This window comes from Phenylobacterium sp. LH3H17 (assembly GCF_024298925.1).
Classification (GTDB): Bacteria; Pseudomonadota; Alphaproteobacteria; order Caulobacterales; family Caulobacteraceae; genus Phenylobacterium.
The window spans coordinates 559015-612492 of the sequence record NZ_CP101283.1 but is presented as its reverse complement, the minus strand read 5'-3'; the positions used below and the strand labels follow the sequence as shown (position 1 = coordinate 612492).

56 protein-coding genes and 1 pseudogene (2 of these 57 cut by a window edge) are annotated in these 53478 nt (G+C 68.6%); 20 read left to right on the top strand and 37 right to left on the bottom strand.

Going from position 1 to position 53478, the window contains the following annotated elements:
• Positions 1-589, bottom strand: partial view of an alpha/beta fold hydrolase gene (locus M9M90_RS03055; RefSeq protein ID WP_254835695.1) — the 5' portion only. Its footprint begins 269 nt before the window's first position; 589 of the gene's 858 nt are visible here — the first part of the coding sequence; its start codon is at positions 587-589; its stop codon lies off the left edge, out of view.
• Positions 590-658: 69 nt separating this feature from the next.
• On the opposite strand from M9M90_RS03055, the gene M9M90_RS03050 reads away from it, so the two are divergent.
• Positions 659-1060 (top strand): hypothetical protein, encoded by a 402-nt coding sequence (locus M9M90_RS03050; RefSeq protein ID WP_254835694.1) that lies wholly within the window; start codon positions 659-661, stop codon positions 1058-1060.
• Here M9M90_RS03050 and M9M90_RS03045 read toward each other — a convergent pair.
• The 7 genes from M9M90_RS03045 to M9M90_RS03015 form a co-directional block, all read right to left on the bottom strand.
• Positions 1057-1875, bottom strand: a complete 819-nt coding sequence (locus tag M9M90_RS03045) for a M23 family metallopeptidase (protein ID WP_254835693.1) — start codon at positions 1873-1875, stop codon at positions 1057-1059. The two genes, M9M90_RS03050 and M9M90_RS03045, sit on opposite strands and share 4 nt — an antisense overlap.
• A gap of 236 nt (positions 1876-2111) precedes the next feature.
• Positions 2112-3530, bottom strand: coding sequence for an NAD(P)(+) transhydrogenase (Re/Si-specific) subunit beta (locus tag M9M90_RS03040; RefSeq protein WP_254835692.1), 1419 nt, complete (start codon positions 3528-3530; stop codon positions 2112-2114).
• A 4-nt stretch (positions 3531-3534) separates the two neighbouring features.
• Positions 3535-3855: a proton-translocating transhydrogenase family protein gene (locus M9M90_RS03035; RefSeq protein ID WP_254835691.1), complete on the bottom strand. Its 321-nt coding sequence runs from the start codon at positions 3853-3855 to the stop codon at positions 3535-3537.
• A gap of 14 nt (positions 3856-3869) precedes the next feature.
• Entirely contained in the window at positions 3870-5003 is a 1134-nt protein-coding gene (locus M9M90_RS03030; RefSeq protein WP_254835690.1) for a Re/Si-specific NAD(P)(+) transhydrogenase subunit alpha, read from the bottom strand.
• A 183-nt stretch (positions 5004-5186) separates the two neighbouring features.
• A complete protein-coding gene (locus tag M9M90_RS03025) occupies positions 5187-5417 on the bottom strand; it encodes an aa3-type cytochrome c oxidase subunit IV (RefSeq protein WP_254835689.1) in 231 nt (76 codons plus the stop codon).
• A 68-nt stretch (positions 5418-5485) separates the two neighbouring features.
• Complete coding sequence (locus M9M90_RS03020; protein ID WP_254835688.1) at positions 5486-6547, bottom strand: alpha/beta fold hydrolase; 1062 nt, start codon at positions 6545-6547, stop codon at positions 5486-5488.
• Positions 6548-7024, bottom strand: coding sequence for a PaaI family thioesterase (locus M9M90_RS03015; protein WP_254835687.1), 477 nt, complete (start codon positions 7022-7024; stop codon positions 6548-6550).
• A 215-nt stretch (positions 7025-7239) separates the two neighbouring features.
• On the opposite strand from M9M90_RS03015, the gene M9M90_RS03010 reads away from it, so the two are divergent.
• On the top strand, positions 7240-8673 hold the full coding sequence (locus tag M9M90_RS03010) for an amidohydrolase (RefSeq protein ID WP_254835686.1): 1434 nt from the start codon (positions 7240-7242) through the stop codon (positions 8671-8673).
• Positions 8673-10040: an amidohydrolase family protein gene (locus M9M90_RS03005; protein WP_254835685.1), complete on the top strand. Its 1368-nt coding sequence runs from the start codon at positions 8673-8675 to the stop codon at positions 10038-10040. The genes M9M90_RS03010 and M9M90_RS03005 overlap by 1 nt, the downstream gene beginning before the upstream one ends.
• A 3-nt stretch (positions 10041-10043) precedes the next feature.
• Here the strand turns inward: M9M90_RS03005 and M9M90_RS03000 are convergent, their stop codons facing one another.
• Positions 10044-12194, bottom strand: coding sequence for a beta-glucosidase (locus tag M9M90_RS03000; protein ID WP_254835684.1), 2151 nt, complete (start codon positions 12192-12194; stop codon positions 10044-10046).
• Positions 12195-12328: 134 nt separating this feature from the next.
• Here M9M90_RS03000 and M9M90_RS02995 point away from each other — a divergent pair, with 134 nt between their 5' ends.
• Complete coding sequence (locus M9M90_RS02995; protein WP_254835683.1) at positions 12329-13543, top strand: acyl-CoA dehydrogenase family protein; 1215 nt, start codon at positions 12329-12331, stop codon at positions 13541-13543.
• A gap of 28 nt (positions 13544-13571) precedes the next feature.
• Here the strand turns inward: M9M90_RS02995 and M9M90_RS02990 are convergent, their stop codons facing one another.
• Positions 13572-15026 carry an amidase gene (locus M9M90_RS02990; protein ID WP_254835682.1) on the bottom strand — a complete coding sequence of 485 codons (1455 nt, stop codon included), beginning with the start codon at positions 15024-15026 and terminating at the stop codon, positions 13572-13574.
• Positions 15027-15121: 95 nt separating this feature from the next.
• Here M9M90_RS02990 and M9M90_RS02985 point away from each other — a divergent pair, with 95 nt between their 5' ends.
• On the top strand, positions 15122-15952 hold the full coding sequence (locus tag M9M90_RS02985) for an AraC family transcriptional regulator (RefSeq protein ID WP_254835681.1): 831 nt from the start codon (positions 15122-15124) through the stop codon (positions 15950-15952).
• A gap of 3 nt (positions 15953-15955) precedes the next feature.
• On the opposite strand, the gene M9M90_RS02980 is transcribed toward M9M90_RS02985, so the two are convergent.
• From M9M90_RS02980 to M9M90_RS02950, 7 genes and pseudogenes are all read right to left on the bottom strand, one after another.
• Positions 15956-17749 carry a M3 family oligoendopeptidase gene (locus tag M9M90_RS02980; protein WP_254835680.1) on the bottom strand — a complete coding sequence of 598 codons (1794 nt, stop codon included), beginning with the start codon at positions 17747-17749 and terminating at the stop codon, positions 15956-15958.
• Positions 17750-17812: 63 nt separating this feature from the next.
• Positions 17813-17914, bottom strand: a pseudogene (locus tag M9M90_RS02975) (hypothetical protein); the annotation flags it as partial.
• A 253-nt stretch (positions 17915-18167) separates the two neighbouring features.
• Complete coding sequence (locus tag M9M90_RS02970) at positions 18168-20297, bottom strand: PQQ-dependent dehydrogenase, methanol/ethanol family (RefSeq protein WP_254835679.1); 2130 nt, start codon at positions 20295-20297, stop codon at positions 18168-18170.
• 240 nt (positions 20298-20537) lie between these two features.
• Positions 20538-20948 (bottom strand): DoxX family protein, encoded by a 411-nt coding sequence (locus tag M9M90_RS02965; RefSeq protein WP_254835678.1) that lies wholly within the window; start codon positions 20946-20948, stop codon positions 20538-20540.
• Between the two features lie 10 nt (positions 20949-20958).
• Positions 20959-21438 carry an SRPBCC domain-containing protein gene (locus tag M9M90_RS02960; RefSeq protein ID WP_254835677.1) on the bottom strand — a complete coding sequence of 160 codons (480 nt, stop codon included), beginning with the start codon at positions 21436-21438 and terminating at the stop codon, positions 20959-20961.
• A gap of 33 nt (positions 21439-21471) precedes the next feature.
• Positions 21472-21816 (bottom strand): helix-turn-helix transcriptional regulator, encoded by a 345-nt coding sequence (locus tag M9M90_RS02955; RefSeq protein ID WP_254835676.1) that lies wholly within the window; start codon positions 21814-21816, stop codon positions 21472-21474.
• 87 nt (positions 21817-21903) lie between these two features.
• The gene (locus tag M9M90_RS02950) at positions 21904-24072 is read right to left on the bottom strand and encodes a tetratricopeptide repeat protein (protein ID WP_254835675.1); all 2169 of its coding nucleotides are present in this window, start codon (positions 24070-24072) and stop codon (positions 21904-21906) included.
• A 139-nt stretch (positions 24073-24211) separates the two neighbouring features.
• Between M9M90_RS02950 and M9M90_RS02945 the strand changes: the two genes are divergently transcribed.
• Together M9M90_RS02945 and M9M90_RS02940 are read left to right on the top strand one after the other, a co-directional pair.
• Complete coding sequence (locus M9M90_RS02945) at positions 24212-24835, top strand: acetyltransferase (RefSeq protein WP_254835674.1); 624 nt, start codon at positions 24212-24214, stop codon at positions 24833-24835.
• A gap of 113 nt (positions 24836-24948) precedes the next feature.
• Positions 24949-26448 carry a sigma-54 dependent transcriptional regulator gene (locus M9M90_RS02940; RefSeq protein WP_254835673.1) on the top strand — a complete coding sequence of 500 codons (1500 nt, stop codon included), beginning with the start codon at positions 24949-24951 and terminating at the stop codon, positions 26446-26448.
• Positions 26449-26609: 161 nt separating this feature from the next.
• On the opposite strand, the gene M9M90_RS02935 is transcribed toward M9M90_RS02940, so the two are convergent.
• Complete coding sequence (locus M9M90_RS02935) at positions 26610-26927, bottom strand: hypothetical protein (protein ID WP_254835672.1); 318 nt, start codon at positions 26925-26927, stop codon at positions 26610-26612.
• Positions 26924-27190, bottom strand: a complete 267-nt coding sequence (locus M9M90_RS02930) for a DUF2312 domain-containing protein (RefSeq protein WP_254835671.1) — start codon at positions 27188-27190, stop codon at positions 26924-26926. Before M9M90_RS02930 ends, M9M90_RS02935 begins: the two co-directional genes overlap by 4 nt.
• Positions 27191-27322: 132 nt before the next feature.
• On the opposite strand from M9M90_RS02930, the gene folE reads away from it, so the two are divergent.
• A complete protein-coding gene (gene folE / locus M9M90_RS02925) occupies positions 27323-27919 on the top strand; it encodes a GTP cyclohydrolase I FolE (RefSeq protein ID WP_254835670.1) in 597 nt (198 codons plus the stop codon).
• Here folE and M9M90_RS02920 read toward each other — a convergent pair.
• Positions 27916-28521 (bottom strand): HAD family phosphatase, encoded by a 606-nt coding sequence (locus tag M9M90_RS02920; RefSeq protein ID WP_254835669.1) that lies wholly within the window; start codon positions 28519-28521, stop codon positions 27916-27918. The two genes, folE and M9M90_RS02920, sit on opposite strands and share 4 nt — an antisense overlap.
• Positions 28522-28532: 11 nt before the next feature.
• A complete protein-coding gene (gene ykgO, locus M9M90_RS02915; RefSeq protein WP_254835668.1) occupies positions 28533-28658 on the bottom strand; it encodes a type B 50S ribosomal protein L36 in 126 nt (41 codons plus the stop codon).
• Between the two features lie 136 nt (positions 28659-28794).
• Between ykgO and M9M90_RS02910 the strand changes: the two genes are divergently transcribed.
• Complete coding sequence (locus tag M9M90_RS02910; protein ID WP_254835667.1) at positions 28795-30096, top strand: lytic murein transglycosylase; 1302 nt, start codon at positions 28795-28797, stop codon at positions 30094-30096.
• Here the strand turns inward: M9M90_RS02910 and M9M90_RS02905 are convergent.
• Positions 30093-31412 (bottom strand): MFS transporter, encoded by a 1320-nt coding sequence (locus M9M90_RS02905; protein ID WP_254835666.1) that lies wholly within the window; start codon positions 31410-31412, stop codon positions 30093-30095. The genes M9M90_RS02910 and M9M90_RS02905 overlap by 4 nt on opposite strands.
• Before the next feature lie 111 nt (positions 31413-31523).
• On the opposite strand from M9M90_RS02905, the gene motA reads away from it, so the two are divergent.
• Positions 31524-32393 (top strand): flagellar motor stator protein MotA, encoded by an 870-nt coding sequence (gene motA, locus M9M90_RS02900; protein ID WP_254835665.1) that lies wholly within the window; start codon positions 31524-31526, stop codon positions 32391-32393.
• On the opposite strand, the gene M9M90_RS02895 is transcribed toward motA, so the two are convergent.
• Together M9M90_RS02895 and purE are read right to left on the bottom strand one after the other, a co-directional pair.
• On the bottom strand, positions 32390-33475 hold the full coding sequence (locus M9M90_RS02895) for a 5-(carboxyamino)imidazole ribonucleotide synthase (RefSeq protein ID WP_254835664.1): 1086 nt from the start codon (positions 33473-33475) through the stop codon (positions 32390-32392). The genes motA and M9M90_RS02895 overlap by 4 nt on opposite strands.
• 2 nt (positions 33476-33477) lie before the next feature.
• On the bottom strand, positions 33478-33972 hold the full coding sequence (purE, locus tag M9M90_RS02890) for a 5-(carboxyamino)imidazole ribonucleotide mutase (RefSeq protein ID WP_254835663.1): 495 nt from the start codon (positions 33970-33972) through the stop codon (positions 33478-33480).
• Between the two features lie 125 nt (positions 33973-34097).
• Between purE and M9M90_RS02885 the strand changes: the two genes are divergently transcribed.
• Complete coding sequence (locus M9M90_RS02885; RefSeq protein WP_254835662.1) at positions 34098-34847, top strand: GGDEF domain-containing protein; 750 nt, start codon at positions 34098-34100, stop codon at positions 34845-34847.
• 62 nt (positions 34848-34909) lie between these two features.
• Entirely contained in the window at positions 34910-35275 is a 366-nt protein-coding gene (locus tag M9M90_RS02880; RefSeq protein WP_254835661.1) for a VOC family protein, read from the top strand.
• Positions 35276-35292: 17 nt separating this feature from the next.
• On the opposite strand, the gene M9M90_RS02875 is transcribed toward M9M90_RS02880, so the two are convergent.
• The 3 genes from M9M90_RS02875 to M9M90_RS02865 are packed head-to-tail and all read right to left on the bottom strand — an operon-like array spanning position 35293 to position 36600.
• The gene (locus tag M9M90_RS02875) at positions 35293-35511 is read right to left on the bottom strand and encodes a YdcH family protein (protein WP_254835660.1); all 219 of its coding nucleotides are present in this window, start codon (positions 35509-35511) and stop codon (positions 35293-35295) included.
• Between the two features lie 52 nt (positions 35512-35563).
• Complete coding sequence (locus M9M90_RS02870; RefSeq protein ID WP_254835659.1) at positions 35564-36010, bottom strand: TIGR02444 family protein; 447 nt, start codon at positions 36008-36010, stop codon at positions 35564-35566.
• A complete protein-coding gene (locus M9M90_RS02865; protein WP_254835658.1) occupies positions 36010-36600 on the bottom strand; it encodes a UbiX family flavin prenyltransferase in 591 nt (196 codons plus the stop codon). Before M9M90_RS02865 ends, M9M90_RS02870 begins: the two co-directional genes overlap by 1 nt.
• Before the next feature lie 130 nt (positions 36601-36730).
• On the opposite strand from M9M90_RS02865, the gene M9M90_RS02860 reads away from it, so the two are divergent.
• Entirely contained in the window at positions 36731-36904 is a 174-nt protein-coding gene (locus M9M90_RS02860) for a YdcH family protein (protein ID WP_254835657.1), read from the top strand.
• A gap of 309 nt (positions 36905-37213) precedes the next feature.
• On the opposite strand, the gene M9M90_RS02855 is transcribed toward M9M90_RS02860, so the two are convergent.
• Entirely contained in the window at positions 37214-37888 is a 675-nt protein-coding gene (locus tag M9M90_RS02855; RefSeq protein WP_254835656.1) for a DUF1013 domain-containing protein, read from the bottom strand.
• A 195-nt stretch (positions 37889-38083) separates the two neighbouring features.
• On the opposite strand from M9M90_RS02855, the gene M9M90_RS02850 reads away from it, so the two are divergent.
• A complete protein-coding gene (locus M9M90_RS02850) occupies positions 38084-38632 on the top strand; it encodes a BON domain-containing protein (protein WP_254835655.1) in 549 nt (182 codons plus the stop codon).
• 45 nt (positions 38633-38677) lie between these two features.
• Here the strand turns inward: M9M90_RS02850 and M9M90_RS02845 are convergent, their stop codons facing one another.
• On the bottom strand, positions 38678-39313 hold the full coding sequence (locus M9M90_RS02845) for a PEPxxWA-CTERM sorting domain-containing protein (protein ID WP_254835654.1): 636 nt from the start codon (positions 39311-39313) through the stop codon (positions 38678-38680).
• Between the two features lie 333 nt (positions 39314-39646).
• Here M9M90_RS02845 and M9M90_RS02840 point away from each other — a divergent pair, with 333 nt between their 5' ends.
• Together M9M90_RS02840 and M9M90_RS02835 are read left to right on the top strand one after the other, a co-directional pair.
• Positions 39647-39991 (top strand): hypothetical protein, encoded by a 345-nt coding sequence (locus tag M9M90_RS02840; RefSeq protein WP_254835653.1) that lies wholly within the window; start codon positions 39647-39649, stop codon positions 39989-39991.
• Positions 39992-40041: 50 nt separating this feature from the next.
• Entirely contained in the window at positions 40042-40815 is a 774-nt protein-coding gene (locus M9M90_RS02835) for a TylF/MycF/NovP-related O-methyltransferase (protein WP_254835652.1), read from the top strand.
• Between the two features lie 178 nt (positions 40816-40993).
• Here M9M90_RS02835 and ribB read toward each other — a convergent pair whose 3' ends face one another.
• From ribB to M9M90_RS02815, 4 genes are all read right to left on the bottom strand, one after another.
• A complete protein-coding gene (gene ribB / locus M9M90_RS02830) occupies positions 40994-42145 on the bottom strand; it encodes a 3,4-dihydroxy-2-butanone-4-phosphate synthase (protein WP_254835651.1) in 1152 nt (383 codons plus the stop codon).
• Positions 42142-42717 carry an NADPH-dependent FMN reductase gene (locus M9M90_RS02825; protein WP_254835650.1) on the bottom strand — a complete coding sequence of 192 codons (576 nt, stop codon included), beginning with the start codon at positions 42715-42717 and terminating at the stop codon, positions 42142-42144. The genes ribB and M9M90_RS02825 overlap by 4 nt, the downstream gene beginning before the upstream one ends.
• A complete protein-coding gene (locus M9M90_RS02820) occupies positions 42714-44465 on the bottom strand; it encodes a class I adenylate-forming enzyme family protein (protein WP_254835649.1) in 1752 nt (583 codons plus the stop codon). The genes M9M90_RS02825 and M9M90_RS02820 overlap by 4 nt, the downstream gene beginning before the upstream one ends.
• A 102-nt stretch (positions 44466-44567) precedes the next feature.
• Positions 44568-45896: an acyl-CoA dehydrogenase family protein gene (locus M9M90_RS02815; protein ID WP_254835648.1), complete on the bottom strand. Its 1329-nt coding sequence runs from the start codon at positions 45894-45896 to the stop codon at positions 44568-44570.
• Between the two features lie 280 nt (positions 45897-46176).
• On the opposite strand from M9M90_RS02815, the gene M9M90_RS02810 reads away from it, so the two are divergent.
• Positions 46177-47046: a TetR/AcrR family transcriptional regulator gene (locus M9M90_RS02810; protein ID WP_254835647.1), complete on the top strand. Its 870-nt coding sequence runs from the start codon at positions 46177-46179 to the stop codon at positions 47044-47046.
• Here the strand turns inward: M9M90_RS02810 and M9M90_RS02805 are convergent.
• Entirely contained in the window at positions 47043-47741 is a 699-nt protein-coding gene (locus M9M90_RS02805) for a TetR/AcrR family transcriptional regulator (protein WP_256549225.1), read from the bottom strand. The genes M9M90_RS02810 and M9M90_RS02805 overlap by 4 nt on opposite strands.
• 20 nt (positions 47742-47761) lie before the next feature.
• Positions 47762-48922 carry an amidohydrolase family protein gene (locus M9M90_RS02800; protein WP_254835645.1) on the bottom strand — a complete coding sequence of 387 codons (1161 nt, stop codon included), beginning with the start codon at positions 48920-48922 and terminating at the stop codon, positions 47762-47764.
• Between the two features lie 145 nt (positions 48923-49067).
• On the opposite strand from M9M90_RS02800, the gene M9M90_RS02795 reads away from it, so the two are divergent.
• A complete protein-coding gene (locus M9M90_RS02795) occupies positions 49068-50288 on the top strand; it encodes a serine hydrolase (RefSeq protein WP_254835644.1) in 1221 nt (406 codons plus the stop codon).
• Here M9M90_RS02795 and M9M90_RS02790 read toward each other — a convergent pair.
• Positions 50236-51741, bottom strand: coding sequence for an MATE family efflux transporter (locus M9M90_RS02790; RefSeq protein ID WP_254835643.1), 1506 nt, complete (start codon positions 51739-51741; stop codon positions 50236-50238). The two genes, M9M90_RS02795 and M9M90_RS02790, sit on opposite strands and share 53 nt — an antisense overlap.
• Positions 51742-52086: 345 nt before the next feature.
• On the opposite strand from M9M90_RS02790, the gene rfbD reads away from it, so the two are divergent.
• Both rfbD and M9M90_RS02780 read left to right on the top strand, forming a co-directional pair.
• A complete protein-coding gene (rfbD, locus tag M9M90_RS02785; protein WP_254835642.1) occupies positions 52087-52977 on the top strand; it encodes a dTDP-4-dehydrorhamnose reductase in 891 nt (296 codons plus the stop codon).
• A complete protein-coding gene (locus tag M9M90_RS02780) occupies positions 52974-53405 on the top strand; it encodes a group III truncated hemoglobin (protein ID WP_254835641.1) in 432 nt (143 codons plus the stop codon). The genes rfbD and M9M90_RS02780 overlap by 4 nt, the downstream gene beginning before the upstream one ends.
• Here M9M90_RS02780 and M9M90_RS02775 read toward each other — a convergent pair.
• Positions 53402-53478, bottom strand: partial view of an amino acid permease gene (locus M9M90_RS02775; RefSeq protein WP_254835640.1) — the 3' portion only. The gene runs 1321 nt beyond the window's last position; 77 of the gene's 1398 nt are visible here — the last part of the coding sequence; its start codon lies beyond the right edge, outside the window; the stop codon is at positions 53402-53404. The two genes, M9M90_RS02780 and M9M90_RS02775, sit on opposite strands and share 4 nt — an antisense overlap.

Below are 53478 nucleotides of genomic sequence, written 5' to 3'. Positions count from 1 at the left end.
GACCCGCCGAACCATAGACGCGGCGCTTCTCGGCCGAGGCCTCGCCCTCCAGGCCGATCAGGTCGCCGATCACCAGGGAGACCGGCCGCATGAAGCCCGCCGCCGACCACATGCCGACCAGCCTCATCGCCCCGCGATAGGCGTTGACCGCCCCGGCCGTCGACTTGACCTCCATCGCCTCGGGCATGGCGGCGTCGACCAGCACCACCCCCAGGACCCGGTCGCGGTGGCGCGGGACGAAGACCCGAAGCAGCAGACCCGCCATGGAGTGGCCGACCATCACATAGGGCCCATGCTCGCCCAGGCGCGCCAGTAGCTGGCCAAGGTCGTCGGCGATGGCCGCCCCGTCGCGGGGCGCGGGGCCGGGATCGGAATAGCCCAGGCCGGCGCGATCATAGGCCAGGCTGGCCATTCCCTTGGCGGAGAGGCGGTCCTGCACCACCGCCCAGTCGGCGGCGCAACCGAAGGCGCCGCATTCCAGGACGATCAGCGGCCGGTCGCCGGCCGGGCCCGCTCGAACCGCGCGCAGGCGGCGTCCTCCGATGTCCACCAGTTCCCCCCGCGCGGGATGGAAGCCGGCGCCGGTCATGGGTCGATCTTGAGCATGGGGAGCAAATAGCCGAGTTTGCCCGGCGAGATCGAGGCGAGGGCGGCGGAAATGTTGCGGTTGATCCTGGGCGTGGTGCTGGGCGTGCTGGTGGGCATGGTGGTCACCGGCGTGGTCGAGGGCATGGGCCACACGATCTTCCCGCCGCCGCCGGGGGTGGACCTGACCGATCCGGCCCAGCTGGCGACGGTGATGTCGAAGATCCCGTTGGAGGCCAAGGGCGCCGTCCTCCTGGCCTGGTTCCTGGGCGTGCTGGCCGGGGCCTCGACGGGAAACCTGGTCGCCGGCCGCCGCGCCTGGGCTGGCCGGATCGTCGCGCTGGCCCTGTTCGCCTTCTCGGCCTGGACCATGTGGATGATCCCGCATCCGCTCTGGTTCATGCTCGCGGCGCCGGTGTTCGCCCTGGTCGCCGCCTACGCCGCGGAGCGTGCCTTCGGTCGGCCCCGCGCCTAGCCGGCGGTCGGGACGACCATCGGCCCCGGAGCCGAGGCGGTTGCGGTGGCCTCGACGCCGGATGTGTCGGCCGACTTGGCGGTGAAGGTCAGGGTCGCCCGCGGACGGTCCTCGGCCTCGGCCTTCTCTACCTTGCGCGGACCTTCCATGAGCGCGCGCTTGGTCTCCGGAACGAACGACACCTGGGCCACGCGCACCCGCTGCGAATAGCGGGCGGCGGTCCGCAGAGGCAGGTCTTCGGCCGTGGCGAACTCGCGCCCGATGAAGGCGACAGGGTTGAGGGGCCGTTCGTCCTGGCGAATCTCGAAGTGGACGTGCGGACCCGTGGAGGTTCCGCTGGAGCCGATCTTGCCGATCGCCCGGCCCCTCTGGACGGCGGCGCCAGGCTTGGCGTGCGGGTCGATGCGGCCCAGGTGGGCATAGAAGCTGACCAAGCCCTCGGCGTGCTTCACCTCGACGAAGCGGCCGTAGCTCGGGCTGTTCCCGGCGCGGGTGACGACCCCGTCCGCCACGGCCAGGACCGGCATGCCGACGGGGGCGGCGATGTCGACGCCCTCATGCAGCCGACCGTGCTTTTCCCACGGCATGCGGCGCAGGCCGAAGGGCGAGTTGACCTCATGCCCGGGCACCGGTTCGCCGCACTCGAACACCGCCGGCGGCGGCGGGGGCGCAACCGGGGCGGCGGCGGGCGCGACGGCCTGCGGCCGGGGCGCGCTCGGGGGCGGCGACAGGTCCGCGCCGGCCGCGTAGGCGGCGGTCACGGCGGTGAGGGTCACGCCGGCGGCCAGGGCAGCTTCGAGCCAAAAATGGCGCAAGCGGCCAAGCATGGCCGAGACAGTTGAATGCAAGAAATACCTCGTCCAGTACAGTCGAGCTTCTTATGGGTCCGCTAGAGGTCAAGCGGCCAAGCTTCGACGGTTCATCATCAAATCGGGGGGCTATGTGACGGGTCTTCTAGACCAAAACGTGGCGAAATAAACCATGCGGTCGAACGCATATTGCCGCGACCGACCATCAGGCTGGACTATACAGGCGATATTGGGCCTCAGAGTCAGAGGCTCTTGAGGATACCCTCGACCATCTTCTTGGCGTCCCCGAACAGCATCATGGTGTTGTCGCGGAAGAACAGTTCGTTCTCGACGCCGGCGTAACCGGAGGACATGCCGCGCTTCACGAACAGCACGGTGCGGGCCTTTTCCACGTCCAGGATCGGCATGCCGTAGATGGCGCTGGTCTTGTCGGTCTTGGCGGCCGGATTGGTGACGTCATTGGCGCCGATCACGAAGGCCACGTCGGCCACCGGAAACTCGGCGTTGATGTCCTCCAGTTCGAAGACCTCGTCATAGGGGACGTTGGCCTCGGCCAGCAGCACGTTCATGTGGCCCGGCATCCGGCCGGCGACCGGGTGGATGGCGTACTTCACCTCGACGCCCTCCTCCTTGAGCTTATCGGCCATTTCGCGGAGCGCATGCTGGGCCTGGGAGACGGCCATGCCGTAGCCCGGGACGATGATCACCTTCGAGGCATTCTTCATGATGAAGGCCGCGTCCTCGGCGGAACCCTGCTTGACGGGCCGGGTCTCGGCCTTGGCGCCGCCGGCCGCGGCGCTGTCATCGGCCCCGAACCCGCCCAGGATCACCGAGATGAAGCTGCGGTTCATGGCCTTGCACATGATGTAGCTGAGGATCGCGCCGGACGAGCCCACCAGGGCCCCGGTGATGATCAGGGTGACGTTCTCCAGCGTGAAGCCCAGCGCCGCCGCGGCCCAGCCGGAGTAGGAGTTCAGCATGGAGACCACGACGGGCATGTCGGCGCCGCCGATGGGGATGATCAGGGTGATCCCGACCAGTAGGCTGAGCGCGAAGATGCCCCAGAAGGCCCAGATGGCCTGGCCGCCGCTCATCACCAGCACCACCACCAGGGCGACGATGGCGAGCGCGATGAGGATGTTCAGCAGGTGGCGCGCGGGCAGCAATATCGGCGCGCCGCTCATATTGCCGTTCAGCTTGGCGAAGGCGATCACCGAGCCGGTGAAGGTCACAGCCCCGATGGCCAGGCCCAGGCTGAGCTCGATCAGCGAGTTGAGGTGGACCGTCCCGTCCTCGCCCATGATGCCGTAGGCGGCGGGGGTGTAGATGGCGGCCACGGCCACGAGGCAGGCGGCCATGCCGACCAGGCTGTGGAAGGCGGCGACCAGTTGCGGCATGGAGGTCATGGCGACCTTGCGGGCGATCACCGCGCCCACCGTGCCGCCGATGGCCACCCCACCCAGGATGAGGCCCAAGGTCAGCGCATCCAGCGCGCCCTGGCCCCAGAGGGTCAGCATCGCCGTGCCGACCGCGATGGCCATGCCGATCATGCCGTTGCGGTTGCCCGCCTGGCTGGTGGTGGGGCTGGAGAGGCCGCGCAGGGCCAGGATGAACAGGATCCCCGAGACGATGTAGGCGATGGCCGCGATATTGGCGTTCATGGGCCTATTTCGCCTTCTTCTTGTACATGGCCAGCATGCGGCGGACGACCAGGAAGCCGCCGAAGATGTTCACTGCGGCGAAGGCCGCGGCCACGGCGCCGGCCCCCTTGGAAATCATGATGCTGCCGGTGAGCGCCCCGCCGTTGGGGCTGTTGGCCGCAGCCGCCAGCAGGGCGCCGACAATGATCACCGAGGAGATGGCGTTGGTCACCGCCATCAGCGGCGTGTGCAGGGCGGGCGTCACGCTCCACACGACGTAGTAGCCGACAAAGATCGCCAGGACGAAGATCGCCAGGCGGAAGACGGTGGGATCGACAGCTTCCATCTTATCTCTCGGGATCAGGCGGTGAGCGCGGGATGGACGATCGCCCCGCCCTGGGTGACGAGGGCGGCCTTGAGGATCTCGTCCTCGTAGTCGGGGGCGAAGGCGCCGTCCTTGTCGAGGAAGAGACCGGCGAAGGCCATCAGGTTGCGGGCGTATAGCGCCGAGGCGTCGGCGGCCACGCGGCCGGGCAGGTTGGGAATGCCGAGGATCTTCACCCCGTTGGCCGTAACCGCCACCTCGCCCAGCTTGGCGCCGACCACGTTGCCGCCCTGCTCGACGGCCAGATCGACCAGGATCGAGCCCGGCTTCATGGTCGCCACCTGCTCGGCGCTGACCAGCTTGGGCGCCGGACGGCCGGGGATCAGCGCCGTAGTGATGACGATGTCCTGCTTGGCGATGTGGCTCGACACGAGTTCGGCCTGCTTGGCCTGATACTCGGGGCTCATCTCCTTGGCGTAGCCGCCGGCGGTCTGGGCGTTCTTGAACTCTTCGTCTTCGACGGCGAGAAATTTGGCGCCCAGGCTCTCGACCTGCTCCTTGGTGGCGGGCCGAACGTCCGTGGCGGTGACCACCGCGCCCAGCCGCCGCGCCGTGGCGATGGCCTGCAGGCCCGCGACGCCCACCCCCATGATGAACACCTTGGCCGCCGCGACGGTGCCGGCGGCGGTCATCATCATCGGGATGGCCTTGCCATAGGCCTCGGCGGCTTCGATCACCGCGCGGTAGCCGGCGAGGTTGGCCTGGGAGGACAGCACGTCCATCACCTGGGCCCGGGTGATCCGCGGCACGAACTCCATGGCGAAGGCCGTGGCGCCCTTGGCGGCCAGCGCCTTCAGCGCGTCCTTGTCCTGGTGCGGATTGAGCGTCGCCACCACGATGGCGCCGGACTTCAGCGCGGCGACCTCCTCGTCGACCGGCGCACGGACCTTGAACAGGATGTCGGCCTTGCCGATGGCGTCCTTGGCGCTCTTGGCCAGGGTCGCTCCGGCGGCCGCGTAGTCGGCGTCCTGGAAGGAGGCGGCCGTCCCGGCGCCCGCCTCGACCACCACCGAGAACCCTGACGCGATCAGCTTCTTCACCGTCTCCGGGGTGGCGGCCACGCGTGTCTCGGCGGCGCGGCGTTCCTTGGTGACGGCGATGACGGCCATGCGCTTACGGTCCCCCTGAAACCCGACGAAAGCCGGGGGACCATACGGGGGGCGATCACGGCTTGTCCAGGGACCTAACGGTGACTTTCGAACAACTGTTTGAAGTGCATGGCGACATACCACACGCCCGCTCCGACGAGGGCGGAACGGTGGTGCGGAACAGACGTGCGGGGCGGATCGGCCCTAGTGCTCGGGCGTTTCGTGCTCGCGCATCACCAGGAAGCCGCCGACGCTGACCACCAGGCCGGTGATGAAGCTGCCTATGAAGCCGGTGTCGGTGCAGAACCAGAGCGTGATGAAGATCAACAGGGCGGCCAGGGCCAGGGAGCCCCACTTCGCCATCATCACGAACAGATGGTAGGTCGAGGTCTGTTCCTGAATTTCCATCTCGCCGCGGTGGTACTCGGAAGCCATGGGCGGGCCGTCTCTCTTCTCGAAATAAAACCTGTTGAGGCCGGGACTACACGAACCGGCCGCCGGGCTCAAGCCGGCCAGACCGCCAGCATGGCGCGCAGGGCGGCCACCAGGGCCAGGGGCTGGTCGACCATGATGTGGTGGGCCGAATCGGGGATGGCGATCTCGACGATGTCGTCGGGCAGCGGACTGGACTGGCCCTCCGCGCGGCGGGACATCACCATCGAGCGTTCGCCGTAGATGTGGGCCATGGGCACGGCGACCTTGGGCTTGCCCTCGGTGGTCATGCCCATCATGGCGCTGCGGTCCAGCTTGTTCCACATGTTGGGGTCGAACCGCCAGGTCCAGCCCTCCCCCGAGCCATCCTCCAACGGAGCCCGCTTCAGGGAGCGGCGGGCGATGAAGTCGGCCACGAACAGGTTCCCGGCCACCTGGGGCGGCATGAACCGGAACCGGGCGAGCGCGGCCTCGATGGTGGGATAGACCCGGCTGGCTCGATCGGCGGTGGGGATGTTTCGGACCTGCTGGCGCTGGGCCTCCAGCATCCGCTTGCCCTCGGGCGAGTCCGGCGGCGGTCCGCCGAAGCCGACATCCACCAGAATCGCCGCGTGCATCCGCTCGGGATGCTTGGCCGCGGCGAAGAACACCTGAGAGCCGCCGAAGGAATGCCCGATATAGACCGGCTTGCGCCCGCCCTCGTACAGACCGGCGGCTCGGGCGCAAGCCTCGGCGTCCTCGGCGAAGTCGTCAAAGGCGTAGGTGTCGCGCCAGTCGGAAGCGCCCATCCCGGCCAGGGACATGGAGGCGACTCGATAGTCGGTGGCCAGCAGCGGGGCGATGAAGCTCCACCACTCGGCGTGGGCGGAGTTGCCGTGCGCCAGCAGCAGGCCGGGTTTGCCGACCTCGCCCCAGGTCAGGAGTTCCAGCCTGGTGCCCAGCGACTCCACGAAGGTTCGCTCGGGTTCCTGGGCGATGGCGTCCCGGAACCACGTCGGCGCGTCGGGCTCCTGACCGCGGAAGGGCGCGAGCGGCGCCTGGACCTCCGGCGGCAGGGCGCCGGGCTCGGAGTGGATCGGACGGTCGTCGTAGCCGACGGGCGCGCCTTCCTTGATCGCCGGATCCAAAGCCATCTACGCCACCCCTCGAACTTCCCGCTCGCCCGGCTTGCGCACGATGGAGCGGATACCCTTGTAGACGCCGGTGCCGGTGATCAGAGTGCGCTCGCCGCACCAGATCCGGCCGCGGACGGTGAAGACGTCGTCCTGCTCGGCGATGATCTCGCTGGTCCCCTCCACCCAGTCGCCCATATGGGCGCCGGAAAGGAAATCGGTGGTCACGCGCACGGTCACCCAGCCGATCTCGCGCTGGTTGGAGATCACCCGGCCCCAGGCCATGTCGGCGAAACTCATCAGCATGCCGCCATGGCAATTGTTCATGCCGTTGGCGTGGTGCTCCTCCACGCGGAAGGCCATGACCTCCGCGTTCGCCGCCTCGTCGCGCTTCGAATAGAACGGACCGACCGTGCGGCCGAAGCCGCGCTGCCAGAGATTGATGACATAGCCGTCTGGAACGACGGCGGCCTGCTCTTCGGTCAGATCGTCGGACATGGCGCAAGGTGACTAACGTCCGTTTGAAAAATGGCAAGCGGCGAAAGGGCGCGCCGAGACTGGCCTCTGCGGACCATGCCGACCCTTACGGCGCCGCTGCTGCGAGCCCGTGCCCGGTAACTCCCCAATTGCGCAAAATAATCCTCCGGATCGGCTTGTTTCCGGCAAGCTCTGTGGTGTCTTATCGCCAGTAAGAGCCTGTGGGGATTTCCGGGATGAGAAGAGTTTGGACGGCGGTCGCGCTGATCGCGGCCACGGCCCTGGGCGGGTGCGCCACGGCCGCCGCGCCCACCAAGAAACCCACCGGGGAGAGCGCCAAGGCGCGCCCCCTGGCCAAGGGCCTGGACGCCGCCAACAATGGCGATCCCTACGCCTCCACCTACCGCCCACTGCCGTCGCGGCCGACCGCCTTGGTCGGCGCCAGCGTCTTCACCGGGACCGGCGGCCTGATCGAGAACGGCACGGTGCTGATGCGCGAAGGCAAGGTCGAGGCGGTGGGCGCGGGCCTGGCCGCTCCAGCCGGTTACGAGTTGGTCGACGCCCGCGGCAAGTACGTGACCCCGGGCCTGATCGACACTCACTCCCACCTCGGCGTCTATCCCTCTCCGGCTGTGCCCGCCCACTCCGACGGCAATGAGCTGACAGATCCCAACACCGCCGGGGTCTGGGCCGAGCACTCGGTCTGGCCGCAGGACCCGGGCTTCAATCTGGCCCGCTCCGGGGGCGTGACCACCATCATGGTGCTGCCGGGGTCCGGCAATCTGATCGGCGGCCGCTCCGTCACCCTGCGCAACGTGCCGGCCCGCACCACTCAGGACATGAAGTATCCCGGCGCGCCCTACGGCCTGAAGATGGCCTGCGGCGAGAACCCCAAGCGGGTCTATGGCGGCCGCACCCGCGCGCCCTCGACCCGGATGGGCAATGTGGCCGGCTACCGCACCGCCTGGATCAACGCGGCCGACTACGGCCGCAAGTGGGACGACTACCGCGCCAAGGCCGATCGTGGAGAGAAAGCCGATCCGCCCAAGCGCGACCTGCAGCTCGACACCCTGGTGGGCGTGCTGAAAGGCGAAATCCTGGTGGAGAACCACTGCTACCGGGCCGACGAGATGATCCAGATGATCGGGGTCGCCCAGGAGTTCGGCTACAAGATCACCGCCTTCCACCACGCCTCGGAGGCCTACAAGGTCGCCGACATCCTGGCGAAGAACGACATCTGCACCGCCACCTGGGCCAACTGGTGGGGCTCGAAGCTGGAAGCCTGGGACGGCATTGAGGCCAATGCGGCCCTCGTCCACGCCGCCGGCGGCTGCGCGATCATCAAGTCCGACGACCCCGACGTCATCCAGCGCCTGAACCAGGAAGCCGCCGAGGCGCTCGCCGCCGGCCGCGCGGGAGGCCTCACGATCAGCGAGGCCGAGGCGATGACGTGGATCACCGCCAACCCGGCCAAGGCGCTGGGCCTCACCGACACCGGCGCCCTGGAGCCCGGCAAGCGGGCCGACGTGGTGCTGTGGGACAAGAACCCCTTCTCGATCTATGCCCGCGCGGAGCGGGTCTATCTGGACGGCGCGATCGCCTACGACCGCAAGGACCCGCGCTACCAGCCCAAGTCTGACTTCGAACTCGGCCAGGGGGCCAACCGCTGATGCGTACCCTATCCGTCAGCCTCGCGGCCCTGACCCTCGCCGCCTTCGCCTCGACCGGCCACGCCCAGAACCTGGCGATCACCAATGCGCGGATACTCACCGCCGGTCCGGCGGGCGAGATCGCCAACGGGACCATCCTGGTGGTGGGCGGCAAGATCACCGCCGTTGCAGGCGCCGACAAGGCGCTGTCGATCGCCTCGGGCATCCCCGTCATCGACGCCAAGGGCGCAACCGTGACGCCGGGCCTGGTGGCGACCAATACCCTGCTGGGCGCCGTGGAGGTCCGTTCGCTGGGCGACGACCTCACCGTCGACAACCCAGACATCGGCGCGTCCTTCGACGTCCAGTACGCGCTCAACCCGGACTCCACCCTGATCCCGGTGGCGCGGCTGGCCGGCATCACCCGGGCCATCGTCACGCCCATCCCGGCGCGGGGCGGCGGAGGCGGCGAGCACGCCGACGACGGCGGCGAGGCCGAGCAGTACACGGCCGGCGGCGGCGGGGATTCCAAGTCCCACGCCCTGTTCGCCGGCCAGGCAGCGGTGATCCACCTGGCCGACGGACCCGACATCCTGGTCAAACCGAAGGTCGGCATGGTGGTGCCCTTCGGCGACGGCGGAGCCAAGGTGGCCGGCGGCGCGCGCGGGGCCGAGATCGTGGCGCTGAAGGCCGCCTTCCGCGACGTGCGCGACTACATGCGCGACAAAGCCGCCTATGACCGGGCCGGGGTGCGCGACCTGGCCCTGTCCAAGGCCGATCTCGAGGCCTTGATCCCCGTGATCCAGGGCCGAATGCCGATCATCGCGTCGGCGCACAAGGTCTCCGACATCCGCGCGGTGCTGAAATTCGCCCGCGAGGAAGGGGTCAAGCTGATCCTCAGCGGCGCCGAAGAGGGCTGGATGGCCGCCCGCGAGATCGCCGCGGCCGGGGTTCCCGTCCTGACCGATCCGCTGAGCGACCGGCCTGAGAGCTTCGAGTTGCTGGCCTCCACCCTGGAGAACGCCGCGCGCCTGCAGGCTGCGGGCGTAATGGTCGCCATCGAGGGGTCGGGCGGCGCCCACCGGGTGCGGGAGATGCGCTACAACGCCGGCAACGCGGTGGCCTATGGCATGCCCTATTCAGCGGCCCTGGCGGCGGTGACGATCAATCCAGCCAGGATTTTCGGGGTGTCCGACACCATCGGCTCCATTGAGGCCGGCAAGGACGCCGACCTGGTGATCTGGACCGGCGACCCGCTCGAGCCGCTCTCCCAGGCCACGGCGGTATACATCAAGGGCGTGAGCCAGCCGATGACCTCGCGGCAGACCGAGCTGCGGGATCGCTACAAGACCCTCAACGGCCCCTATCCGGCAGCGTACCCAAAGTAGGGGTTAAGGCTTCAATGTCCGAGCCGCGAGCGTCGCCTCGCCGCGCAGGGTCATCGTCTCCGCCGACGTCCCGACGGCCACCGCGACCACGCCTGCCGCGATGCGCCAGCCGGGCAGGCTGACATCGTAGCTCGCCAGCAGGCGCGGATCGGCGGTCACGGTCACCCGGCGGGTCTCGCCCGCGGCCAGGGCCACGCGCGACCAGCCGATGAGCCGCGGTCCGCCGGCCACAGTCGCATAGACCTGCGGCGTGTCGATCCCGGCCCGGTCGCCGATATTGGTGACGTCAAAGCTCACGGTCAGGGTCTCGCCGCCCTCGACGGTCAGCCCCGAATAGCCGAACCGCGAATAGGAGAGGCCGAAACCGAACGGGAACCGGGTCGGCTTGCCGGCCCGGGCGAACCAGCGATAGCCGACGTCGGCGCCCTCCGGGTGCTCCACGGAGAAGCGGCCCTTGTGCTGCTGCACGCCCGGGAAGGAGGTGGGGATGGTCTTCCCCTCCACCGGCGGGCCGAAGATCATGCCGGGGATCTGAGGCCGGACCAGGTCGTCGGTGGAGCGCGGGAAGCTGATCGGCAGGCGGCCCGAGGGATTGACCTCGCCCGTGAGGACCCGGGCGATGGCCTCGCCGCCGCGCACGCCGGGATACCAGGCCTGCAGCAGGGCGGCGACCTCATCCAGCCACGGCGTCAGGACCGGTGTCCCGGTCTCCAGCACCACCACGGTCTTCACCCCCGTCGCCGCCACGGCGGCGATCAAGGCGTCCTGGCCGCCCGGCAGGCTGAGCGTCGGCAGGTCCTCGGCCTCGGTGCACCACTGGTCGGCAAAGACGATGGCCACGTCGGCGTCGCGGGCGGCTTCGGCGGCGGTCACGGGATCGGTCCCGGCGTCATAGGACACGGCGACATTGCCCAGCAGGCCCCGCAGGGCGGCCAGCGGCGCGGAGGGATGGTAGGTGATCCGCGAGAAGGCCGAGGACGGCCCCATGGTCACCGGGATCTCCAGCCCCTGTTCGCCCGGCGCGATCACCTGGGACGAGCCACCGCCGGACAGCACGCCCACATCGGCATGGGCTCCGATCAACGCCACCTTGCGGACGCCCGAGAGCGGCAGGACGCCGTCGTTCTTCAGCAGCACGATACCGGCCTCGGCGGCGGCCTGGGCCACCTTGGCGTTGGCTTCGTAGTCGGTCTCGCGCCGCTCGGCGGGCCGGTCGAATACCCCGTGGGCGATCAGGCTGCGCAGGATGCGGTGGACCATGTTCGCGAGCCGCTCGAACGGCACCTCGCCCTGCTGCACCGCCTCCTTCAGCAGCTCACCGAAGAAGACCTGCTTGTCGAGTTGCTCGCCGCTCTCCTGATCGAGGCCGGCCAGGGCCGCCTTGGCCGTGGTGTGCACCGCCCCCCAGTCGCTCATCACCCAGCCGGGGTAGGCCCAGTCGGCTTTCAGCACCTGGTTCAGCAGGAAGTCGTTCTCTCCGGCCCATTCGCCGTTGACCCGGTTATAGGCGCACATGACCGAGCCTGGATCGCCACGCTCGATGGCGATCTGGAAGGCCAATAGGTCGCTCTCGCGTAAGGCACCCTCGTCGATGCGGGCGTCCACCACGTGGCGGCAGGTCTCCTGGTCGTTGAGCGCGAAGTGCTTCAGCGTGCAGACGATGTCGTTGGACTGGGCGCCGCGGATCGCCTCGCCGGCCAGCACCCCGGACAGCAGCGGATCCTCGCCCAGATATTCGAAATTGCGCCCGCAGCGCGGCTCCCGGGTCAGGTTGGCGCCGCCGCCCAGCAGCACGTTGAAGCCCTTGTCGCGGGCCTCGGAGCCGACCATGGCCCCGGCGGCGTAGGCCAGCTCCGGATCCCAGGTGGAGGCGAGCGCCAGGCCCGACGGCAGGCCGGTGGCGCCGTCTCCGGGGCGGACCTTGCGCGGGTTGGCGATCCCAAGGCTGGCGTCCGTCTCATTCAGCGGCGGGATGCCCAGGCGCGCCACGCCGGGGATGTAGCCCGCTCCCATCGCCGCGTCGGCCGGCGGGGAAGAGACCAGGGCCGGCATGGGGCCGTGGACCAAGGAGATCATCTCGTCGAGGGTCAGCTCGGCGATCAGCAGCTCGGCCCGCGCGTCTGGCGACAGGGCCGTGTTCATCCAGGGCTGCATGTGGGTCGTCTCCTGAAGCGCGATTGCGCTGGACGCTAGCCAGTTTGGGCGTCGAGGTCGACACGGCCGCGAGGACTAGCCTGCCCGTCCGTCACCTGTTCAACATGCCTCGCAAAGCCGATGGGGAGCGCCCGATGCATGTCGCCTGGAGCCCGGAAGACCTCGCCTTCCGAGACGAGGTCCGCGCCTTCCTCGACGCTGAGCTGACCCCGGCCATGCGACATGAGACGCGGCTGATGACCAGCGTCTACGCCCCTCACGAGCTCTCCGTGGCCTGGCAGGCGATCCTGCACGCCCGCGGATGGGCGGCGCCGGCCTGGCCGGTGGAGTATGGGGGCTGCGGCTGGAGCGCGGCCCAGCGCTACATATTCGCCAGCGAACTCGCCGCCGCCGGCGCTCCGCCCCTGTCACCCATGGGGATCGGCATGTGCGGCCCGGTGCTCATCGGCCATGGTTCGCCCGAGCAGAAGGCCCATTACCTGCCGCGCATGCTGACCGGCGAGCACCAGTGGTGCCAGGGTTATTCCGAGCCCGGCTCAGGCTCGGACCTGGCCTCCCTGCAGATGGCCGCGGTGGACGACAGCGACCATTTCGTCTGCACCGGCCACAAGCTGTGGACCACCCACGCCAATGTCGCCAACTGGATCTTCTGCCTGGTGCGCACCTCCCAGGAGCGCATCCCTCAGCAGGGGATCACCTTCCTGCTGATCGACATGGCCGCGCCGGGGATCGAGGTGCGCCCGATCCTGATGCTGTCGGGAGAGCACATCCAGAACGACGTCTTCTTCACCGACGTTCGCGTCCCCAAGGCCAATGTGGTGGGCAAGGTCGGCGAGGGCTGGACAGTCGCCAAGTACCTGATGGAGTTCGAGCGCGGCGGTGGGGTCTCGACGCCCGGCCTGAAGGCGCGGCTCGACCGCATCCGGGAGATGGCCGCCAAGGAAGGCGTGCTGGCCGCTCCCGGCTTCGCTTCGCGCCTGGCCCAACTCTCCATCGAGATCGACGCCCTGGCCGCGGTGGAGCTGCAGATCCTCTCGAACCTCAGCCAAGGCGACGCGCCCGGCGCCAAGTCCTCGATGATGAAGACCGTCGGCACCGAGCTCAGCCAGCGGCTGACCGAACTGGCCCTGGAGGCGGCCGGCGACTACGCCGCCGCCTACCAGCCCCACGCCACGCGGCCCGGCGGCCCGACGCCCAACTACCGGCCGCCCGCCGACCAGGGCCATGTCGGGCCTGACCACAGCCTGACGGTGGCGGCCAAGTACCTGAACGACAGGGCGGGCTCGATCTATGCCGGCACGAACGAGATCCAGCGCAACATCATGGCCAAGGCGGTCCTGGGGCTGTAGCGGCGGGGATGACCGGAACCATTAAAGGTCATCCGTCCCACGGGGGCGGCCGCACGAAACCGCCGAACTCGCGTTCCATCAGGCCTGCGAAGGCGATGGTCGTGCGGTCTTCGAGGAAGGACCCGATCGCCTGGGCCCCGATCGGCAGACCCGCAGCGTCCAGGCCGATGGGGAAGGCGGTCGCCGGATTGCCTGTCAGGGTGGCGAGCGTCCCCCAGAGTGGCTGCGCCTCATAAGGGACGGCGATGCCGTCGATCTCCAGCATGGCCGGCCCGCCGGGGCCGTTGAGCGGCGGAGCCTGGGTCGGCATGGATGGACAGAGCACCACATCCCAGTCGTGAAACAGCGCGCGCCACTGGTGGGCGAAGGCCGTGCGCAGGCGGTCGGCGGCGATCCAGTCGCGATGGCTGAGCGCGCCGCCGCGCACGGCAGCCGAGGCCATGGGATCGGCCCCCGTCGGCAGGCGCTCGGCGGCCATGCGGGCCTGGGCGTAGGTCTCGTCCGCTGTGTCGGCGCTCATCTGCGCCATCAGCAGTTCGACGAAGGTCGCCGCGATCTGCGCCAAGTCCGGCAGGTGCGGGCTCTCCCGGCCGATATTGCAGCCCAGGGACGCCAGCCGTGCGGCGCGGTCGGCCAAGGCGACGCGGATACTGTCGGAGGTCGGCAGCAGTGGATGCCGATCGAGGGCCAGCACGCGATAGTCCTTCAGTGCGGCGTGGCGTGGCGGGGGCAGGTGGAGGCGAAAGCCCACCGCCTCATGGTCGTCGGGGCCGGCGGTGACTTCGAGCGCCAGGGCGAGGTCGTCGGCGCTGCGGGCCATCGGCCCCACGACGGCGAGATCGATCACCGGGGCAGGGCAGCTTGTCGGCGCCCCGGGTGGCGCAAATCCGCGGGATGGGGTCAGGCCGTGGGAGGGCTTGTGCGCGTAGACGCCGCAGTAGTGGGCCGGCGCCCGCAGCGATGAGGCCAGATCCGAGCCATATTCCAAGGACACGAGGCCCGCGGCCAGGGCCGCGGCCCCGCCGCCGGACGATCCGCCGGGCGTGCGCGACATATCCCAGGGATTGCGGGTGACGCCATGGACCGGGTTGGCGCTCTGCCAATCGGCGAGCATGGTCGGGATATTGGTCTTGCCGATGATGATCGCGCCGGCCGCCTTGAGGCGCGCCACGACCACGGCGTCCTCGAGAACCGGGATGTCCTGCATGCCCGGCAGCCCCCAGGTGGTGGGCAGGCCCGCCACGTTGAAGGCCTCCTTCACGGTCATGGGCAAGCCCAGCAACGGCCGCGTGTCGCCCGCGGCAAGGGCCGCGTCAGCCTGGCGGGCTTCGTCCCGCGCGCGGTCGAAGTCGCGGACCACCACGGCGTTGATCGCCCCGTCCAGGGCCTCGATCCGGTCGATGGTTTGGTCGAGCAGCTCCGCGGCCGAGACCTGGCGCGAGCGTAGATCGGCGGCGAGGCGGGTCGCGGTTCGATATTCCATGGCGCGGCTCCCTGGCGGCGGACGGTCGGCGATTGCCTAGCCCGGCTGCGGCGCGCGGGCTTGATCGGGATTGCGGGTCGCGAAAGTGTGGATGCATGTCGCTGACCAACCGGGCTCTCTGGACCATCGACCGCAACCTGGGCCGCGACCTGAGCCTGGCCGGGATCGCGGAAGCCTGCGGCGTCTCGCGCCACCACCTGGCCCACACCTTCCGCGAGGTGGCCGGCCGGCCGGTGATGGACTATGTGCGCGGCCGCCGGCTCAGCGACGCCGCCAAGGCCCTGGCCGGCGGCGCCGGCGACATCCTCGATCTGGCGCTGGAGAGCGGCTACGCCTCGCACGAGGCCTTCTCGCGGGCATTTCGCGCTCAGTTCGGCGCGACGCCGGAGGCGATCCGCCGGCGAGGTTCCACCCAAGGCCTGGTCCTGGCCGAGCCTATGATCGCCCCCAGCCGGACGGCTCCACCCTTGCCGCCCCCCCGGATAGAAGCCGCGGGCGAGATCCTGGCGGCGGGCCTAGGCCAACGCTGCGCCTTCGAGGACGGGCCGACGATCACCGGCCTCTGGCGGCGGTTCGGGCCGCGGTTCGGCGAGGTCGGAAACCGGGTGCAGCCGATCCCCATCGGGGTGGTGGCCGATCCGGACGACGAGGGCCGATTCGCCTACCTGGCAGCCGCCGAGGTCCGCGACTTCTTCGGGGTTCCGAGCGACTTCGAACGCCTGCGCATCCCGTCGCGCGACTATGCGGTGTTCGCCCACGACGACCACGTCTCGACCATCCGACAGACCTATGGCGCGATCTGGAACGAGTGGCTGCCGGACAACGGCAAGACCCTCGCCGAGGCGCCAACTATCGAGCGCCACATGCCGACCTTCGACACCCGGACCGGCTATGGCGGCCTCGAGATCTGGATCCCGCTGGGCTAGCCCCTACCCCACCAGTTCGTCGAACTCGTCGACGAGGCGCTCGAGTTGCTTCACGCCCGCCGCCCAGAAGGCCTTTTCGCGGGGGTTCAGGCCGAAGGGCTTGAGGGCCTCGACATAGGTGCGGGTGCCCCCGGCGGCGAGCAGGTCCTCGTAGAGGGGCGCGAAGGCCTTGGGATCCTCGCGGCGCTTCTCCATCAGGCCGCGCACCAGCAGGTCGCCGAAGGCGTAGGCGTAGACATAGAAGGGCGCATGCACGAAGTGGCTGACATAGGCCCAGTAGTGCTCGTAGCCGGCGTTGAGCTTCACGGCCGGGCCGAGGCTCTCGGACATGACGTCCAGCCACAGGCCGCTGATGTGGTCGGGCGCGAGCTCGCCCTCCAGCCGCGCGGCGTGGAAGCGGGTCTCGAACCGGTGGAAGGCGATCTGACGGACAACGGTGTTGAGACCGTCCTCGATCTTGCCCGCCAGAAGGCCCATCCGCTCGGCCTTGGAGGCGCCGGCCAGCAGGCGCTCGAACACCAGGCCCTCGCCGAAGATCGAAGCGGTCTCGGCCAGGGTCAGGGGGGTGTCGGCCAGCAGGGTGCCGAGCGGGCTGCACAGGGTCTGGTGGACGGCGTGGCCCAGTTCGTGGGCCAGGGTCAGGACGTCGCGCCGCTCGCCCATATAGTTCAAGAACACATAGGGGTGGCGGTTGGCGGTCACCGGATGGGAATAGGCGCCCGACTGCTTGCCGGCCCGGGGCCGGGCGTCGATCCAGGGCTGAGCGAAGAATGTCTGGGCCGTGTCGGCGAACTTGGGCGCCAGGTCGGAGAAGCTCTCCAGCACCATGCCCTTGGCCTCGTCCCAGCCGTAGGTGCGCGGCTGGGCCGTATCGAGCGGAGCGTTTCGGTCCCAATAGTCCAGGGTCTTGCGGCCCATGACCTTGGCCTTGAGCGCATAGTACCGGTGGCTGATCGAGGGGTATCCCTCGACCACGGCGGCCTCCAGGGCCTCGACGGCGTCGGCGTCCACCTCGTTGGCGATGTGGCGCGAGGCGGCGGGGCCGGGATATTTCCGCCAGCGGTCCTCGACCTGCTTCTCGAAGGCCAGGGTGTTCATGGCGAGCGCCAGGTTGGGGGTGCGCTCCTCCAGGGCCTTGGCCAAGCCCTGGGCGGCCTGCTTGCGGCGGGCGGCGTCGGGGTCGGACAGGCGGTTCAGCGCCTCGGGCAAAGTCAGGTTCTCGCGGCCGACCTTGGCCGTCAGCCGGGCCAGGGTCTCGTCGTAGAGACGGGTCCAGTTCGCCACGGCCGGACCCCGGTCGATGAGGATGCGCTCCAGGTCCGGCGACAGCTCATGCGGCCGCGACAGCCGCACGCGGCGCATCCAGGGCCGCCAGCGGGCGGCGGGGGGATGGGCCTTGAAGGCCATCTCGATCTCGTTGTCCTCGAGCTGGTTGAGTTCGAGGGTGAAGAACAGGCTCTCGGCGGCAATCTGGGAGGAGCGGGTCCGCAGGTCACCCTCGAACTTGGCCCAGGCCGCGTCGTCGCGGGCGACGGAAGCGGACAGCGAGGCATAGGCGCCGACGCCCCACAGGCCGTTCGTCGCGGTCTCGTACAGGGTGATGCCGTGGTCGAGCAGTTCGCCCAGGCGCAGCGGGTGGCCGCGCATCGCGACGAAGCGGCCTTTCAGCTTCACCAGCGCGTCATTGGCGGCCTTGGCGGCGGCCAGGTCGGTCTCGATGCGAGGATCGTCGCGGCCGGCATAGAGGTCGTCGAGCCGCCACTCGGGCAGGGCGTCTAGTTTCACGGGAGCGTTCATGGGCGGACTGATAGCCGCTCCCTGCCGGGGCTCCTAGCGGGCAGCCGACATAAACCCCTTCCGTTAAATCCACTTCAGCGTGATCTGCGGCCAGGCCGCCACCGGCTTTCCGACGGCGTAGCGCAGGCCAAAGCTGTGGCCGCCTTCCTCGAAGACATGCAATTCGGTGTCGGGCGACTTGCGCCGCTCGATGACCTCTTCCCTGGCCGTGGCGTGCTCGCCGCCGGGCGCGGGACCGGACCAGATCGGGAACTCGAGGGTATGCGGTCCGGCGGGACTGGCCGCGCCGAGCAGGAGGATAGCGGACGCGGCGAGGAGTTATCTGGACACCGGTATCATGGGCGAACTTTAACCGCCTGCGACCGTCCGGACAGTCGTCATCCTCCGGTCTTTGAAGCCGGAGGATGACAAGTCTGGGTCAGGTCTTGGGCGGAGGCCCGCCCTTGGCCGGCGCGACCGCGGGAGCCGCAGCGCCTTTGGCCTCGGTCAGCACATAGGCCCGCAGATCCTCGGCGCCCTGGGCGTCGAAGAAGCGGCTAAAGCTGGCCATGCCGCGCGAGGCCGAGGCCCCGTCGATCACCACGGACTTCCAGCTCTCGGCCGAGAGCAGCATCTGCGAGCGTCTCAGATCGGGCAGGTAGGTCCCCGTGGCGTTCGGGCCGTGGCAGACCTGGCAGTTCTGGTGGAACAGGGCGAAGCCGCGCTTGGCGTCGCCGGTCGAGGTCACGGCGGTCAGGTCGAGGGTCGCCACCTCCGGCCGCACATAGGCCGGCGCGACAGCCTTGCCGCCAAGCTTGAACACCATCAGCCGGCCCGGCAGCCGCGGACGGTCGGGCAGCAGGAAGGGCGCCGACAGGGCGCCGGCCCCGCCATAGCCGACCATCAGGGCGACATACTGCTCGCCGTCGATCTCGTAGGTCGAGGGCGGGGCGATCACCCCGTTGTCGGTCTCGTAGGTCCACAGCTTCTTGCCGTCGCCGGCGCTATAGGCCGCGAACTCGCCCTGGGCCGCGCCCTGGAAGATCAGGCCCCCGGCGGTCGACAGTACGCCGGCGTTCCAGAAGTGCGGATGCTCGATGGTGAAGCGGGCCTTCTGGGCCACCGGGTCCCAGGCGATCAGTTGGCCCTTCACCATGGCCTTGACCGCGGCGAGCTGGGCCTTGTCGGTGGGCAGGGCGTTGGCCAGGAAGTCGGTGCCGACGTTCCAGCCGCCGGCCCGGTAGCTGTAGCCGGCGTCCGGGGTGTAGGCGAACGGGATCGTCTGGGCCGGGATATAGACCAGGCCCTCCTTCGGGTTGAAGGCCATGGGGTGCCAGTTGTGGGCGCCGAACGGGGCCGGGATCTGCAGCGACGGCGCCTTCTCGTAACGCACGCCTGGGTTCTCGATTGGCCGGCCGGTCTTCATGTCGACGCCGGAGGACCAGGTGATCGGCACGAAGGGCTTGGCGGAGATCAGCGCGCCGGTGGCGCGGTCAAGCACGTAGAAGAAGCCGTTCTTGGGCGCCTGCATCAGCACCTTGCGCGGGGCGCCGTTGACGGTCAGGTCGGCCAGCATGATGTGCTGGGTGGCCGTGTAGTCCCAGCTCTCGCCCGGCGTGGTCTGGTAGTGCCAGACATATTCGCCGGTGTCGGGCTTGAGCGCCAGGATCGAGGACAGGAACAGGTTGTCGCCCTTGCCGTCCGAGCGCTTCACATGGTTCCAGGGCGAGCCGTTGCCGACCCCCGCGTAGAGGAGGTCGAGTTCGGGGTCGTAGGCCATGGCGTCCCAGACCGTGCCGCCGCCGCCGGTGGCCTTCCAGCCCTCGCCGAACCAGGTGGAAGCACCCCGCTCCTTCATGACCTTGTCGGAGGCGGCGTTGTCGGGCGCCCCGGTGGGGTTGGGCGTGGTGTAGAACCGCCAGACCAGCTTGCCGCTGGCCGCGTCATAGGCCGAGAGGTAGCCGCGGACGCCATACTCGCCGCCGCCGTTGCCAATCAGCACCTTGTCCTTGATGACGCGGGGCGCGCCGGTGATCGTGTAGGGCTTGGCGGTGTCGGTGGTCTGGACGGACCAGGCCTCGGTTCCGTCGGCGGCGTTCAGCGCCACCAACCGCCCGTCGAGCGTGCCGACATAGACCTTGCCCTTCCACACCGCGACGCCGCGATTGACCACGTCGCAGCAGGCGTCGAAACCCTTCTCGCCCTTGACCTTGGGGTCGTAGGACCATTTGAGCTCGCCGGTCTTGGCGTCGAAAGCGTAGACCTTGGACCAGGCGGTGGTGGTGTAAAGCACCCCGTCGACCATGATCGGCGTCGCCTCCTGGCCGCGATCGGTGTCGAACTCGTGCATCCAGGCCAGGCCGAGCCCGCCGACATTGGAGGCGTTGATCTTGTCGAGCGGACTGTAGCGCTGCTCGTCATAGGTCCGCCCGTAGGAGAGCCATTCGCCGTTGCCGCTCGCCGCGGCGATCCGCGCGCCGTCAACATCGCCCGCCTTGGTCCCGGACTGGCCGCAGGCGGCGAGCAGGGCGGTGGCGGCGAGCGCCGCCGCCAGTTTCAGCGTGTTCATGGTCGCCTCCCAATGGGCCGTTCACTCGCGGCCTTTGGGAGGAACTATGCGCGGAACGTCGCCGTGGGCAAGCATGCCGCCGGGTCAGGCGGCCTTGCGGCGGTCGGCGACCCAGGCGGCGACGGAGGCGGCGTAGTGGCCGAAGTGCATCGGCTGACCCTCGAAATCCAGGATCATGGTCAAGCTGGGCGGCACGATCGGCAAGCCTTTCGCACCGCCGCTATGCATGGACGAGGCGGGTCAGGCGTCCGCCGAGCGGAACGGCATGATGTCCCGTAGCCGGGGGTCGCGCAAAAAGAGCCCGCCCCAGGCCATGACGCCGATATAGACACCGAACAGGATGTGGCTGGGCCACGGATCGCCCACCCGAAGGTGGCTGGTGATGGCGCCGCCCAGCAGGGCGGTCATGAGGATCGCGCCCAGCACCGCGGTCCGCGGGGTCAGATAGAGGATCATGATCGCCAGCTCAGTCAGGCCGAGCCCGAGCGAGATGTCGCCGGAATAGCCGAGCCGGTGGAAGGACTCGGTGACCTGGGGGATCTTCGCCAGCTTGATCCCGCAATCCATGGCCATGAACAGCCCCACCAGTCCGGTGAGGACCCAGCTCACGATCCGGGCCGGGCGGGACTGGAAAGCCTTCGACAGGGACATTGGAACCTCCTCACATGGATTGGAGATGAGCGGCCAGACGTTCGGCGCCCTGGCTGACCATGTGGCCGAAGCCCATGCGGACGCTGAGGTCGCGATCGGCCAGGCTCTCGAAGCGAGCCTCGAGGGTCCAGCGGGTCGTGCCGCCCAGGTCCTCCAGCGTGACGGTGTTCACCGCCACCGGCGGCCCGCCGGCGGGCCGATCCTTGGCCGCCGAGGTCCAGACCAGGCGTTCAGGGGGGACCACCTCGGTGAACACACTGTCGATGCCGAACTCCATGCCGTTGGGCGCGCGCATGACGTGCCGCCAGAGGCCGCCGGGGCGGACGTCCATTTCGCAGACGGGGCTGCTGAAGCCCTCGCCGCCGTACCAGGCCGCCACATGGGTAGGATCGGTCAGGGCGGTCCAGACCAGGGCGCGCGGCGCGTCGTATGTCCGGGTGATGAGAATGACGGCTGCGTCCGTGGATGCGGCGTCTACTATGGTTTGCATGACGGGGTTCCTTCGAGAGTGGGGGTCTAGAGGTCAGGCGCCGCCCTGGCCGGGCGGCTTTTGCATCGTCGCCAGATACGTGCCGAGGCTGTCGAGGCTGCGGTCCCAGAAGCGGCGGTAGTCGCTCAGCCACGACCAGACGTCGGCCAGTGGCTCGGGCTCCAGGTGGCAGGGTCGCCACTGGGCTTCGCGACTGCGCGAGATAAGGCCCGCCCCTTCCAACACCTTCAGGTGCTTGGACACCGCCGCCAAGCTCATGTCGTAGGGCGCCGCCAGTTCGCCGACCGTCGCGTCGCCGGCCGTTAGTCGGGCGAGGATGCCCCGCCGGGTAGGGTCGGCGAGCGCCGACAGGGTGGCGCTTAGGCGATCTGGGTTCACGAATTTAACTAACTAGTTGACAACTGATTGGTTTAATACACCGGACGAAGTCGCGATGCAAGCCTCCGAAGCCCGCGGAAATCGGACCTACGGGGCGAGGCCCGGCGCGCGAGCGAGGATGCTCCGGCGCATGGCGTCGTTTGACGCCTCGACCTCGCGGATCATGGCCTTGAAGCGGGCGTCGCCGCGCAGGGACTGGGTCGTCGGGTCGAGGTCGAGCCGGGTGAAGGCGTCGATGTCGTAGAGAGCCCGGTAGCCGGCGTCGATAGCGGCGCGAAGCTCGGCCAGGGCGCGCTCCTTATCGCCCAGCATCGCGTAGGCTTTGACGCGGGCGATGCGCCGGGCGTTCATCTGGCGCAGGCCGGGCCTTGGCTCCGTGGCGGCGAGCACGGCTTGCGCGACCCGGCGGGCCTGCCCCTGGTCGCCGGTCTGCTGGATGACATAGGCCGCGCCAACCGCGTCGCTGGCGAGCCGGAGCGAGACCTTGGGCGCCGGCTGGAACAGCTCCGGCGAGGTCACCAGCAACTGTTCGCGGGCGAGGTCGAACTGGCCCAGATGCGCCCCGGCCAGGACGACGCCGCTGCGCCAGACGGGATCGGGCTCGGGCTGGGCCAGCCCGGCCTGGGCGAGCCGCATCAGACCCTGATAGTCGCCGGCCACGAGGAACCTGATGGCCTCGACGATCGGCCCGATGACCGGCTTGTCCTTCCAGTCGTCCAGGGCCGCGACCGCTTCGCGGGGCATGCCGAGATTGTAGTAGTAGTTGGCCAGCTGGATCGACGCCGCCGGATCGGTCTTGGGCGCCGCCGCCAGGCGGTACCAGATTACTGCCTGATCCAGCCGGCCCTGCTCGGCCAAGACGTCCCCGAGCTGCTCCTTGGAGTCGACGTATTCCGGGAACAGCTCGACATTCATCCGGTAGCGGCGCTCGGCCTCCTGCAGCTTGTCGGTGGCGAAGAGCGAGCCTGCCAGCGCGTTGTTGGCGACGCGATCGAGCGGATCGATCTCCAACGCCCGGCGCAGATAGGTCACCGCCTCCTGCGGCCGGCTCCCGGCGATGAAGTCGCCATAGAGGCTAAGCGCCTCGGGATCCCGGGGCGCCAGCTCCACGGCCCGCCTGTAGGCGGCCTCGGCCTGGCCTTCGGCGCTCTGCTGGCCTTCCCGGATGAACCGGATGGCGCTGAGCATTCCCTTGGCGACATAGGCCGAGGAGGACTTGGGATTGAGCTCCAGGGCCCTGGCGATCTGAGCCTCGGCGTCGCGCACCGCCGGCAGGAAGTCTCCTTCCAGGTGGTTCTGCGCCAAGTAGGCCGTGGCGTAGGCGTAGTCGGCGCGCACCTCGGCGTTGTCGGGCTCCATCTCGATCAGCTGGCGATAGATGGCCTGGGCGGCGAGCAGCTGCGCCTTGCCCTTCTGGCGCACCTGACCCTTGGCGACGACCTCCAGGCGATAGGCCTCGGGATCGCGCCGCACCGGACGCTCAGCCCGCCCACCCGCGCCCAGCTCAGCCTTCAGCGCCTCGGCGACGCCGTCGGCGATCTCGGTCTGGATGGCGAAGGCGTCGTCCATGGTGCGGTCATAGGTCTCCGACCACAGGTGGAAGCCGTTCTTGACGCTGACCAGTTGGCAGGTGACCCGAAGCCGGTCGCCCGAGCGGCGCACGCTGCCCTCCACCACGTGGGCGACGTTCAGCTTGCGGCCGATCTCGCGGACGTCCTCGTTCTTGCCCTTGAAATAGAAGGCTGAGGTGCGGCCGGCGACCTTCAGGTCCGGCACCTGGGCCAGGCTATTGGTGACCTCTTCAGTCAGGCCGTCGGCGAAGTACTCGGAGTCCGCGGCCTTGCTGAAATTAGCGAAGGGCAGGACCGCCACCGACTTGCTGGGCGGCGTGCCCATGCGCAGGCCGGCGCCACCCTCCCGGCCCAGGGACCCGGCCAAACCGAAAGCGGTGGCGACGAACACGACCACCACCGCGGCCATGGCCGCCAGGGCCGTCCAGTCCATCCAGTTCAGCCGTCGCTTCGGCTCATCCTCGCCGCTGTCGCTGGTCCGGCGGATCGAACCGTCGGGACCGAGCTCGAAGGCCCACGAGACGAGCAGAGCGACCGGCAAGCCAAGGGCCAGCAACAACAGGGTGAAGGCGGAGACCGATTTCGGAAAGTCGAGGGTTTCGAAGATGGTCTTGGCGACCTGGAAGACTCCCCAGGCCGTGACCGTGTAGACGCCGGCCACCCTGACCACGTTGCGTTTCTTCAATTCGCTGAGGAAGTGCCGGAAACCCAAGGCCGCCCCCACGGATAACCTCGGCACTATGCTCCAAAGCGAGAACAGGTGAAGCCCCGGGTTGCGCCCTCGTGGCGGGTCACGGCACTCTTGATTCATGAGACCCCTGGTCATGATCGGCGCCGGCCCCGGATCGCTTCCCCGCATCGTCGCGGAGGTCGCCGCCGCGCGCGGCGCGCCCTTGGCCGGCTATCTGGACGCCGGCCCCGATCCGCAGCCGCCGACCACGCCCCTGGCTCGCCTGGGCGACGAGAGCCGCCTTCAGGATCCCGCCTTCCTGGCCGCCCACGACCTGGTGGTGGCGGTGCAGGGGCCGACCCGCCGCGCGCTGCTCGAGGCCATCCTGGCGCGGGGCGGCTCCCTGCCGGTGGTGGTCCACCCGAGCGCGATCCTCTCGACCACCGCGACCCTCGGCGCGGGCACGATCATCTCGGCCGGTGTGATCGTGCAATCGGACGCCCGGATCGGGCGGTTCTGCGTGCTCAACACCGCCTGCACCGTCGACCACGACAATGTGCTCGGCGATGGCGTGTCCATCTCGCCGGGCGCACACACCGCCGGCCATGTGACCATCGGCGACGGGGCCTTCATCGGCCTGGGCGCGGTCATCATCGGCGGGGTCATTGTCGGCGCCCGCGCGACGGTGGGGGCCGGGGCGGTGGTGGTGCGCCACGTGCCCGACGGCGTCACCGTGGTCGGCAACCCCGCGCGGCCTCTGCCGCCCAAGCCGCGTTAACCCCCGACTCAGGACTCCGAAACCCCGCCTTTACCCCGACCCTGTATCAATCCGGGTCAACGAGCCTCGTCCACGCAGACGAGCGTCCGGTTTCAAGTGTGGGTGTTTTTCCAATGACCAAGACGGTCCTCGTCGTCGATGACGACCCGACGCAACGCCGGCTGATCCAGTCGGTCCTGGAGCGTGACGGCTTCGCCGTCGCCCACGCCGAGAGCGGCGAGGCGGCGATCGCGCGCCTGCAATCGGGCGCCGCGGCCGACATCGTCCTGCTGGACCTGGTCATGCCCGGCATGAGCGGCCAGGACACCCTGAAGGAGATGCGCGCGCGCAGCTTCACCACCCCGGTCATCGTGGTCACCGCCACCGGCGGCATCGACACCGTGGTCCAGGCCATGCAATCGGGCGCCTGCGACTTCTTCATCAAGCCGGCCTCGCCGGAGCGCATCATCGTCTCGATCCGCAACGCGCTCTCCATGGGCGCGCTGAAGGGCGAGGTCGACCGCCTCAAGAAACACTCCTCCGGCCGCATGACCTTCGCCGACATGGTCGGCGACAGCCCGGCCATGACCATGATCAAGCGCATGGGCGAGCGGGCGGCCAAGTCCTCCATCCCCATTCTGATCACGGGCGAGAGCGGGGTCGGCAAGGAAGTGATCGCGCGCGCCGTGCACGGCTCGTCCGACCGCGCCGGCAAGCCCTTCGTGGCTGTGAACTGCGGCGCCATCCCCGAGAACCTGGTCGAAAGCATCCTGTTCGGCCACGAGAAGGGCAGCTTCACCGGCGCCACCGACAAGCATGTGGGCAAGTTCCAGGAGGCCAACGGCGGCACCCTGTTCCTCGACGAGGTCGGCGAGCTACCGCTCGACACCCAGGTCAAGCTTCTGCGCGCCCTGCAGGAGAGCGAGATCGACCCAGTGGGCTCCAAGCGCTCCATCAAGGTCGATGTCCGCATCGTCTCGGCCACCAACCGCGATCCCGCCCAGGCGGTGAAGGACGGCCTGTTCCGCGAAGACCTGTTCTATCGCCTGAACGTCTTCCCGATGGAGGCCCCGGCCCTGCGCGACCGGCGCGAGGATATCCCGGCCCTGCTCGATCACTTCGTGCGCCGCTTCAACGTCGAGGAGGGCAAGACCGTGGTCGGCGCCTCGGCCGAGACGCTCGCCTTCCTCACGGCCTATGACTGGCCGGGCAATGTCCGCCAGCTCGAGAACGCGGTCTATCGGGCCATCGTGCTCGCCGACGCCCCCTATCTGCAGCCGTACGACTTCCCGGCCATCTCCGGCGTGGCGGCCCCGCCGCCCGAGGCGCTGGCCTCGCCATCCGGTCGGGCCCCGGTGCAACTGCCGACCGCCGAACAGCTTGTGGCCGAGATGTCGGCCGACGCCCCGGTGCGCATCCTCGACAACCGCGGCCACCTGCGGACCCTGGAGGAGATCGAACGCGACCTCATCCAGCTCGCCATCGAGATCTATGCCGGCCACATGAGCGAGGTCGCCAGGCGCCTCGGCATCGGCCGGTCCACCCTCTACCGAAAGGTCCGCGAACAGGGCCTCGACGACGTCCTGAAGGGATCCGAAGATGAAGCCGACGGTTCTGAGACCGCAGCTGCGTGACGAACGCCTGCGCGAGCTGATCCGCCAAGGTCGGCTCGCCGCCCAGCGCGCCGAAACCGTCCGCGCGGCGCGGGCGCTGTAGATCTAGATCCTCCCCTCGTGCGGGAGGTGGCGCGTCGCCCTCTTCGGCGACGCGACAGAGGGGGAACATCTCGGTTGGTTCAGTCTTCCGAATAAGGCTTCACCCGCCGCTTGAACGGCTTGCGGGTCATGTCCTTTTTCTCGCCCTTGGCCTTGGCGGCGATCTCCTTGAGCTTCACCGATTGCAGGACGGAAAAGGCCGCGCCCGGGCCGCCCTTCTCGGGGTCAGCGAAGGCGCGGCCATAGGTCTTCACCCGCTCTTCCACCGAGCCCAGGAACTCGCCCTCCCAGTCGGAAAGCTTGACCTCGGCGCGGTCCGCCTGGCGACGGACGCGCTTCAGGGCGTTCAGCGCGGCCCGCTTGGCCTGCGCCTTCCGGTCTGGCGGGGTTCGCTTCAAATCTCTCCCATGGCCGCGAGATAGAGGTCGAGGATGGCCTCCTCTTCCAGGCGCTTGGCCCGGTCCTGCTTGCGGATGCGCACCACCTTACGGAGGATCTTGACGTCGAACCCGTTGCCCTTGGCCTCGGCGAAGACCTCCTTGATCTGCTCCGAGATCTCGGACTTCTCCTGCTCCAGGCGCTCGATGCGCTCGATGATGCTCTTCAGCTGGCCCTGGGCGGCCTGGTTCAGGATGTCGCCGTGGGCGTTGTCGTCGGACATGGGTAAAGCGTCTCACAAGTCGGGGAGGTCGGAAAGCGCGGGACCCTAGCGGCGCGGCCTGCGCCTGTCATCCGCCCGCTGAACCTTCGCCGCGGCGAAGCCGTTCATGACGCACCCAGGCGGAGTCATCCCATGTCCGAACCCCACGAGGCGCCGAGGCGCCGGCCCACCCAGTCGGAGGCCGAGGCCGCCGTCCGCACCTTGATCGAATGGGCCGGCGACGACCCGGACCGCGAAGGCCTGCTGGAGACCCCCGCGCGGGTGGCGCGGTCCTACAAGGAGCTGTTCGCGGGCTACGAGACCGACCCCACCGACTATCTGGCCCGGACCTTCGAGGAGGTCGGAGGCTATGACGAGCTCGTGGTGCTGAAGGACATCCGGGTGGTGAGCTTCTGCGAGCACCACATGCTGCCGTTCCTGGGCAAAGCCCATGTGGGCTACCTGCCGCGCGACCGGGTGGTGGGGATATCCAAGCTGGCCCGGGTGGTGCACGGCTTCGCCCGCCGCCTGCAGATCCAGGAGAAGCTGACCGCCGACATCGCCGGCGCTATCGACAGCGTTCTCAAGCCCAAGGGCGTCGGCGTGGTGATCGTCTCGGAGCACAGCTGCATGACCATGCGCGGGGTGAACACCCCGGGCTCGCGCCTGACCACCAGCCACCTGACCGGCGAGGTGCGCGACGATGCGCGGACCCGGCAGGAGTTCTTCGAGCTGGTGCGTAACGGCTAGAGCAGGTGCCGGGCTTCCAGCGCCGGTCGCAGGGCGGCCGGGTCGGTGAAGTGGTGGGCGTCGAAGCCGAAGGTGCGGGCCGCGACGATGTTCTTCTCGCTGTCATCTACGAAGAACACCTCGCCCGGCTCAAGCCCGAAGCGCTCACAGGCCAGCGCAAAGAAGGCGGGATCGGGCTTCATCACCCCATCATGAGCCGAGACCACATAGTCCTTCAGGCGCGCGAAGGCCGGGCTCATGGCGATCGTGCCCGGAAAGGTCTCGTGGGACATGTTGGTGACGCCATACTGCGGCACACCGGCCGCGTGCAGGGCCTCGATGGCCGCCTCGGTCTCGGCGATCGGCCCGGAGAACATCTCCCACCACCGGGTCTCCCAGGCGTGGATGGCCTCGGCATGGTCGGGAAAGCGCTTGAGCAGCGGCGCGCGGTTGTCCGCGAAGGTCACGCCCCGGTCGTGGGCGGCGTGCCAATCCATGGTGCAGACATGCGAAAGGAACCGGTCGGCTGCGGCCGGTTCCTTGAAAAACTTGGCGTAGAGCGTGCGCGGGTCCCAGCGCACGATAACATTGCCGATGTCCCAGAGGACGGCTCTCACAGCCATCCCGAGGAGCCTCAGCCCTGCTTCGCCTTGAAGCGCGGGTTCGTCTTGTTGATGACGAAAATCACGCCCTTGCGACGCACCAGCTTGCAATCGCGGTGGCGAGTCTTGAGCGTCTTGAGCGAGCTTCTGACCTTCATGGACCTATCTCGGGCGCCGGCTTGGAAGCACCGGGGTTATCTACAGAGCGGGCGCGTATACGGGCGGACGGCTTTTGAGTCAACGGCTGACGGCCTTGTGATTGGGGAAGCGCGCGGGCGCCGCTAGGCTTGGACCATGGACCGCCGCCTCTTCCTTCTCCTCCTCGTGGCCGGTTGCGCCGACACCTCCACCGAATTCAAGCCGGTGACCGGCTCACCCTTCCCGGCGCCCGAGCCGCCCCCGCCGAGGCCGCAGCTTCCCTCGGCGCAGCCCGGCCCCACATCCTCGGGCGACGCCAGTTTCGACGAGTGGCGCGGCCAGTTCCGCAACCGCGCCCTGGCCGCGGGCCTGGCTCCCGCCCTGTTGGACCGCGAACTGGCCGGCCTGGCGCCCAATCCGCGCGTGATCAGCCTGGACTCCGCCCAGCCGGAGTTCTCCAAGCCGGTGGGCGACTACATCAAGGGTACGGTCAGCGACGACCGCATCGCACGGGGCCAGCGCTACCGCGCCGACCTTCCGTTCTGGGGCGGGATCGAGCAGCGCTTCGGCGTGCCGCGCGACATCCTGATCGCCGTCTGGGCCATGGAAAGCGGCTTCGGCGCCATCCAGGGCGATTTCGACGTGATCCGCTGCATGGCGAGCCTGGCCTTCCACGGTCGCCGCCGGGCCTTCGCCGAGGGCGAACTGATCGCGGCGCTGAGGATCATCGAGTCCGGCGAGGCCGACCGCGGCCGGCTGAAGGGGTCCTGGGCCGGGGCCATGGGCCAGACCCAGTTCCTGCCCTCCAACTACCTGGCCACCGCCGTGGACGGCGACGGCGACGGGCGGCGCGACATCTGGGGCTCTAGTAACGACGCGCTCGCCTCGGCGGCCAACCTGCTGGCCAAGGGCGGCTGGACGCGCGGCGAGGGCTGGGCGCGCGAGGTGATCGCCCCGCCGGGCTTCGACTACAGCCTGACCGAGGGGCCGCGGGAGACGCCGGACTGGTGGGCGGGCCTGGGCCTGAGGCCCGCGGACGGCCGGGGATGGTCGGGAGCCGACGCGGCGGCCAAGGCCATGCTGGCGGCGCCGGCCGGGGCGGGCGGGCCGATCTTCCTGCTGTTCCCCAACCATTTCGCGATCCGCAAGTACAACAACTCCACCGCCTACGCCCTGGGGATCGGGCTGCTGGCCGACCGGTTCGCCGGAGCCGGGCCGCTGGTCCGAGCCTGGCCGATCGAAATCCCGCTCGGCATCGGCGACCGAATCGCCGCCCAGACGGCCCTGGCGCGCCTGGGCTTCGATCCGGGAGCTCCGGACGGAGTGGTGGGAGTCAACACCCGCACGGCCCTGCGCGCCTGGCAGAAGGCGCGTGGCATCACCGCCGACGGCTATCTCTCGATGGACATGGTGCGGCGGCTGAACGTCGAGGTGGGCGCCCTGCCGCCCGCGGGCTAGCCGCCGCCTTCGTCGCCCTTTTCCAGGGTCGCCTTGGCCGCGTCGGCGCGGGTGGTGGGCGAAGGGGCGGCGTTCTTGAGCTGCGGGTTCTGGAAGGCATAGATCAGCATGGCCACCATCAGCCCGGCGCACAGGATGAAGGGCGCCGGGGCCACGGCCTGGTAGAGCCAGACGAAGGCCGGGGCGAGCACCACATTGACTCCGTTGACCGCGGCGATGGCGCCGGCGACCCGGGCCTGTTCATGCATGTCCACGGCCAGGGAGGAGCCCGCGGTGAAGCCCGGCCGCGCCAGGCCGAAGCCCAGGCTGGAGATGGCGTAGCCCGCCACCACCGCGGCATAGGTCGGCTGGAACGCGACGATGACGTTGCCGACGGCCGCGACCCCCACGCCCCAGCGCAGCAACTGGCGCGGGGTCATCTCGAACATTCGGATGATGCCCCACTGGGCGAGCAGGCCCGCCACGGCGCCGAACATCATGGCGATGGCGATGAAGCCCTGGGCCTTCATCGGCGACAGGTCGAGCTGGTCGATGATCAGGAAGCCCAGGGTCTGGCCCTGGGCGGTCTGGCAGACCGCGACGATGAAGCCGTAGATCAGGAAGGGGGTGACGCGCGGATCGCGCCACATGGGCTTTTCCTTCACCACCGCCGCGCCCTTGACCGGCGCGGCCGTCACCGGCGCCACAGGCATGTTCTGGCTCTCGGGCAGCTTCTTCCAGACGACGAACAGCATGATCCCGGCGATGACCGCGAACCCGAACAGCGGGCCCGCCAGGCCGCCCTTGAACGGCAGCACGAACAGCGGTGCGACGAACGGCCCGATGACCGTGCCCAGGCCGAAGGCGCCGGCGAGGCTGGACATCGCCTGGGTGCGCTTCTCCGGCGGGGTGTGCTCGGCCAGATAGGCCTGGGTCGCGGGGTTCGAGGCCGCCCCGAACAGGCCGAACAGGGCGCGCGCGAACAGGAAGAAGACGAAGATCACCATGGGCGTCGTCAGGTGATAGAGGCCTGCGGCGACCACCAGGCCGCAGGCGATCATCGACATCATGAAGCCGGTCAGGCCGATCAACATCAGCGGCTTGCGGCCGTGCTTGTCCGAGGCCTTGGCCCACCACGGGGAGGAAAACGCCCAGAGCAGGGCCGAGAGCGAGAAGATCGCCGCCACCATCGGGTCGGGAATGCCGATCGAGCGGCCGATGGCCGGCAGCACCGAGATCATCCCGGTATTGCCCATGGCGGTAACCAGCGAGACGCCGAAGATGATCGCGAACGACCCCTTGGGCAGGCCGTCCATGGCGGAAGCTTGCTTGGGCATGGTGCGCTGTTAAGGCGCGCCGATCCCTTGCGCAAACCCCGAAATGCTCACGCGACATTAAGCATTAATGGCGATGCTCCCGGCTGACACCCCGGGGGACCGACCGACACCATGTTTCAGATTATCGGCATCGTGTTGCTGTTCGGCCTGGTGTTCGGCAGCTACATCATCTCCGGCGGCAATATGGGCGTCATCCTGCACGCCCTGCCCCACGAGATGATGGCCATCGGCGGCGCCGGCGTGGCCGCCTTCCTGATCTCCAATTCCATGCCGGTCATCAAGGGCACGCTCTCGGGCTTCGGCAAGGTGTTCGCCGGTCCGAAATGGAAGGCCAGCGACTATCGCGACCTGCTGTCCCTGCTGTTCCTGCTGACCAAGACCATGAAGTCCAAGGGCGTCATCGCCCTGGAGAGCCACATCGAGAACCCGAAGGACTCCACGATCTTCTCGCGCTTCCCGCGGGTGATGAAGGACCACTTCGCCGTCGACTTCATCTGCGACACGCTGCGCATGATGACCATGAACCTCGAGGACCCGCACCAGGTCGAGGACGCCATGGAAAAGCAGCTCGAGAAGCATCACCACGAGGCGCTCGGCCCGGCCGGCGCCCTGACCAACCTGGCCGACGCCCTGCCCGCGCTCGGCATCGTCGCCGCCGTGCTGGGCGTCATCAAGACCATGGGCGCGATCACCGAGCCGCCGGAAGTGCTGGGCGAGATGATCGGCTCGGCCCTGGTCGGCACGTTCCTCGGCGTGTTCCTGGCCTATGGCCTGGTCGGCCCCATGGCGGTGCGCCTGAAGGAGGTCATCGAAGAAGAGGGCTCCTTCTACAAGATCATCCAGTCGGTGCTGGTGGCCCACCTGCACGGCAACGCCGCCCAGATCTCCGTCGAGATCGGCCGCGGCAGCGTTCCCTCCGGCGCCCAGCCCAGCTTCCTGGAGCTGGAAGAGGCCCTCTCCGCCATCCCCAACGAAGCCTAGACCGGCCCGCGCAGCCGGTTCACGTGGCCCATCTTGCGGCCGGGCTTGGCCTCGCGCTTGCCGTAGAGGTGGACGCGGGTCTCGGGCTCGGCGGCGTACTTGGCCCAGCCGTCGACCTCGTCGCCAAGAAGGTTCAGCATCTCCACCTCGGCGCGGGCGGCGGTGGGGCCGAGCGGCCAGCCGGCGACGGCGCGGATGTGTTGCTCGAACTGGTCGACCTCGCAACCGTCCTGGGTCCAGTGGCCGGTGTTGTGCACCCGGGGCGCGATCTCGTTGACCAGCAACGACCCGTCCTTGAGCTCGAACAGCTCGATGCCGATCACCCCCACATAGGCGAGGCCCGTGAGGATCTTGTGGGCGATCCGCTCGGCCTGGGCCGCTGTGGTGGCGCTGACCTTCGCCGGCGCGACGCTACGGCGCAGGACGCCCTTCTCGTGATGGTTCTCGGCCAGGGGGTATACGGCGATGGCGCCGTCGCGGCCGCGGGCGGCGATGATCGACAGTTCGCGGACGAAGTCGGCGGGGGCCTCCAGGATCACCGGCCGGCCGCCCAGGGCCTCGAAAGCCTGCGCCGCGCCGGCGGCGTGTTCGACCCAGACCTGGCCCTTGCCGTCATAGCCCTCGCGGCGGGTCTTCATCAGGCAGGGGGCGCCGATCTGGGCGGCGGCTTCGACGCAGCTCTCCGCGCTGTCGGCGGCGGCGAAGGCCACGGTGGCGACGCCGTTGGCGTTGAGGAAGCTCTTCTCGTCCACCCGGTCCTGGGCGACGGCGAGCGCCTGAGGACCCGGCGCGACCTCGACGCCCAGCTTCACCAGGGCCTCGACCGAGGCGGCGGGCACGTTCTCGAACTCGAAGGTGACGATGTCGGCCAGATCGGCCAGGGCCTTGAGCGCAGCGGGGTCGTCATAGGCGCCGACGATGGCGTGGGCCGCCACGCGGCCGGCCGGCGCGTCGGTCTCGCGCTCCAGGATCGCCACGTCGAAACCCAGCCGCGCGGCGGCCTGCGCCAGCATCCGGCCAAGCTGTCCCCCACCCAGTATGCCGAGCGTCGATCCCGGCGGCAGCGGCAGGGCGGCGGTCATGCTCAGACGTCCTCGACGGTTTCGGCGACGCTGGCGGTGTGGCGGGCGCGATAGGCGACCAGCCGCTCGGCCAGGGCGGGATCGGACAGGGCCAGGATCTGGGCGGCCAGCAGGCCGGCGTTCCGCGCCCCGGCCTCGCCGATCGCCAGGGTCGCCACGGCGATGCCGGCGGGCATCTGGACGATGGAGAGCAGGCTGTCCATGCCCTTCAAAGCCTTGGACTCCACCGGCACGCCCAGCACCGGCAGTTCGGTCATGGAAGCCGTCATGCCCGGCAGGTGGGCCGCGCCCCCCGCCCCGGCGATGATCACCTTGAAGCCCGCCGCCTTCGCCCCCTTGGCGAACTCGTACATCCGGTCGGGGGTGCGGTGGGCGGAGACCACCTTGGCCTCATAGGCCACGCCCAGGGCGTCGAGGCTCTCGGCGGCGCCCTTCATGGTGGGCCAGTCGGACCGGCTGCCCATGATGATGGCCACCGGCGCGGTCGTTGCGCTCATATCCGTCTTTAGCCCCTGCGGCGGAAAGGCGCGGAGTATAGGCGCCGGTCTTGCGCCCGCAACCAAGGACGTTCAGGATTCTTAACTCGCTAGGACTTCAGCGATTCTCGTTCGATGAAAGCCCCATGAAGATCACCGGCGCCCGTTCCGAATCCTTCTCGGCCATCCGCAAGAGCGCCCTGGTGCGCGCCGGCGCCCAGGCGACCGCGACGGCCACCGGGCCAACCGACAAGACCGCCTTCCTGGGCCTCGCCGAAGGTGACCTGACGCCCGCCGTCCAGGGGGCGGTGAAGACGCTGCTGACCGAAATCGACGAGCTGCGCGGCGAGGTCACCCGCCTGAAGGCCAAGCTGGCCGAGGTCGAGGACCTGGCCGACCGCGACGCTCTGACGCCGCTGCTGAACCGGCGCGCCTTCGTCCGGGAGCTCGGCCGCATCCGCACCTTCTCCCAGCGCTACGGCTCGCCCGCCAGCGTGGTCTATTTCGACCTGGACGGCTTCAAGCACGTCAACGACCGCTTCGGTCACGCGGCCGGCGACGCGGCCCTGCGCGCGGTGGCCGAGCGGCTGCTGGCGCACGTGCGCGAGAGCGACATCGTGGGCCGCATGGGCGGCGACGAGTTCGCCGTGATCCTGGTCCAGGCCGACAAGCCCACCGCCGAGGCCAAGGCCGAGGCCCTGGCCGACGCCATCGAGGGTTCCCCGATCCAGTTCGGCGACTGGTCGGCGCCGCTGCACATCTCCTACGGTGTGCGCGAGATCTCCTCGGAGATCGATCCCGAGGACCTGGTGGCCGAGGCCGACGCGGCCATGTTCATCCGCAAGCGCGAACGGCGCGGGATCATCGAACCGCGCCAGGCGCCGCGCCTCGGCTAGAATCCGCTTTCCTGACGTTCGCGTCACACCGCTAAGGTCGGTCTTCTAGAGGGAGAACGACCATGATCGGCTACACCACAATCGGCAGCAACGACCTGGAGAAGGCCAAGACCTTCTACGACGCCGTTCTGGCGCCGATGGGCGTTCGGCGCGGCTATGACGGAGGCCGCATCATGTTCTACGGGAAGTTCGGCGCCGGCGGACTGGCGCTGTGCGAACCCTATGACAAGCAGCCCGCCACGCCCGGCAATGGCACGATGGTGGCGCTCGCGGCGGAGTCCCGGGAGATGGTCGACGCCGTCCACGCCGCGGCGCTGGCTCAGGGCGCAACCTGCGACGGCCCGCCCGGCCTGCGGGGCGATACCTTCTACGGCGCCTATTTCCGTGATCTCGACGGAAACAAGGTCTGCGCTTTCAAGATGGGCTAGCTGCCGGGTCGCCGCGCTCAGGCGATGATGTCAGGGGTAAGCTGGTTGCGCAGGCGGGAGATCTCGTCCTTCAAGGCCAGCTTCTTCCGCTTCAGCCGGGCGATGACCATCATGTCGGGGACCGGCTGCAGGGAGAGGGCCTCGACCGCCGCGTCCAGGTCGGAATGCTCCTGGATCACCGAGCCCAGGTGGGCGCGGAACCTCGCCTCCGCATCGTCGATTTCGTCGTCGTTCATACGCTACGCCTCGCCACCCGACTCAGATGATGCGCACCCTGGCGGCCCTCGTCTAGACGAGGGCGCGCGCCAGGCGAGCCAGGGCCTCGTCGGGGGCTGGCGTCCCCCAGGCCGCTGAGGCCGCGCGCAGGCTCTCCAGGGCCGGGTGTCCGCCGCTTGAGGCCGGCGCCAGGCTCTCCAGTGTTTCCATCAGAACCCGTTCGGCTCGCAGTTCAGCGGCCTTGACGTCCTCGCGCAGGCCCTCGCGCGCGCTGTCGTCCACCGGCGGGAAGGCCGGCTTGAGCGCTCGGCGCACCTGGCGGATGGGCTTCAGCACCGTAGTGTCCCAGGCCTTGGCCGCCGCCGCGCCGTCGGCCAGCGCGCCGGATGGCGGCCCCTCGGCCCAGATGGCCCACAGCAGGAACGAGGTGTTCTGGCCATGCCGGTCCTGCAGTTCCAGCGTCGCCTCCGGCACGCCCGGGAGGGAATAGAGTTCCAGCGTCCAGTCCCAGAGCGACATCAGCCCTCCCCCTGCAGCGGCCCGACGTCCTGGCCCCAGCGCTTCACCGGCTTCCAGGACAGGCCGAAGAGATCCAGCGCCCGGCCCACGGACTGGTCGACCATCTCCTCGAGGCTGGTGGGCTTGGCGTAGAAGGCCGGCATGGGCGGGGCGATGATCGCCCCCATCTCCGCCAGCCGGACCATGGTGCGCAGGTGGCCCAGGTGCAGCGGCGTCTCGCGGACCATTAGCACCAAGGGCCGGCGTTCCTTCAGCGTCACGTCGGCGGCGCGGGTCAGCAGGGATGAGGTCACCCCGGTGGCGATCTCGCTCATGGTGCGCACCGAGCAGGGCGCGATGATCATCCCGAGCGTGGGGAAGGAGCCCGAGGCCACGGCGGCGCCCACATCGCCGACCTTGTGGACCACGTCGGCGCGCGCCTGGACCTCGGCCACGCCGAGAGTCGTCTCCTGGGCCAGGGTGAGGGCCGCGGCGCGTGAGAAGATCAGATGGCTCTCGACCGACAGCTCGCGGCAGGCGTCGAGCACGCGCAGGCCGTAGGCCGCGCCGCTGGCGCCCGAGACGCCGACAACCAAGCGTGCGCTACTCATAGGATTAGGTCTCCACGCCCGATTTCCAAGCGTCGCCGGTGAACGTCGGATCGCAAACATATGTGATCTGACAGAGCAGGCCAGCGGGTGTTCACTCAAACGCCTAGGTTCATGCAGGAGACGACACGACATGGCCGTTGAAGCCCGCATCCGCGAACTCGGATCCCGTCACCAAAATCTGGAGAGGGCGATCCAAGACGAGATGAACAGGCCCGCCGCCGACGCCGTGAAGCTACAGGAACTCAAGCGACAGAAGCTCAAGCTGAAGGAAGAGATCCAGGCCCTGGGCGCTCGCGCCCACTGACTCTTAGCGGTCGCGGCCCGCGAGGGAGGCGACTCGCCCCATCTCTTCCTTGTCCGAGGGGGCCGGACAACAGGCGACCCTGGTCGACCGCCTCCTTGAGGTCCCCGGAGGCGGTCGACAGGGTTGTCTGAGCTTTCGATCCGGCTTGCGACACTCCGCATTAGGTCCTCCCCCCTTGGGGGAGTTGGCGCGTCGCCCTATTCGGCGACGTGACGGAGGGGGCTGAAGCTCACGAGCAAGAGTCAAAGTCCCCCTCAGTCAGCTTCGCTGACAGCTCCTCCAAAAGGGGGAGCTGCTGGGCGGCCGAGCCTAGTCCTCGTCGTCGGCGTCCTCATCCTCGAAGTGCGGTTGCTCGGCGACGTGATGATCGTCGTCCTCCGTCAGCACGCCGGTCTCCGAGGCCGGAGCCAGGGTCGCGCCTTCGGGCTCGACGATGCCGCGCTTGGCGTCGTCCTTCGCCTTCTTGTCGGCCGCCTTGCGGACCACCGCGTCCAGTTCCATCTGGGTCGACAGCCCGAGCGTCACCGGGTCCACCGGCTTGATGTTGGCGGCGTTCCAGTGCTGGCGGTTGCGCACCTGGTCGATGGTGGCCTTGGTGGTGCCCAGCAGGCGCGCGATCTGGCTGTCGGCCACTTCCGGGTGATTGCGGATGAACCAGGCGATGGCGTCCGGGCGGTCCTGGCGGCGCGACACCGGGGTGTAGCGCGGGGCCTTCTTCACCGGCTTCAGCAGTTCGGCGTGACGGCTCTTCTGGGCCTTCATGCGGTACTTGTCGCTCTTCTGGGCGGCGTCCAGCTCCTCGCGGTTGAGCTGGCCGTTGGCGATCGGATCGGCGCCGCGGATGTCGCGCGCGACCTCGCCATCGGCGATGCCTTTGACTTCGAGGGGGTGCAGGCCGCAGAAATCGGCGATCTGCTCGAAGGTCAGCGAAGTGTTGTCCACCAGCCAGACAGCGGTCGCCTTCGGCATCAGGATGTCGGTCATGACGGTATTCCTAAAATGACGGCGCCCGGCCTTTCGGCCGGGCGGTGCATAAAGCAGCTCTCCCTATAGGCGCGTTCGAAGTCCAAGAAAACGACAATCAACGAAGTCGTTCGCGAGTCTGCGGCGCGGGCCTCCGGGACGGAACCGCCTCGCCGCGGCGTGGTTCAATCACCGACAACCGGGAAGGACACGCCGATGCACAGGGACATTTGGGGCCGCGAGCGCGAGGACATCCGTCGCCGCCAGGACATGGGACCCGCCCGCGACCATGAGCGCGATCGCGGCGATCTGGGAGAACGCCGCGATTTCGGACAAGCCGACTACGATGAGAACTACGGCTACGATCCCGACCACCGCCTGGGCTATCGGCGCGATGGAGCGCCGGGCGAGCGAGACTTCGGGCAGGCCGGCTTCGATCGGGACCACCACTACGACCCCAATGACCGCGCCGGCTACCGCCCCTCGGACGAGCCCGGCCGTCCGGTTGACGAACGGGCGATCTCCCAGGATCCCCGCGAGCGGCGGCGAGAAGCCGCCGACCGGCGCATCTGGGCCGTCGTCAGCGAGCGCCTGGAGCGGGCCAAACGCCTGGACGCCTCCTATATCGAGGTGCGGGTCCAGGACGGGGTGGTCTTCCTGACCGGCACCACGCGCACCCGCAGGGGCAAGCGCATGGTCGAGGATCTGGCCGAGGTCGAGGGCGTCGTGGACGTGGTCAACGGCCTGCGGCTACGCGACCGCTAGGCGCGCCGCGCGACGACCTTCTGTCGTCCGCGCAGCGCAGGTGTCCTAGGCGAGGGCTGCGGAGTGCGCGCGCCGACGGCGGGCGGCGGCGCCTAGCAGCCCGAAACCGGTGATCATCATGGCCCAGGTCGCCGGCTCGGGAACCACCGAGGCGACCGCGACATTGTCCAGCTCGAATGAGTTTCCGCTGGAGGAGAAGACGACCTGGGTGATCCGGTCGGATCCGAAATTGTAGGTCATCCGCCGGCCGACCGCCTGGTTGCCACCGAACGACCCGTCGGCCAGGGCTGCGCCAGTGAGGGTCACATCATAGCCGTTCAAGCCGATGAACCGGATGGCGTTGTAGGAGTCCGGGGAGCCGATATAGACGCTGAGCGCGCTGATCAACGGCGTGTTCAAGGTCGCCGAGCCACCCGTCTGGATGGCCAGATAGTCGGTGGTGGTGCCGGGCGGCGGCGCGGCGACGCCGGGGATGAGACCCAGCGAACCGTCGAAGATTCCGGCCAGGCCACTCAAGATGAGCGAGAAGCCGGGCGCCACGTAGCCATCGAAATCATAGACCACGGACTGGCCAGCCGGCGGCGGTGTGTCGATCGGAGAGGAGATGACCGTCAGGGCGTTCGCGGAAGTTGCAATCGATAGGCCTGCAGCCACGGCCAACAAGCTTAGCTTCATCGTCATGATGTATCCCACTCCAGGTTTTGGCGTTGAATCGCCATCCCCCAACGAGGCCCAAGAAGTCGCCTCAATCAGGCCGTGTCAACCAAGTTTATTAGCTACGCTATGCAATATACATGGCTGTAGAAAAATTGACCTCGTTAACCATATTGTTGCGCGAAGGGCCAAAAACGCAGGACTTTGACGTTTGTTCCCTGGAATTTTTCAATCTTATTCAAAATATTGATGACCCAGCTGCACAGTAATGTCGGGAGTCCGCGACGTGGCGGCGCTTGAGGCTCACCCCAAGACCATGGCAAGCTGATCCCAATGAAGAACCCTTGAGGGAGGGCTGAGATGAGGGGGGCGATCCTGTCCGCCGCAGTGGCGCTGCTGGCCGGCGCGTGCGCATCGGCGCCTGAGCAAAGCCTCCCGGTGACCTCGACCGCCGCCGTCCCCGACTATCGCCGCCTGACCTGCGGCCAACTCGCCCTCGAGGTGGCCCGCACCCAGCGAGCCTACGCGGCGGCCCAACGCCAGATGCGCGGCGGCGAGGCGGTAGCGAGCTATTACACGCCGATCTCCCTGAACCACGCGCCCATCGCTCAGGCCACCCGGCTCTCCAAGCGGCTGGAGGATCTGCAGCGGGCCTCGCGCGCCAAACGCTGCACCAGCGTCACCCTGCGCAGCGCCACGGCCTGAAGCCCTATCGGGGGGTTGCGCCGGGCGGCGACGGCCCATAGCAAGGCGATATGGGCCTCATTCCGCTACCTGAGATCGGGACGCCGGCGACGCTCAAGGGCGGACGCAGCGCGCGCGACGGCTACCAGCGTGGTTGGGGCCTGATGCATGCGGGGGTGGCTGACCTAGTCGCGCACCATCCGCTCTACCAGGCGGGTCTCGAAGCCGCCGACGGCTGGTCGGTGATGCTAGACGCCAAGCGGATGAACCTGTTCCTCATCCTGACCTCGTTCTTCGAGGGCCTGGCCGGCAAGGACGTCATAGAGTTCGGCTCGTACCGCGGCGGCAATGCGCTGTTCATGGCCCGGGTCCTCAACGACGTGGCGCCAGGGGCCAAGGTCTACGCCCTGGACACCTATGAGGGGATGCCGGCGACCGACGCCGCGCGCGACCTGCACGGCAAGGGCGACTTCGGCGACAGCTCCTACGAAGCCCTGGTCGCCCGCCGTGACGCGCTGGGCCTCACCAACCTCGTGGTGGTCAAGGGCCTGTTCCAGGACACCTTCCCGGGGATCGCCAAGACCAGACCGAGCTTCGGCCTGGCCCACATCGACTGCGATATCTATTCCGGCGTGAAATACGCCCAGGACGCGGTCTGGCCGTTCATGACGCCCGGCGGCTATGTCGCCTATGACGACGCCGACACACCTTCGTGCATCGGGGCCACGGAAGCGGTGGAGGAGCTGGTCATGGCGCGGCGCCTGCACTCCGAACAGGTCTGGCCGCACTGGGTGTTCCGCGCGGGCGAAAAGCCCGCGCCTCGCAAGCGCGGGTGGTTCGGCTAGAGTCGAAGCCGATCAGATCCTCCCCCAGCGCGGAGCGCGGTTTGGGGGAGGTGGCGCGTCGCCCTCTTCGGCGACGTGACGGAGGGGACTCAAGCCCACAAGCAAGCGTCAAAGTCCCCCTCAGTCGGCTTCGCCGACGGCTCCCCCAGGAGGGGAGCATCTTTGGAGAATGGTTGGGCTAGAGCGTCCGACGGCCGACGATCTTCAGGCCATAGCCGCCGGAACCCGGCAGCACAGTGGCCGAGTTGGACAACAGCTCCATGTCGCGCACGCCGAGGTCCAGCAGGATCTGGGCGCCCACGCCGTAGTCGCGCAGCACATTGGCCCCGTGGTCGGCGCCGGGCTCGGCCCCGTAGCGTTCGGACAGCCAGGACGGATTGGAGTCGCGGATGAACACCGCCACCCCGGCCCCGTCATAGTCGGCGATCGCCTTCAGCGCGCGCGGGACATAGTCGCGGCGCTGTTCCTTGTGGCCCAGCATGTCGGCGGCGAAGTCGACGCGATGCATGCGCACCAGGGTCGGCTTGTCGGGATCGATCTTGCCCTTGGTCAGGACCACGTGCTCGGTCTTGTCGATGATGTTGCGATAGATGACCATCCGGAACCGGCCGCCGAAGGTCGAGTCAAACGGCGTCTCCAGCACCCGCTCCACCTGGCGCTCGGTGCGTCGGCGATAGGCGATCAGGTCGGCGATGGTGCCGATCTTCAGGCCGTGGAGTTGGGCGAATCCGATCAGGTCCGGCAGCCGGGCCATCGACCCGTCGTCCTTCATGATCTCGCAGATCACCCCGGCCGGGTTGAGACCGGCCATGCGGCTGATGTCGACGGCGGCCTCGGTGTGGCCGGCTCGGACCAGGACCCCCCCGTCCTTGGCCACCAGCGGGAAGACATGGCCGGGCGAGACGATGTCGTCGCTGCCCTTGGTCGGGTCGACGGCCACGGCGATAGTGTGGGCCCGGTCGTGGGCCGAGATGCCGGTGGTCACCCCCTCGCGCGCCTCGACCGATACGGTGAAGGCGGTGCCGTGGCCGGACTGGTTGTCCATCGCCATGGGCGGCAGGCGCAGGGCCCGCGCGCGCTCGGCGGTGATGCTGAGGCAGATCAGGCCCCGCGCGTGCTTGGCCATGAAGTTGATCTGGTCGGGGGTGGCGAACTGAGCCGGGATGATGACGTCGCCCTCGTTCTCCCGATCCTCGGCGTCGACCAGGATGTAGGGGCGGCCGTTGCGGGCGTCCTCGATGATGTCCTCGATCGGCGAGATCGCGGATTCGTGCGCCGCTTCTCCGGAGCCGGAACCGTTGGCGGGTGTCACCAGGCGGGGACCTGTCATTTGCCGACCTTCATCTGGGCGAAGTCGAAGACCTGCTCGCCGACGGTGCTGAGTTGCCAGGCGTCCTTCGCCTCGATGCAGGCCCCCTCGGCGTCGAACAGGTTCGACGTCGCGTTCAGGGCCGCGCCGAACGGAGTCGGCCAGCCCCTCAGCGCATGTATGATCGATCGCAGCGTGGTCAATGTGGTGCCCGCCGCCTGCCAGCCGTCGGCGGTGATGATCGACCCCACCGCGCGGTCGGTGAAATAGGGCCGCGGGTCGTCGCGAAGCACTTCGAGGCTGTCGAGGGCGTTCTTGATCACTCCGGAGATCGAGCCGTGATAGCCCGGGCTGGCGACGATCACCCCGTCGGCGGCGCGGACGGCGTCGGCCAGGATCTGCTGCTCGGCCGTGGGCTCGAGGTTCGCGGGATTGAAGATCGGCAGCTTGGCCAGGAACTCCCCGCCCAGCAGGCGAGTCTCCCCGCCCCGGGCCTCGACGGCGCGCAGCGAACACTGCAGGGCCCGTTCGGTGGATGACCCCGACCGGATGGTGCCGCCGATGCCCAGGATCAGGGGTTTGCGGCCGCTCATGCGGCGGTCTCGAAGATCTTCTTCAGTTCGGTCTTCACGATCTTCCCATTGGCGTTGCGCGGCAGGGTCTCGGGCCAGAACACCACCTTCACCGGCACCTTGAAGCCCGCCAGCCGCTCGCGCACGAAGGCCCTCAACTCCGCCTCATCCGCCGTTCCGCCCGGCTTCAGGTGCACCACGGCCGCAGGCTCCTCTCCCAGCGTCTTGTGGGGGATGCCGACCAGGGCGGCGTCCATCACGTCCGGGTGGTCGTACAGCACATTCTCCACCTCGACGCAGTAGATGTTTTCTCCGCCGCGGATCAGCATGTCCTTGGCCCGGTCGATGATGAACAGAAAGCCTTCCTCGTCGATCCGCGCCAGGTCGCCGGTGCGCAGCCAGCCGTCCTGGAAAGTTTCGGCGGTGGCCTCCGGCTTATTCCAGTAGCCCTTCACGACCTGCGGCCCCTTGACCCACAGTTCGCCAACCGAGCCCTCCGGCAGGATCGTCTTGCCGTCGGCCGGGTCGCGGATCTGCATTTCGCCCACCGGGGCGGCGGGGCCGGCGCTGTCGGGGCGGTTCTCGTAATCCTTGCCCAGGTGGCTGGTGAAGGTGGCGGTGGTCTCGGTCATGCCCCAACCGTTGCCGGGTTGGGAAGTCGGGAAGACCTCGACAATCTTGCGGACCAGCTCCGGCGCGGAGGGCGCGCCGCCGTAGGATACGGACTGCAGGGACGAGAGGTCGTATTTGGATCGCGCCGGATGCTCGATGAGCTGCCAGGCGATGGTCGGGACTCCGCCGGTGGCGTTCACCTTCTCCCGCTCGATGAGCTGCATGGCCTGCTCGGCCTCCCAGCGGCGCATCAGCACGATCTTCCCGCCGGCGTTGAGGCTCGGCGACAGGTTGGCCGACAGGCCGGTGGCATGGAACAGCGGCACCACCAGAAGCGAACACCGCTGCGGGAGCTTGTGGGGATCGGACTCCGGCAAAGGCTGGCCGGCGCGCAGGAAGTTGCGCGCCGCCGAGATGCCGCCCGCCATGATGTTCGACGTCATGTTGCGGTGCGTGCCCAGCGCGCCCTTGGGCTTTCCGGTGGTGCCTGAGGTGTAGAGGATGGTGGCGTCGTCATCCGGCGACAGGGCCACGTTGGGGAGAGGCAGGTCGGGCAGGTCGCCCCAGCCATTGACCGTCCCGATCACGTCCTCCAGCCGCACGACCATGGGATCGGTAGGGCCGTCCGCCAGCCGCGGGACGTAGATCTTCTCCAGGGCCGGTAGCTTGGGCAGCGACTCCTGGATGCGCGCCAGGCGCTCGTCATCGACGATGGCGACCTTGGTCCCGGAATCGGAGAGGCCGTATTCCAGTTCCGGACCCGTCCACCAGGCGTTCAGCGGGGTGACGATGGCGCCGACCAGAATCCCGGCCCAGAAGGCCACCGGCCATTCCGGCAGGTTGCGCATGATGACCGCGACCCGGTCGCCCTTCCTCACGCCGTCGGCCGACAGGCGGTGGGCCAGGGCGATCGTCGCGCGGGCGAAGGCCTCGAAGGTGGCGCGGTCGTTCTCATAGACCAGGAACTCACGGTCCTTGAACGCACGGCCGTTGACGAACACGTCGCGCAGGGTGGGCGGGGCGTTCTTCCAGGTGTGGGTGACGACGCCGCGGATCGGCAGGTCCTCGATCTCGAAACGGGAGCCGCGCGCCGTGAGGGCGGCGTGGGCCTGGGCGATGGACATCACGGGCCAGTCAGGGGCGGAAGCGTCGGACATGCGATCTCGGAAATCTGAAAATCAAATGCGAAGGGCGGCCCCGAACCGGAGCCGCCCCACACTAGAGCCAGGTGTCGCCTCGCGGAAAGCAAGGCGGTGCGATTAGACCTCGGCCTTCTCGCGCCGGAGCTTGGCGTAGCCTTCCTTGATCTCGGCCAGCTCGGCTCCGTACTTCTCCTCGGCCGCCTCGCGCAGGCGGGGGATGTGGTACTTCGGGAACAGGTCGTTGTCGGGCCGGTAGTCCTTCAGGACCTGCTTGGCCAGGGTCACCTTGTGGACCTCGGTGGGGCCGTCGGCGATGCCCATGACCAGCGAGCTGGTGACCATGTGCATGAAGGGCATCTCGTTCGAGACACCCAGCGCCCCGTGCAGGTGGGCGGCCTTCGTCGCGATGTCATTGTAGACCTTGGGCATCATCACCTTGATGGCGGCGATGTCCTTGCGCACCAGGTTGTAGTCCTTGTGCTTGTCGATCAGCCAGGCGGTGCGCAGCACCAGCAGGCGGAAGCTCTCCAGGGCGATCCAGGAATCGGCGATGTCGGCCTGGACCATCTGCAGGTCGCCCAGCTTGCCGTCGCGGGTGTTGCGCGAGACGGCCCGCTGGCACATCAGGTCCAGAGCGTGCTTGCAGGCCCCCACGGTGCGCATGGCGTGGTGGACGCGGCCGCCGCCCAGGCGGACCTGGGCGATGACGAAGGCCGCGCCGCGGTCGCCCAGCAGGGCGTCATAGGGCAGGCGCACGTCGTTGTAGCGGACATAGCCCTCCGACCCCCCGCCGATCTCGCCGCCGCCGCCGACCCCCACATTGCGGATGATCTCCACGCCGGGGGTGTCGGTGGGGACCAGGAAGATCGAGGTCCGCCGGTAGGGGTCCTTGGCGTCGGGATCGGTGACCGCGTAGAGCACCAGGACCTTCGACCAGCGGGCGTTGGTGGAAAACCACTTCTCGCCGTTGATGACCCACTCGTTCCCGTCCAGCACGGCGCGGGTCCTGAAGGTCAGAGGGTCGGAGCCGCCGGTGGGCTCCGACATCGAGAAGGCCGAGCGGATCTCGCCGTTCAGCAGAGGCCAGAGGTACTGCTCCTTCTGCTTCTCGGTGCCATAGTGGGCGATGATCTCGGCGTTGCCGGTGTCGGGCGCCTGGCAGCCGAACACGGTGGGCGCCATGCCGTTACGGCCCAGCTTCTCGTTCATGAGGCCCAGCTTGAGTTGGCCATAGCCCTGGCCGCCCAATTCGGGGCCGAGGTGGCAGGCCCACAGGCCCTGGTCCTTCACCTTCTGCTGCAGCGGCTTGATGAACTTCTCGCGCCCCAGCGGGCCGTGGGCGGCCATGCCCAGGTGGCTGAGAGGTTCGACCTCCTCGCGCATGAAGTCTTCGATCCAGTCGAGCTTCTTCTGGAATTCGGGGTCGGTTTCAAAATCCCAAGCCATCTAGGGCCTCCCATGGCGCCGCCGAACGCGGCTCGTTTTCCGAAATTCGGTATGGCGTAAAGCGACACCTGGATAAAAATCTGCAGCGCGACAAGCCTTTAGCCGGTCGGTCGGATCGCCATTATCAAACGGCTGTTCGAGTTACGCAACGTCGGCCTGCCAACAAATCCACGAAATTCTTCGTGTCCGCATCCCTGGCGCCAGTTCCGCGGCGCGATCTGACCACTCCACCAATAGACGCGGCTCGCCCTCGCGCCGCGTGGCGTCTAGGATCGGCGCCATGACGGCCGACGCCCCGCTCACCCGCCAGCGGCTTTACGAACTGATCTGGACCCAGCCCCTGTCGGCGACTGCGCGCCAGCTCGGCCTCAGCAGCAGCGGCCTGAGCAAGATCTGCGATCGCCTGCTGATCCCCAGTCCGCCCCGGGGCCATTGGGCCAAGGCGCGGGCGGGACGTGCGCCGGATCGGCCGCCCCTTCCCGCCGCGCCCGATGGGGCGGGAGAGACCATCGCCATCAACGACGAGCCCGCCCCCTCACGCCGCCAGCGGACCCGCTTCTCCACCGAGGCGCGGCGCGAGCAGCTCATCGAGGCCGCCGCCGATCTCATCGCCCGCGGCGGGCTGCCCGCCGCCTCGATGAGAGCCGTCGCCCGCCACGTCGGGATAAGCGAGGCTCAGGCCCACAACTACTTTCCCCGGCGGCGCGACCTGCTGCTGGCGCTGGCGCGTCGCGAACTTCACGCCATGGAGACCCAGCGGCGGGCCGAGATGAGCCGCGGGCACGACCGATACACGCGGGTGACCCTGTCCACGGTCACCTATCTGCGCGAAGTCGCCGAGCGCGGCGCCTTGATCCAGATCCTGACCCAGAGCGCCGAGGTGCGCGAGGACCTGAAGGAGGCGCGTCGGGTCACCCGGCGCTGGGACACCCGCCGCGTCGCCGCCGACATGGAGACCATCTATGGCCTGCCGCCTGAGATGGCCTTTGGGGCCACCGCCGTCCTGACGGCTCTCACCCGCCGGGCGGGCCGGCTGCTGGCGCGCGGAAGGCTTAGCCTCGAAAGCGCCGAGCGCCTGACCCTGGCCATGGTCACCGCCGGCAACCGGGATCTCGCCCGCGCCTATCGCGGCGCCAACCAGGCGGACTAGGTGGGGCGCAGGGCCGCCAGGGCCGCGGCGGTCAGCCGGCGGCAGAGCTCCAACCCCGCCTGCGGCGACAGGTCGCCCTGCCACACGAGCCGGCCGGCATCCTCGGGAATGGTGGTGGCGAGGGTGATGGCGCCCACGGTCTCGTCGGGCGGAAGGTTCAACTCCCGGCGGACCTGACGGGCCAGGCGGCGAACGATGCGGTCACGGACCGCCGCCACGGCCGGGTCCACCCGGCGAACCATGTACACATCCCGCAGGACCACGTGAACAACGGGACCACGATCGCAGACGTGGCGGAAGTAGATTTCGGCGCAGGCGAGCGCCGCCTGCTCCAGCGAGCCGAGCTGCGACGCAGCCTCCAGGCCCGCGTCGGCCAGGGCGGCGAATTCGTCCGCCAGGACGGCGTTGAACAGGTCGTGCTGGTCGGGGAAATAGCCGTAGATCAGGGCCTTGCTGACGCCGACGGCCTTGGCGAGGCGTTCCGGCGGCAGCGGCAGATAGGCCTGGTCCGCCACGAGCCTCGCGGCCGCCGCGACGATCTGGCGACGTCTGGCCTCCGCTGGTCGCCGCGATCCCTTCGCCAATGCCGCCCCCGTTGCGCTCGTGGCGTCATACGGCGAAACGGGTCGGTCGCGAAACCGGCGGGCCGCGCGAGCCGCGAAAAAGTGTGGCCCAGGGGATGCCCCCTGGGCCACAGGCGGCCGCCAGGAGGTCGTCAGGCGGGGGCGAACGCCTTGAGGCCCATCATTTCCTCGAAGTTCCGGCGATAGAACCGGTCCTTTGCGTCCTCATCGATGTCGGCCATGGTCCGCTCGAAGCGGCCAAGCGGGTCGTTGGTGCCCTCCGGGTGCGGGTAGTCGCTGGAGAACATGAACAGGTCGGCGCCACCGTCCTTGATCATCCGGCCTACGTCCTCGCCGGGGAACGGGGTGAACTTCACCGCCCGGCGGATGTAGTCCGACGGCTTCAGGGTCATGGCCTTGAGGTAGGGATCGGTTCGGCCAAAGCTCTTGTGAGCCAGGTCCAGCTCGCGCAGGAACTCGGGCGCCCATCCGGCGCCGGCCTCGATGACTCCGCCCTTCAGGTTCGGGAAGCGCTCGAAGACCCCGTCATAGACCATGGCGGTCAGGAAGATCTGCGGCGCATAGGCCAGCATCACATAGTCGGCGAAGCGCAGGTTCTCGCCGCCGCCGTGCAGGTCCGGCGACCGTTCGCGGCCGTTGTTCTGGAACGGCTTGGGCTGGGTCTGGGTGCCGGGCCCGATGTGCAGCACGAAGGGAACGCCCGCCGATTCCAGCAAGCTCCAGAGGCGGTCGTAGTCGGGATGGCCCGGCGACTTCTCGCCGGCCGCGCCGGCCGAGACCCAGATGGCGCCCGCGCCGGCGTCCAGCGCGACCCTCGCCTCCTCGATGGCGCGCTCGGCGTCATCGAGCGGCACGTAGGCGACGCCCAGCAGACGCTCGTCACCGCCGCAGAACGACGCCATGGCGAGGTTGTGGGCGCGAGCGCCGGCGTACAGCGCCTCAGGCGTCTTCGCCGACAGCGCCGGCCGCAGGGAGGACGTCGCGAAGACCAGCTGCCTGGAGAAGCCGAACAGGTCCAGCACCCGCTTGCGCTCCTCGGGATCGAAGGCGCCGGCGGCGACCCAGCCCTTGGGTCCGGCGATCGGGTTCTCGAACGCTTTCTCCATCGCCTCTGAGTCCGCCTTGCGAGCCCTGGCGCTGTCCAGCAGGTCGTCGATGCGGTTGCGCTCGCGGCCGTAGAGCGGCTTCAGCGCGCCGCGGACGGCATCCTCGATGAAGGGCTCGAGCCACTCACGCGTCTCCATCACGTGACTGTCGGCGTCGTGAATGACGCGCCCGCTGGCGTAGGTCATCTGGGGTTCCTCCGGCTTCTGACAACAACACCAATAGATGCGAGAGCATGCGGACGCAACGGACTTCGCCGCAAGGTCGTGCTTGAATTCTATCGCCGCCTTCCTCCACGGTGCTGGCCCGACAACGCCTGCAAGGACCTCACCCATGACCCGGCCCGAGAAGCTCGGCTTTTCCAGCGAGCGCCTGGCGAAACTCGATCGCTTCCTTGAGACCCGCTACATCGAAACCGGCCGACTCCCCGGCGCCCAGGTCCAGATCGTGCGGCGCGGCGAGCTGGTTCACGAGGCGGTGCTGGGCCTGGCAGACCGGGAACGGGGCAAGCCGGTGGCCACCGACACAGTCTTCCGCATCTATTCGATGACCAAGCCGATCACGAGCATCGCCTTCATGATGCTGGTCGAGGAGGGCCTCGTCGCGCTGGACGATCCGGTCGCGAAGTTCATCCCGGAGTGGAAGAACCTGGGTGTCTTCGCCGCCGGGGTGACGCCGAACTTCATGACCACGCCGCCGACGCGGCCCATGCAGATGGTCGACCTGCTGCGCCACACCTCGGGCCTGACCTACGGCTTCCAGAACCGCACCAATGTCGACGCCGCCTATCGCAGGCTCAAGATCGGCGGGACCACCGGCGACGGCGACATGCAAGCGTTCGTGAACCACCTGGCCAAGCTCCCGCTGGAGTTCTCGCCCGGGGAGGCCTGGAACTACTCCGTTTCAACCGACGTGCTGGGGGTTCTGATCGAACGGATCTCGGGCCAACCGTTCCAGGCCTTCCTGCAGCAGCGGATCTTCGATCCCCTGGGCATGACCGACACCGGATTCCACGTCCGCGAGGACCAGCAGCCGCGGTTCGCGGCCTGCTACAACGCCACCCCCGCCGGTGGCCTGGACCTGCAGGACGATCCGGAGACCAGCCCCTATCTGAATGCGCCCGATTTCCACTCCGGTGGCGGCGGCCTGGTCTCCACGGCCAAGGACTACATGGCGTTTTGCAGGATGCTGGGGGCGGGCGGCGTCCTGAACGGTCAGCGCCTGATCGCGCCCAAGACGCTGAAGCTGATGGCGTCCAACCACCTGCCGGGCGGCCAGGACCTGACCAAGCTTTCGCGGTCGCTGTTCTCGGAGGCGACCAATGCGGGCGTCGGGTTCGGCCTCGGCTTCGCGGTGACCTTCGATCCGGTCGCGGCCATGCTGACCTCCAGCCCCGGCGAGTACTACTGGGGCGGGGCCGCCTCGACGGCCTTCTGGATCGATCCGCTTGAGGATATCCAGGTGGTGTTCATGACCCAGGTCCTGCCGTCCAGCACCTATCCTATTCGGCGGGAGCTTCGGACCTTGGTCTATTCGGCCCTGATGGAGCCATAGGCTCGTCCTGCAGGTGGCTGGCGGCCTCGACCGCCTCGCTCTCCTCGGCCAGGGACGGGGGGCCAAGGCCGGTGTCGGGCGCCGCGCCGCGCGGGATGCCGCCCATCAGCCTGGCCTTGCGCCACCCGCCGAAGCGGTAATAGCCCGCCGCCAGGATCAGCGAGACCATTGAGCCCAGAGGGAAGCTCCACCAGATGGCGTCGGCCCCCAGATAGGGCTCCAGCAGCTGGGCAAAGGGAATCCGCACCACCCACATGGAGACCAGAAGGCCGATCAGGGGCGGCCAGACCGAGCCCGTGGCGCGGATGATGCCGTTCAGGACGAAGGCCATGCCGAAGGGGATGAAGCCCCACAGCACATAGGCGTTGATATGCATGGCGATCGGCAGGGACGGGCTGTCGGCCGGCAGGAACAGCCGAAGCACATACGGTTCAACCAGATAGATCAGCAACACGGGGGCGCCGGTCATGACGGCGGCGATCAGCACACCACGGCCCGCCACCTGGTTCACCCGGTCCATCCTGCCCGCGCCGACGTTCTGGGCGGCCATGGAGGAGACCGCCGCGCCCAGCGCCATGGCCGGCATCTGGATATAGGTCCAGAGCTGGATCGCCGCGCCGTAGCCGGCCGCCGTCTGCGAGCCGTAGCCGTTGACGAAGGAGATCATCACCACCGCCGCGCCCGAGATGACCAGCATCTGCAGGGCCATGGGGAAGCCCTTCACCACCAGGGTTCGGATGATCTCGAACTGCGGCCTCAGCAGTGTCCATTCGCCGGGGCGCAGGATCAGCACAGACTTGGTGCGGTAGAGATAGACGATCATCGCGATGAGCGTGACGGTCTGGCTGATCAGGGTGGCGGTAGCCGAGCCCGCGATCCCCATTCGCGGCAGGGGGCCGACACCGATCATCAGCAGCGGGTTGAGGATCACGTCGAGACCGACGGCCACCAGCGAGAAGTAGAACGGGGTGCGCGAGTCGCCCGCGCCGCGCTGGGCCATCATCACGAACGAGAAGAAGTACATGAACGGCATGGCCAGGAAGATCACCCGCAGATAGGTGATCGCGTCCCGCGTGGCGTCCGGCGGAGTCTGCATGATCCGCAGCACGGCCGGAGTCAGGGTGTAGCCGGCGACACCTACAGCCAGGGACAACACCAGGAAGAAGCTGGTGGACGAGCCCACCACCCGCTTCACCATGGGGAGATCCTTGGCCCCCACCGACTGCGAGATCAGCAGGTTGGCGGCCATGGAAATGCCGAACACCGCGCCCAGCATCAGGAAGAAGATGTTGTTGGCGTTGACCGTGGCGGTCAGCGCCGCCTCGCCCAGGATGTGGCTCACCCAGATGGCGTTGGCCGTGCCGTTCAGAGACTGCAGGATGTTGGAGCCCAGGACCGGCAGGGCGAACATGATCAGGGTCTTGCCGATCGGACCGGTGGTCAGGTCCTGCATGCCCCGAGGCGGACCGCCCGGACTCGCGGGCGCAGTGTCTCTCGTCGTCGAACCCACGGCGCTCCCCAGGGCGCGGAAGAATACGCGCCGCCCACGACCCCGCCTGCGCCTTGAAATGCGGCGTCGGCTTTCCTTGGCATGATCACCTGGGGAGCAGGCGGGGCGACTTTAGGCGGCGGGGAGGTTGGCAGGCCAGAACAAAAGCGTCGCACACTGGCTCGGCCGCGCGGCGCCGGCGGGTTTGGGGATGGCAAGTCGCGCCGCATCGCTTAGGAAAAGTCGCATGAATATCCTCATCACCGGCGAGACCGGCGGATCGGCGCTCATGCGTCGCGCGGTCGCTCCATGACCCGCATCCTGCAGTTCGGAGCCAGCGGCCAGCTGGCGCGCGAGATGCTGGACCGCCAGGAGGGCTCCATCGAGGTGGTCGCCCTGTCCCGGGCCCAGGTCGACCTGACCGATCCCGCCGCCGTGGCGCGCGCGATCGAGACCGCGGGCGCGATCGATCTGGTGCTGAACGCCGCGGCCTATACGGCTGTCGACAAGGCCGAGAGCGAACCGGACCTGGCCTATGCGGTCAACGCCCGGGCGCCGGAAGCCATGGCGAAAGCCTGCCAGGCGCGGGGCCTGCCGCTGATCCAGATCTCCACCGACATGGTGTTCGATGGCGAGAAGGCCGGCGCCTATGTGGAGGACGATCCCACCAACCCCTTGCACGTCTACGGCGCGTCGAAGCTGGCGGGCGAACAGGCGGTGCTGGGCGGCTGCGATCGAGCGCTGGTGGCGCGTGTCTCCTGGCTGTTCTCGGCCTATGGCCAGAACTTCCTGCAGTGGTTCCTCAAGGCCTCGCAGGCCGGGACCCCGATGCGGCTGGTGGACGACCAGAAGGCCCGACCCACGGCCAGCGGCGACCTGGCGGCCTTCATCCTCTCCCAGGCGGACCGCCTGGCCCGGGCCCCGGCCGGCGCGCCGGAATGGGGTCTGCTGCACGTGGTCAATGACGGCGTGGCCAGCCGCTACGACATGGGCAAGACCATCTTCGCCATGGCCTTCCCGGACCGCGAGCCGCCGCCGATCGAAGCCGTGCCCACCAGCGCCTTCCCGACCCCCGCTAGGCGGGCGCTGAACTGCGTGCTTGGCTCCGGCCGGTTGCAGCGGGTGTTCGGGGTCCAGCTCCGCCCCTGGGAAGAGGCGATGGAGGACACCCTGGATCAGCTCGCGGCGCTCAAGGCGTGAGCCACCGGCCCTCAGCGCGAGAAATCCATGCCGGCGAGGCCGCGGCCGTGGGCATAACCGAGCCGGTCATCCGCGAGCTGGTGCACGCCTTCTATGGCCGGGTGCGGCAAGACCCGCGCCTGGGCCCGATCTTCGATCGCGAGATCGCCGACGGCTGGGACGTCCACCTCGCCAAGCTGTGCGACTTCTGGTCCTCGGTGATGCTGATGACCGGACGGTTCAAGGGCCAGCCCATGGCGGTCCATGCCGCCATCCCCGACCTGGAACCCGCCCACTTCGTCCGGTGGCTTGAGCTGTTCGACCAGACCCTGCGCGAGGTATGCACGCCGGAAGCCGCGGCGATGTTCGCGGCCAAGGCGCAGATGATCGGCCAAAGCCTCCAGCTCGGCATCGCCGCGCGGCGCGGCGAGCTTCCGCCGGTCACCTAGGCGAGCCGGCTCTTCGCCCGGCCGTAGAGCAGGTAGACCGCCACGCCGATGGCGTTCCACGCAAAGAAGAACA

What these genes read in the sequence shown, in the direction of transcription:
- M9M90_RS03050 (WP_254835694.1), top strand. Translation starts at nt 659, where the DNA reads ATGTTGCGGTTGATCCTGGGCGTGGTGCTGGGCGTGCTGGTGGGCATG.
- M9M90_RS03040 (WP_254835692.1), bottom strand. Translation starts at nt 3,530, where the DNA reads ATGAACGCCAATATCGCGGCCATCGCCTACATCGTCTCGGGGATCCTG.
- M9M90_RS03035 (WP_254835691.1), bottom strand. Translation starts at nt 3,855, where the DNA reads ATGGAAGCTGTCGATCCCACCGTCTTCCGCCTGGCGATCTTCGTCCTG.
- M9M90_RS03030 (WP_254835690.1), bottom strand. Translation starts at nt 5,003, where the DNA reads ATGGCCGTCATCGCCGTCACCAAGGAACGCCGCGCCGCCGAGACACGC.
- M9M90_RS03025 (WP_254835689.1), bottom strand. Translation starts at nt 5,417, where the DNA reads ATGGCTTCCGAGTACCACCGCGGCGAGATGGAAATTCAGGAACAGACC.
- M9M90_RS03020 (WP_254835688.1), bottom strand. Translation starts at nt 6,547, where the DNA reads ATGGCTTTGGATCCGGCGATCAAGGAAGGCGCGCCCGTCGGCTACGAC.
- M9M90_RS03015 (WP_254835687.1), bottom strand. Translation starts at nt 7,024, where the DNA reads ATGTCCGACGATCTGACCGAAGAGCAGGCCGCCGTCGTTCCAGACGGC.
- M9M90_RS03010 (WP_254835686.1), top strand. Translation starts at nt 7,240, where the DNA reads ATGAGAAGAGTTTGGACGGCGGTCGCGCTGATCGCGGCCACGGCCCTG.
- M9M90_RS03005 (WP_254835685.1), top strand. Translation starts at nt 8,673, where the DNA reads ATGCGTACCCTATCCGTCAGCCTCGCGGCCCTGACCCTCGCCGCCTTC.
- M9M90_RS03000 (WP_254835684.1), bottom strand. Translation starts at nt 12,194, where the DNA reads ATGCAGCCCTGGATGAACACGGCCCTGTCGCCAGACGCGCGGGCCGAG.
- M9M90_RS02995 (WP_254835683.1), top strand. Translation starts at nt 12,329, where the DNA reads ATGCATGTCGCCTGGAGCCCGGAAGACCTCGCCTTCCGAGACGAGGTC.
- M9M90_RS02990 (WP_254835682.1), bottom strand. Translation starts at nt 15,026, where the DNA reads ATGGAATATCGAACCGCGACCCGCCTCGCCGCCGATCTACGCTCGCGC.
- M9M90_RS02985 (WP_254835681.1), top strand. Translation starts at nt 15,122, where the DNA reads ATGTCGCTGACCAACCGGGCTCTCTGGACCATCGACCGCAACCTGGGC.
- M9M90_RS02980 (WP_254835680.1), bottom strand. Translation starts at nt 17,749, where the DNA reads ATGAACGCTCCCGTGAAACTAGACGCCCTGCCCGAGTGGCGGCTCGAC.
- M9M90_RS02970 (WP_254835679.1), bottom strand. Translation starts at nt 20,297, where the DNA reads ATGAACACGCTGAAACTGGCGGCGGCGCTCGCCGCCACCGCCCTGCTC.
- M9M90_RS02965 (WP_254835678.1), bottom strand. Translation starts at nt 20,948, where the DNA reads ATGTCCCTGTCGAAGGCTTTCCAGTCCCGCCCGGCCCGGATCGTGAGC.
- M9M90_RS02960 (WP_254835677.1), bottom strand. Translation starts at nt 21,438, where the DNA reads ATGCAAACCATAGTAGACGCCGCATCCACGGACGCAGCCGTCATTCTC.
- M9M90_RS02945 (WP_254835674.1), top strand. Translation starts at nt 24,212, where the DNA reads ATGATCGGCGCCGGCCCCGGATCGCTTCCCCGCATCGTCGCGGAGGTC.
- M9M90_RS02940 (WP_254835673.1), top strand. Translation starts at nt 24,949, where the DNA reads ATGACCAAGACGGTCCTCGTCGTCGATGACGACCCGACGCAACGCCGG.
- M9M90_RS02930 (WP_254835671.1), bottom strand. Translation starts at nt 27,190, where the DNA reads ATGTCCGACGACAACGCCCACGGCGACATCCTGAACCAGGCCGCCCAG.
- folE (WP_254835670.1), top strand. Translation starts at nt 27,323, where the DNA reads ATGTCCGAACCCCACGAGGCGCCGAGGCGCCGGCCCACCCAGTCGGAG.
- M9M90_RS02920 (WP_254835669.1), bottom strand. Translation starts at nt 28,521, where the DNA reads ATGGCTGTGAGAGCCGTCCTCTGGGACATCGGCAATGTTATCGTGCGC.
- ykgO (WP_254835668.1), bottom strand. Translation starts at nt 28,658, where the DNA reads ATGAAGGTCAGAAGCTCGCTCAAGACGCTCAAGACTCGCCACCGCGAT.
- M9M90_RS02910 (WP_254835667.1), top strand. Translation starts at nt 28,795, where the DNA reads ATGGACCGCCGCCTCTTCCTTCTCCTCCTCGTGGCCGGTTGCGCCGAC.
- M9M90_RS02905 (WP_254835666.1), bottom strand. Translation starts at nt 31,412, where the DNA reads ATGCCCAAGCAAGCTTCCGCCATGGACGGCCTGCCCAAGGGGTCGTTC.
- motA (WP_254835665.1), top strand. Translation starts at nt 31,524, where the DNA reads ATGTTTCAGATTATCGGCATCGTGTTGCTGTTCGGCCTGGTGTTCGGC.
- M9M90_RS02895 (WP_254835664.1), bottom strand. Translation starts at nt 33,475, where the DNA reads ATGACCGCCGCCCTGCCGCTGCCGCCGGGATCGACGCTCGGCATACTG.
- purE (WP_254835663.1), bottom strand. Translation starts at nt 33,972, where the DNA reads ATGAGCGCAACGACCGCGCCGGTGGCCATCATCATGGGCAGCCGGTCC.
- M9M90_RS02885 (WP_254835662.1), top strand. Translation starts at nt 34,098, where the DNA reads ATGAAGATCACCGGCGCCCGTTCCGAATCCTTCTCGGCCATCCGCAAG.
- M9M90_RS02880 (WP_254835661.1), top strand. Translation starts at nt 34,910, where the DNA reads ATGATCGGCTACACCACAATCGGCAGCAACGACCTGGAGAAGGCCAAG.
- M9M90_RS02875 (WP_254835660.1), bottom strand. Translation starts at nt 35,511, where the DNA reads ATGAACGACGACGAAATCGACGATGCGGAGGCGAGGTTCCGCGCCCAC.
- M9M90_RS02870 (WP_254835659.1), bottom strand. Translation starts at nt 36,010, where the DNA reads ATGTCGCTCTGGGACTGGACGCTGGAACTCTATTCCCTCCCGGGCGTG.
- M9M90_RS02865 (WP_254835658.1), bottom strand. Translation starts at nt 36,600, where the DNA reads ATGAGTAGCGCACGCTTGGTTGTCGGCGTCTCGGGCGCCAGCGGCGCG.
- M9M90_RS02860 (WP_254835657.1), top strand. Translation starts at nt 36,731, where the DNA reads ATGGCCGTTGAAGCCCGCATCCGCGAACTCGGATCCCGTCACCAAAAT.
- M9M90_RS02855 (WP_254835656.1), bottom strand. Translation starts at nt 37,888, where the DNA reads ATGACCGACATCCTGATGCCGAAGGCGACCGCTGTCTGGCTGGTGGAC.
- M9M90_RS02850 (WP_254835655.1), top strand. Translation starts at nt 38,084, where the DNA reads ATGCACAGGGACATTTGGGGCCGCGAGCGCGAGGACATCCGTCGCCGC.
- M9M90_RS02845 (WP_254835654.1), bottom strand. Translation starts at nt 39,313, where the DNA reads ATGACGATGAAGCTAAGCTTGTTGGCCGTGGCTGCAGGCCTATCGATT.
- M9M90_RS02840 (WP_254835653.1), top strand. Translation starts at nt 39,647, where the DNA reads ATGAGGGGGGCGATCCTGTCCGCCGCAGTGGCGCTGCTGGCCGGCGCG.
- M9M90_RS02835 (WP_254835652.1), top strand. Translation starts at nt 40,042, where the DNA reads ATGGGCCTCATTCCGCTACCTGAGATCGGGACGCCGGCGACGCTCAAG.
- ribB (WP_254835651.1), bottom strand. Translation starts at nt 42,145, where the DNA reads ATGACAGGTCCCCGCCTGGTGACACCCGCCAACGGTTCCGGCTCCGGA.
- M9M90_RS02825 (WP_254835650.1), bottom strand. Translation starts at nt 42,717, where the DNA reads ATGAGCGGCCGCAAACCCCTGATCCTGGGCATCGGCGGCACCATCCGG.
- M9M90_RS02820 (WP_254835649.1), bottom strand. Translation starts at nt 44,465, where the DNA reads ATGTCCGACGCTTCCGCCCCTGACTGGCCCGTGATGTCCATCGCCCAG.
- M9M90_RS02815 (WP_254835648.1), bottom strand. Translation starts at nt 45,896, where the DNA reads ATGGCTTGGGATTTTGAAACCGACCCCGAATTCCAGAAGAAGCTCGAC.
- M9M90_RS02810 (WP_254835647.1), top strand. Translation starts at nt 46,177, where the DNA reads ATGACGGCCGACGCCCCGCTCACCCGCCAGCGGCTTTACGAACTGATC.
- M9M90_RS02800 (WP_254835645.1), bottom strand. Translation starts at nt 48,922, where the DNA reads ATGACCTACGCCAGCGGGCGCGTCATTCACGACGCCGACAGTCACGTG.
- M9M90_RS02795 (WP_254835644.1), top strand. Translation starts at nt 49,068, where the DNA reads ATGACCCGGCCCGAGAAGCTCGGCTTTTCCAGCGAGCGCCTGGCGAAA.
- M9M90_RS02790 (WP_254835643.1), bottom strand. Translation starts at nt 51,741, where the DNA reads ATGCAGGACCTGACCACCGGTCCGATCGGCAAGACCCTGATCATGTTC.
- rfbD (WP_254835642.1), top strand. Translation starts at nt 52,087, where the DNA reads ATGACCCGCATCCTGCAGTTCGGAGCCAGCGGCCAGCTGGCGCGCGAG.